This window comes from Acidovorax sp. SUPP2825, assembly GCF_030158995.1.
In the GTDB taxonomy this organism is placed as follows: Bacteria; Pseudomonadota; Gammaproteobacteria; order Burkholderiales; family Burkholderiaceae_C; genus Paracidovorax.
This window is the reverse complement of sequence record NZ_BQXK01000006.1, coordinates 1-55399: the sequence shown is the minus strand read 5'-3', so window position 1 is coordinate 55399 and position 55399 is coordinate 1. Positions and strand designations below refer to the sequence as shown.

Here is a 55399-nt window from a genome sequence, read left to right as displayed (position 1 = left end):
GGCGCTCGCGGTGCTGGCGCAGATCAGCGACGACCTGCGGCTGATCATCGACACCACGGCCCATGTGCCGCAAGGGGATCTGCAGGCCCTGCTGGCCGCCCCCCGGCGGCGCCTGATGTCGCGCCTGCAGGCCGCGGGCATCGATGCCCGCTGGCATGCCGAGGGCCTGGACGGGGTGCGGCTGGAGGGGGCGCGTGCGCTGAACCTGCTGCGGCTCCTGCAGGAGGCGGTGACCAATGCCATCCGGCACAGCGGAGCGCGCCGCGTCGGCATATCGGTGCTGCGCCTGGGGCCGTGCCTGCAGGTCTGCGTGCAGGACGACGGCCGGGGTTTCGATGCCACGCGGGCCGGCGCGCAGGGGATGGGACTGGCGAACATGCGGCAGCGTGCGATCGCCCTGGAGACGGTGCTGCAGCTCGAAACCGCCCCGGGCCAGGGGTGCCGGGTGGCCGTCGACGTGGCATGGCAGGCCGCCGATCCGCCAGTTCCCCCGATCCCTTCGGGCGATTGACTTTTCAGTGCGCGCGGCTGGCGAGCGCCCGCTCGATGCGGTGCCGCGCCACGGTGGTCTTGGGCACCTTGAACGGGAACCAGGCGCGCACGTCCTCGTCCAGCCCGATGCCGTGCATGTAGTTGTAGATCGCCTTCTTCAGCGCGCCGCCCAGCGCGTCGTGGTCCACGCCGGTGGGGTCGATGAAGGCCACGTCGTTCTTGGCGAAGCCGCCCGGCGGCAGCGGCGCGAGCGTGACGCCGTACTCCCCGGGGTTCTTGCCCACGGGCGAGTGCACGGTGCAGGCGAAGCGGTGGAAGAACCCGCTCTGGATGCAGCCGTTGGCGAACAGCTGGCGCACGTATTCGAGCGCATCCACGGTGTCCTGCACCGTCTGGGTCGGAAAACCGTACATCAGGTACGCGTGCACGAGGATGCCGGCATCGGTGAAGGCCCGCGTCACGCGCGCCACCTGGTCCACCGACACGCCCTTCTTCATGAGCTGCAGCAGCCGGTCCGAGGCCACCTCCAGCCCGCCCGAGATCGCGATGCAGCCGGAGTCGGCCATCAGCTCGGCCAGATCGGGCGTGAAGGTCTTCTCGAACCGCACGTTGCCCCACCAGGAGATGCCGGCGTTGCGTTCGATCAGCTCGGTGGCCAGCGCCTTGAGAGCCTTCGGCGGGGCGGCCTCGTCCACGAAGTGAAAGCCGGTCTGCCCGGTCTCGCGCACGATCTGCTCGATTCGGTCGGCCAGCACGGTGGCGCTCGCGCCCTCGTAGCGGCTGATGTAGTCCAGGCTCACGTCGCAGAAGCTGCACTTCTTCCAGTAGCAGCCGTGGGCCACGGTGAGCTTGTTCCAGCGCCCGTCGCTCCACAGCCGGTGCATGGGGTTGAGCATGTCCAGCAGCGAGAGGTAGCGGTCCAGCGGCAGGCCGTCCCAGGTGGGCGTGCCCACCTCGGCGAAGGCGATGTCGGCCTCCATCATGTTCACGTACTGCACGGCGCCGTCGTCGCCCCGCACGAAGGTGCGCACCAGGCGCTGGCGGCCGCGCTGGCCCTGCACGTGCTCCAGCAGCGCGAGCAGCGGGCGCTCGCCCGCGTCCAGCGTGACGTAGTCGAAATGGTCGAACACGCGGGGCTCGGCCAACTCGCGCAGCTCGGTGTTCACGAAGCCGCCGCCCAACACCGTGGCGATGTGCGGGTAGCGCGCCTTGATGGCCTGGGCGATGCGAAAGGCCGCGTACACCGAGCCGGGGAAGGGCACGGACAGCAGCACCACGTCGGGCGTGTGCCGCGCGATGGCCTCGTGCGTGAGCGCCTCGAGCATCTCGTCCACCAGCGTGGGCGGCGCGGCCAGCGCGTCGGCCAGCGGGTCGAAGGTGGGCTGGCTGCCGGCCAGCGACTCGGCATAGCGCACGAACTCGAAGCGCTCGTCCACCGCATCGCGCAATACGTCGGCCAGGTCGTTCAGGTACAGCGTGGCGATGTGTTTGGCCTTGTCGTGCAGGCCCAGGGCGCCGAAGGCCCAGCCCAGCGGGTCGCCGCCCTCGTCGTCCACATAGACGTCGAGCGAGGCGAAGCGCGGGCCCTCGGGCAGGTAGTGGCGCCCGGCGATGCGGTGCGCGAGCGTCGAGTCGCGCCCCTGCAGGAACGCGATGGCCGGCGCCACCGTGGCGAGGTAGCGGTCCTGTTGCGCGGCGAAGGACTGGACCGCCGGGCTGCGCTGCGCCTCGGGCAGGGCCTGCACCCGCGCGGCCACGGCCTGCAGGCCCTCGGGCGAGAGCAGGCGCAGCACCAGGGCCAGCGCCAGGTCTTCCTGGAACGCGGTGACGCCGCGCGAGCGCAGAAAGCCCGTCAGGTAGGCGCTGGAGGGGTAGGGCGTGTTCAGCTGCGTCATCGGCGGGATGACGGCCAGCACGCGGGGGGTCGAGGCGGACATGGGTGTGGGGCAGGGCGGCCGCGCAAAAGGCGGGGGGCAGCAAAGCGCGGCGGAAGGCGGGCGAGGGCCGATTATCCCGCCGGGCTCAGGCCGGCGCGCCGCGTGGGGGCTTCGGCCGCCCGGACACGGGCAGTGCGCCCGCCTGCCAGGCGAAGCGGAACGTGGGCACCCGCGTGCCGCCAGGCGCGTCCCACTGGTCGGCCTGCACGTTCGCGGCCCCGTGGGCGGCATAGAAGCGCTGCGCCTGCAGGTTGCTCTGCAGCACCCAGAGATACAGCCCCGCATCGGCGCAGGCTGCGGCGCAGTGGTCCGCCACGGCGGCGAGCAGCTGCGCGCCGATGCCCGCCCCGTGCGCCTGCGCGCTCACGTGGATGTTGTCCAGCAGGCTGCCCCACTGCGGGTCTTCGCCCGGGTAGGCGCAGACGAAGCCGAGCAGGCGGTCGCCTTCGGCGGCCACGATCACGTGCTGCCCTGCGGGCGGCTGCGGTGATTGAAGCCGCTGCGTCCAGAGCGCCAGCCGGTCGGCCTCCACGTCGGTGGCGAGGTAGTGCTCGGACAGGGCGCCCCGGTAGGCGAACCGCCAGCTGGCGGCGTGCAGGGCTGCGATGGCCGGGGCGTCGGCGGGCCGGGCGGGGCGCAGTGGCGCGGTCATGGCCGGCCCTTCTTTGCCGCGCGGTCGAACTTCTGCCAGTAGCGGAATTCGTCTTCGTGCACCTCGATATCGACTTCGGCCACGCGCTGCTGCAGGCGCTCCTGCACGTCGGCCACGGCCTGGTTGTAGACGCTGGGGCCGATCTCCTCCAGAAAGAAGCCCAGCAGGCCGCTGGCGGCGATGTTGCCGATCTTCTCTTCCATGTTCTCGCGGAAATACCGCTCGATCGAGGCCACGGCCTGCTGGTGGACGTCCTTGGGCAATGCGATGGTCATGCGGGCTCCGGTGAGAAGGGGCCGGCTGCGGGAGAGAGGGAAGCCCCAAGCCGGCGACCCGGTCGATTCTGCCCGCCTTCGCTTCGCTCCACGCCCGCCCGTGTCCTTTCACCCGGCCACCGGCACCACCCGGTGGCCCGCGGCGGCCAGCAGGGCGCAGGCGCGTTCGCCGTCCGCCTGCGACACCAGCAGGTGGTCGCCGTCGAAGGTGGAGACCACGAAGATGCCGATGCCGTTCTCCGACAGCGGGCGGATCACCGACAGGACGATGCCCGTCTCGCCGAAGCCGAACGGCCCCACGAAACGGAACGCCACCCAGCCCCGGTCGGCCTGCACGCCGTCGGGCACGCGCGCCTGCAGGCAGGTGATGGACAGCTCCTCGCCGCTGCGCGAGATCGAGACGAACCCCTCGCCATCGGCCCACGGCGGAATGGCCGCCTGCGGCGCGAGCCGGGCGACGGCGTAGAGGGAGGGCAGGGTGGCGAGCGTGATGCTGCGGGCGGAGAGGAGTGCGGTCATGGGGTGGAATGCAGGGGGGTGAAGGCCAGGAACAGCGCGATCGAGAACATGACCACCGCGATGCCCGCGTCCAGGCAGCGCCAGGCCACCGGCCGGGCGAACCACGGCGCCAGCCGCCGCGCGCCCAGCCCGAGCGTGAGGAACCACAGGGTGGAGGCCGTGGTGGCGCCCAGCGTGAAGCGCAGCTGCTGGCCCGCCGGCTGCTGGCCGCCCAGCGCGCCCAGCAGCACCACGGTGTCCAGGTACATGTGCGGGTTGAGCAGCGACACGGCCAGTACCGCCGCGAGCGCCTGCCGCGCCGTGGGGCCCGCGCCCGGCGCGCCCAGGCCGGCGGCCAGGGCGCCATCGGGCCGCAACGCACGGCGCAGCGCCCCCAGGCCGTACCAGGCCAGGAACGCCGCGCCGCCCCAACGGGCGATCGCCAGCAGCCACGGCTGGCCCTGGATCAGCGCGCCCATGCCGGCCACGCCCGCGGCGATCGCGATCACGTCGATGGCGATGCAGGTGCCCACCGTGAGGGCCACGTGCCGCCCGAGCAGGCCGACGCGCAGCACATGCGCGTTCTGCGCACCGATGGCGATGATCAGGCCGGCCCCGGCGCCGAAACCATGCAGAAAAGGGGTGATGGAAGACCACATCGGCGAATTGTCTGGGGCCGGGGCCGAATCCCATCCTGAATGGGGAAAATATCGACTTGGCTGAGAATTCCTCAGCTTTCAACCCCAAAGGCGCCATGGCACTGGATTCCAAACAATGCGAGGCCTTTCTCGCCGTGGCCGAGGCGGGCAGTTTCGAGCAGGCCGCCGCCGCGCTGCACATCACGCCCTCGGCGGTGTCGCTGCGCGTGCGCGCGCTGGAGACGCGGCTCGGCCAGCCGCTCATCGTGCGCGGGCGGCCCAGCCGCGCCACCCGGGCGGGCCGGCAACTGCTGCAGCACCTGCAGCGCGCCCGCGTCATGGAACACGACCTGCTGGCGGGGCTCTCGGGCGGCGATGGGGAAGCGGATGCGTTCTTCGCCGTCACGCTCGCGGTCAACGCCGATTCGCTCGCCACCTGGCTGCTGCCGGCGCTGTCGGGCGTGCTGCAGCGCGAGCGCATCGCCATCGAACTGGTGGTGGACGACCAGGAGCACACGCACGCGCTGCTGGAGGCCGGCCTGGCCCATGCCTGCGTGTCGGCCCATCCGCATGCCATGCGCGGCTGCACGGCCGAGCCGCTGGGCCGCATGCGCTACCGGCTGGTGGCCTCGCCCGCATTCGCCGCGCAATGGTTCGGGCCGCGCGGCATCACCCGGGCGTCGGCGCGCCGAGCCCCCACGGTGGTGTTCAACCGCAAGGACCCGCTGCAGGCCAATGCGCTGCTCAATGCGTTCGGGCTGCAGGCCAGCGCCTATCCGAGCCATTACGTGCCGGCATCGGAGCCCTTCGTCGCGGCGATCCGGCTGGGGTTGGGCTACGGCATGGTGCCGGAGCTGCAGATCGGCGATGCCATCGCGCGCGGCGAGCTGATCGACGTGCTGCCCGATGCGGCGACGGACGTGGCCCTGTACTGGCACGGCTGGGCGCAGCAGCCGCCCCGGCTGGAGCGGCTCGCCCAGCGGGTGATGCAGGCGGCCCGGGGGCTGCTGTAGGCCGCCGGCCGCCGTTCGCTCACGTGGCGGCGCCCGGCCCGGGCACGGCGTAGAAGCCCAGGAACATGTCCACCGCGTCGTGCAGCACCTGTCGCTGCTGGGCCGGCGTGAGCGGCGGCTGACCCAGCGCCAACTGCGGCCAGAAGGCGAAGGCCTTGACCATGCCCTGCAGCTGGTGCGCGGCGTATTGCGGATCGACCCCGCCACGCAGGCGGCCGGCCTGCTGCGCCGCGTGGATCCACGCGGGAACGCCTTCTTCCTTCTCGCCCAGGCGCGACACCATGGCCTGCGCGCGGGCCGGGGTGTGCAGCATCTCGGCCATGGCCACGCGCGACAGGTCCATGAACGCCGCATCGCCCAGCAGCGCCATCTTGCGCTCCAGCAGCTCCAGCAACTGCGCGCGCAGGGGCCGCTGCGGATCGTGCCCCGGGGCCGCCAGCGACTGGCTGCGGTCCCACAGCTGCCCGAGGATGGCGGCGAACAGATCGTCCTTGCTGGGGAAATGGTTGTAGACCGTGCGCTTGGAGACCGCGGCCGCGGCGGCCACCCGGTCCATGCTGGTGCCGGCGAAGCCGTGCTCGCGGAACTCGCCGATCGCCGCCTGGACGATGGCATGGCGCTTGCGGTCGGTCAGGCGGGAGGGCGGCGGAGCGGTGGCGGTCATAGGCAAAATTTTACACTCGGCAGTTTACTTTTCTGGATCGAACACTACACTGTGCAGTGCAGTTTTTGGGGTGGTTGCTTGCCCGCCTCACTGCCCGCCCGGGTTCTCCGGCCATTTCACTTTCTCATCGCCATGGCTTACCGCATGTCCTCCTGTTCCGAATCGCCGGCCGCTCCGCACGGCCCGTCGCCCCAGTTCGTTGACGGGCGCTTTCGCAATGCGGCGCCCCGGCACCGCCTGGGCATGCTCAAGACGCTCGGCGTGCTGTGGCGGTTCGCCCTCGGCAAGCCCGCGGACACGGTGCCGGACCGGCCCATCGCCGTCCAGCCCCTGACCACCGCCGCACTGCTGCAGGCGCCGGACGACAGCCTGTGGCGGCTGGGGCATTCGACCCTGCTGCTCAAGCTGGACGGCCGGTTCTGGCTCACCGACCCGGTGTTCTCCGAGCGCGCCTCGCCGGTGCAGTTTCTGGGCCCCAAGCGCTTTCATGCGCCGCCGCTGGCCATCGAAGACCTGCCGCCCATCGCGGGCGTGATCCTCTCGCACGACCATTACGACCACCTGGACCACGCGGCGATCCTGAAACTCGCGCCCAAGGTGGAGTACTTCGTCGCGCCGCTGGGCGTGGGCGACCGGCTCATCGCCTGGGGCGTGCCGGCGGCCAAGGTGCAGCAGTTCGACTGGTGGCAGGGCACGACCCTTGGCGGGCTGCGCCTGGTGGCCACGCCGGCACAGCATTTTTCGGGGCGCAGCCTGTCGGACGGCAACCGCACGCTGTGGGCGTCGTGGGTGCTGATGACGGCGGACACCCGCATCTTCTTCACCGGCGACACGGGCTATTTCGACGGCTTCCAGGCCATCGGCGAGCGCTTCGGCCCGTTCGATCTCACGCTGGTGGAAACCGGCGCCTACAACGCCGACTGGCCCGACGTGCACATGCAGCCCGAGCAGAGCCTGCAGGCCCATCTGGACGTGAAGGGCCGCCACATGATGCCCATCCACAACGGCACGTTCGACCTGTCGCTGCACCCGTGGACCGAGCCCTTCGAGCGCATCACCGCGCTGGCCGCCGCGGCCGGCGTGCCGCTGGTGGCGCCGGCGATGGGCGAGCGGCTGGACATCCGGGCCCCGGCGCCGTCCCGCCAGTGGTGGCGCGAAGCCGCGGTGCCGCCCGCGCGCTGAAGGAGCGCGCCGCGCGGCGAGGGCTTCAGGCCGCCGTCGCGCCCGCCTGCGGCGCTGCGAGGTAGTTGTTCTTCACGCGCACGTAGTGCTCGGCCGAATACCGCAGGTACGCGATCTCCTGCGGTGTCAGCGCCCGCTGCCGCACGGCCGGGCGGCCCGTGTAGAGGTAGCCGCTCTCCAGCACCTTGCCGGGCGTGACCAGGCTGCCGGCCCCGAGCATCACGCGGTCGCCGACCACCGCGTCGTCCATCACGATGCTGCCCATGCCGATCAGGCACTCGTCCCCGATGGTGCAGCCGTGCAGGATCACCGAATGGCCCAGCGTGACGTGGCTGCCGATCACGAGCGGTGAGCCGTCCGGCTTGCCCGGATGGCGGTGCGACACGTGGCCCATGGCCAGGTCCTGCACGTTGGAGCATTCGCCCACCACGATGCGGTTCACGTCGCCGCGCAGCACCGCGTTGCACCACACCGAGCTGTCGCGCCCCAGGTGCACATCGCCGATCACCTGGGCCGAAGGGTGGAGGTAGACGCCGGCGTCCAGCGTGGGGGCGGTGTCGAGGTAGGGGGCGAGAGGCATGGGCTATCCAGAGAAATGCGGTGCGTAAATGGTGGCTTGGCGGCCACGGGTCAGGTCAGGCCGCGGGGCGTTGGCGGGAGGCTCATTCAGCAGCCCCGTGGCATCGCATCGACACGATCGCGCTAGCGTATAGCCGTTCCTTGACCTCTGCCGCGCGGCGCATGGCGGTGCTGGCAAAAGCATGGGCTCCGGAAGGATCGGCGATGGATATCCATGGCTGCATCTGCTGGCTTTCCTGTTCTTGTCCGTCGTAGTCCAGATCGTGTTCCAGATACTGCCACCATGGCCAGTGAATCCAATCTTCCTGCCCATTGGGATAGTGCAGTTTCATCAAGCGCTGAATCTCAGGCCACACCAATGTGTCGCGCTTCGCCAACTCGCCATTCGTGTAGATGCCCCAGTAGAAAGTACCAGCCTCGGTCAGGTCGCTCGTCTCGTACCGAAGTCGCAAATCGCGCAAACCGAGGTCGAATTCAAAGCCGATCCACTCTTCCGACGTCTGCCAATCTTCGTCCCAATGGGCCGCTAAGGCACCGGGCGCCCCCGCCATCATTTGCATCTGCTCGTGAATCTTGCGAAGCAGAGCGCGCTTCATGTGCGGCATCGCTTGGGCAATGCGAATGGACGACGCGATATTCGCTTGGGTAGCCGTCATCGCTTCCACGATTTCCTGCGATTTTTCCATCGAAGGCTCCCGAATGATTTTTTGTCGGATGAACTGCACGAGGGCGTCCACGAAAAGGCGCACGGTGGGGGCCTGGATGTGCAGGGCGCAGTCTTCCAGCCAGGCGACGATGCCGGGCCATTTCAGCCAGATGAACCGCCCCCGGTCTTCCATGGCCCGGAGGCTTTTTTCGTCGATGCTGCGGCTGCTGGGGCCGGCGCCGCACAGGTACACCAGCATCCAGGGCCTGCCGAGCGCGGCGCTTTCGAGATGGCGGGCGTAGTTCTGCAACTGCCCGATCTGGTCGGCGGCCCACGGCTTGTTCTCGATGCAGATGCAGCCGCGGTCCAGTTCCAGGTGGATGTCCATGCGGCCGCCGTCGATGGACTTCTCGCGCTGAATTCGGCAGCGCTGGCTGCCGAGCGTCCATGAAGCGTCTGGATGCTCCACCGAAAGCACCTGCAGAAAGCGGTGCATGAACAAAGGTCCCTGCCCGTGGCTGCCCGCCGGATCGAGCAGCAGCGCCAGGTACTCCGAAATCGCCATCTCGTTCCTGCGCAGGTATTCCAGCAGGGAGAAGTTCGGGGCCAGCTGCCTGGCGAACTGCTGGGCGGCGATGCGGCGGGCCTGATGCCGCACCTGCACTTGCTGCAGCAGTGCGTATTCGTTGCGATGGGCCGGGGTCATGTGGCGGGGGGCTGGTGGCTGGGGGTTGGCCGCGCTCATCGCAGCGGCGTTTGGGTATCCCGCCCGAGCGTACCGGACCGCCACGGACTGCGCCCTGTCAGTTCCCCCACGATGGCCGCCTTCAGCGGTGCCAGCCGCCGGGCGCCCTGCAGCACCAGTTGCCGCACGGCGCGGGGCAGGGGGCGCGCGTCGGTGTACAGCCGCACGATGGCGTTGGTGCCTTCGTAGATCGGCCAGGCGCGGCGATGGTGCGCGCGGCCATAGGGCCGCAGCGCGTCGGCGCTGCCGATGTCCTGGCCGCGCTGCCGGGCGTCGGCAATGGCGCGCGCCAAGCCCTCCACGCCGGCCAGGCCCAGGTTGTAGCCGTGGGCGGTCACCGGGTGCATGCCCACGGCGGCATCGCCCAGCAGCGCGCAGCGGTGGCCGGTGAACCGGTCCGCATAGGTGGCGACCAGCGGGTAGGCGTGGCGCTCGCCCACCAGCGCCATCATGCCGAGCCGGCCCGCGAACTGGGCCTGCACCTGCGCGGCGAACGTGGCTGCGTCCTGCGCCATCAGGGCTGCCGCCTCGGCCGCGCCGGTGGTGACGACCACGGAGCACTGCGGCGCGCCGTCCGCCAGGTCGTCCGGCAGCGGCAGCACGGCCAGGGTGCGGTCGTGGCCGAAGGCTTCGTGCGCGATGCCGTGGTGGGGCGCTGCATGGCGCATGCGGCAGACGATGACGGTGCGCCCGAAGTCCGCCATGCGCGCGCCGATGCCCAGTTGCCGGCGCACGGCGGAAAACCGGCTGTCGGCGGCCACGACCAGCCGGGCCTGCAGGCGCGTGCGGGGCGTGTCCGGATCGCCTGCATCGCCAGCGGCCGGCATGGTTTCCACCGCGGCATGGTCGGCCGCCACGGACACCTGCGCCACCTGCGCGCCGGCCAGGATGCGCACGCCCGGCCGCTGAGACGCCACGGCGTGGGCGGTGCGGCGCAGCGCGTGGTTGGGCACGATCCAGCCCAGGTGCGTCACCGCCTCGCCGTGCGCCGCCAGGCCCGGGTGCAGCCGCAGCGGCGCGTGCCGCCCCACCGGTCCGTCGTGCACCCGGGCCTCGGCGATGCGGCCGATCTCGTGCGGGGCCAGCAGCGCCCAGGTGCCCAGGCGGCGCAGCGTGTCGCCGCTGGCGTGGGTGAGTGCGATCTCGCGGCCATCCGGAGCGGGATCGGTGAGCGCGGTGGCGGGTTGCCGGTCCAGCACCGTGCTGGTGAAACCGGCCTGGCACAGGGCGATGGCCAGCGACAGGCCGGCCGGGCCCGCGCCGACGATGAGAACGTCGCAATGCTGCTGGGGCATGGGAGGAGAGACAAGAGAAGGGGGGGGCGGAGCGCCCGGCGGGCGCCGGCGTCCATTGTGCGGGCCCGGCCATGCCATGGGCTTGCATTGGGTCAAGGGAGCGTGGCCGGCCGGGTTGGATCGGTTTGCTATTAATTCAATAGCGATATGCCCTAGTATCGATTGCCTTGGAGGCCGAAAAGACCCCAATGCCTCGCGCCGCCCCCGGCGGGCCATGGGGCCACGGCCCGCTGCGTCACACCGCGCGGTAGAAGAACGTGGTGCCGCACGGCGCGCCGTCGGGCATCAGGGCATAGCCTGGCACCTCGCCCACGCGCTGCCAGCCGGCGCGGGCGTAGAGCCGTTCGGCGTCGCCGCCGGTCACCGTGTCCAGCACCATCAGGGTCTTGCCCTCCTGCCGGGCGACCGCGTCCACGGCGTCCAGCAACTGCCGGGCCACGCCCTGGCGGCGGGCGCGGCGGTGCACCAGCATCTTGGCCACGTCGGCCCGGTGCGGCTGGTTCTCGGGCTGCGCCAGCACGAGCTGCACGGTGCCCAGCACCGCGCCGCTGTCCACCGCTTCGGCGATGAGCAGCGCCCGTTCGCCGCGCGCCACGCCCTCGGCCACGCCGCGCCAGAAATCCACGGCCCTGTCGTGCGCCAGCGGGTGCATGAAGCTCACCGAGGCGCCGCCGGCCACGCAGTCGATCAGCACCTCGGCCAGCGCCGGCACGCAGGCGGCGGCTTCGTTCACGCCCAGGCGGCGCACGGTCACGGCGGGAACTTCGGCAGAGGGCGTGGCGAGTGAGGTGGCGGCGGTCATGTCGGGCTCCGGGTCGGGTGGGGTGGAATGGCGGGCAGGGTGGCCAGGGCCACCAAGTAGCGCGCGGGGCTGCGCGTGGGGTTGCGGTATTCGACGGCGCCTTCCAGCCGGTGGGCCAGGCAGTCGCCGGCTTCCAGCCGCCAGACCGTGCCATCCAGCGCGATGTCCATGCGGCCGTCGATCATCCAGATCTGCTGGTGGATCTCCGCGCCGCGGTCGGCCCGCTCGTAGGCCACGCGCTGGCCCGGCGGAAACACCACGTCCACGAGCTGCAGCGGCGACGCCACCGTGGGCGACACGTTGCGCCGCAGGTAGCCGGAGGCGGGGTCGGTCCACACGGGCTGCTGCGCCACGCGGGCCACGGGCGAGGGCGCGGCGCGGCCTTCGTCGCCCTCGGCCTGGGGCGCATCGAACAGCGAGGCCAGCGCCACGCCCAAGCCGGTGGCCAGCTTGTCCAGCACGGTGGCGGTGGGGCTGCTTTCGCCGCGCTCGATGAGCGAGATGTTGGAGCGGCTCACGCCGCTGCGTTCGGCCAGGGCGTCGAGCGAGAGGCCACGCGCATCGCGCAGTTCGCGCACGCGGCGGGCCAGGCGGGTATTGATGTCCATGCCTCCAGTTTAATGGAAATGATTCCAGAAAAATGGATAGGCGCTGGATCAAGGCCGGATCACGTCCCCTGAGCAGGCATCGCCCGCAGCGTCGCCGCCCAAAAGAGCAGCGCCGCCAGGCTGAGCCCGAAGCCCAGCGCGCACACGCCGGGCCAGCCGGCAAGGCCGTACACCGCGGTCGATGCCACCGCCCCCAGGCCGCTGCCCACCGCGTAGAACAGCATGTAGCAGCCCACCAGGCGGCCGTGCGCCTCGGGCCGGGTGCGCAAGATCAGGCCCTGGTTGACCACGTGGACCGCCTGCCCGCCCAGGTCGAGCAGGACGATGCCCACCGCCAGCGCCCACAGCGTGTGCGCTGCGAACGCAATGGGCACCCACGACACCAGCAGGCATGCCAGCGCGAGGCCGGTGGCCCATTGCCCCCGGCCCCGGTCCACGGAGCGGCCGGCCCGCGCGGCGGCCAGGGCGCCCACCACGCCGACCAGCCCGAACGCGCCGATGGCGGTGTGCGACAGGGCATGGGGCGGCGCGCTCAGCGGCAGCACCAGCGCGCTCCAGAAGACGCTGAACGCCGCGAACATCAGCAGCCCGATCACGCCGCGGATCTGCAGCACGCGCTCGGTCGCCAGCAGCGTGCCCATCGAGCGCAGCAGCGGCCAGTAGCCCAGCGTGGCCGGGCGCGCGGCAGGGCCTTGCACAGCAGCGCCAGCATCGCCAGCGACAAGCCGCAGGAGACCAGGTACACGGCGCGCCAGCCCGCCAGGTCCGTGACCGCGCCGGCCAGCGTGCGGGCCAGCAGCAGGCCGATGACGACGCCGCCCTGCACGGTGCCGACCACCCGGCCCCGCTCGGCGGGAGGGGCCAGCGTGGCGGCGCAGGCGATCAGCCCTTGCGTCATGGCCGTCCCCAGCAGCCCGATGGCGGCCATGGCCGCCAGCAACAGCAGCGGCGTGGGCGCCCAGGCCACGCCCAGCAACGCCAGCGCCAGCAGCACCAACTGCCCGCACAGCAGGCGCTTTCGGTCCACCCGATCACCCAGAGCCACCACGAACAGCAGGGCGATGGCGCAGCCCACCTGGGTGGCGGTGATCACGCCGCCCACCGCCATGGCGGGGATGCCGAAATCCAGCGCGATGGCGTCCAGCAGGGGTTGCGCGTAGTAGACATTGGCGACGCTCACGCCGCAGCACACGGCCAGCAGGCGCACGAGGCCCGGCGGCAGGGGATGGCCGAGGGCGGCGTGCAGGGCGGACGGGTTGGCGGCGGTCATGGTGTGCTGATCTGGTTGCTGATTGAAACTGGATCGAGTGTAGTCCCATCCTGTTTTAAAATGAAACCACTTCGGTGCGTGGATCGAATGCCCGGTCCGCCACCGGCACCCAAGGAGTGGCCATGGCCAAAAGAAAAAGCCTCGCGGATTCCCCCTGCCCGGTGGCCCGTTCGCTCGACGTGGTGGGCGACCGCTGGTCGATGCTGATCGTGCGCGATGCGTTCGACGGACTGCGGCGCTTCGGCGAGTTCCAGGCCAGCCTGGGCGCGGCGCGCAACATCCTCAGCGACCGCCTGCGCACGCTGGTGGAAGAGGGCGTGCTGGAGATCGCGCCCGCCTCCGATGGCAGCGCCTACCAGGAATACGTGCTGACCGCCAAGGGTGAGACGCTGTTCCCGGTGGTCGTGGCCCTGCGCCAGTGGGGCGAGGCGCACCTGTACGCCCGGGGCGAGAAGCACTCAGTGCTCGTCGATCGCGCCACGGGCAAGCCGCTGCCGAAAGCCCTGCTGCGGCTGGAGGACGGGCGGGTCGTCCGGCCGGCGGACACCCTCGTGAAGAAGGTGCGTGCGCGGCCCTGATCCGCGCAGCCGCCGGCATACTGGGCCCATGCCCCGCAACATCGAAATCAAGGCACGCCTGCCGTCGCCCGGCGCATTGGCCGCGCTGGAGGCCCGCGCCGCAGCGCTGGCCGACCGCGGCCCGGAGCGGATCCACCAGGACGACACGTTCTTTCGCTGCGCGGCCGGCCGGCCGGCTCAAGCTGCGCGCGTTCTGCGCCGGCGCGGGCGAGCTGATCTTCTACCGCCGCCCCGACGTGCAGGGGCCCAAGACCGCGTTCTACGTGCGCACGCCCACGGCCGATCCCGACGGGCTGCGCGAGGCGCTCACGCTGGCGCACGGCCAGGCGGGGCGGGTGGTCAAGGAGCGCACGCTGTACCTCGTGGGCCGCACGCGCGTGCACCTGGACCGCGTGGCGGGCCTGGGCGAGTTCATGGAGCTGGAGGTGGTGCTGGACGAGGCCGAGCCGGAAGACGCCGGCTTGCGGGAGGCGCACGACCTGATGGCCCGGCTCGGCGTGGCGCCGGCGCAATGGGTGGACTGCGCCTACGTCGATCTGCTGCGCGGCCGGGGCGGCTGACGCCCGGGCGCGCGCGGCGCTGCGCCGCAGGGCACCGGCCCCGCGGCACCGCCCTTCAGCAGGGCACGCCGTTGCGCTCGATGAGCCAGGCGGGGGCGTCCTGCAGCGCCACGGGGCGCAGGAACCGGTCCAGCGCCGCGTAGCCGACCGACGTGGTGAACGGCGCGGTGCTGGCGGGGTAGGGGCCGCCGTGCATCTGCGCGCCGGTCACGGCCACGCCGGTGGGCACGCCCGCGAACAGCACGCGGCCTGCCACCTGCGTGGCGGCGCGCACCAGCGTGCGGTGCTCGGAGGTGTCGGCGTTGGCGCCCCACAACGTGACGGTGAGCGAGCCGCCGATGGCCTGCAGCACGGCCACGGTTTCTTCGATGGAGGCCACGCGCACCACCAGCGCGGCGGAGCCGAAGACCTCTTCGTGCAGCGCAGGGTCGGCGATGAAGTCGGCCGCCTGCACTTCGCCCAGGAACGGGCGCGGCGTGGCGCCGGCCTCGGCCGTTTCGCTCACCAGGGCCTTGAGTTTGCCGTGGCCGCGCCATGCGGCCACGCCCCGGTCGAACGCGCCGCGGATGCCGGGGGTGAGCATGGCGTGCGGCGCCAGGGGGCGCAGCTTGTCGGCCAGCGCCTGCACGAAGGCATCGCCCGAGGCATCCTGGCGCACGACGATCACGCCGGGGCTGGTGCAGAACTGGCCCGATCCCAGGCAGATGGAGCCGGCCAGCGTCTCGGCCAGCGCGGCGCCGTTGGCCTGCAGCGCCGAAGGCAGCGCCACCAGCGGGTTCACCGAACCCAGCTCGCCGTAGAACGGGATCGGGCGCTGGCGCTCTGCGGCCACCTTGGCCAGCGCCGTGCCGCCCTTGAACGAGCCGGTGAAGGCCACGGCCGCGATGGCCGGCGCCTGCACCAGGCGCACGCCGGCCTCGATGGAGCCGCCCTGCGCTAGCTGGAACACGCCGGCCGGCAGGCCGCGCGCGGCCACCACGGATTGCGCCAGCGCCGCGGTCTGGCGCGACAGCTCGGGGTGTGCAGGGTGCGCCTTCACCACCACCGGGCAGCCGGCCGCCAGGGCCGAGGCCGTGTCACCGCCCAGCACCGAGAACGCGAACGGGAAGTTGCTGGCCGAGAACATGGCCACCGGCCCCACGGGCACGCGCACGCGGGTCAGGCGCGGGCGGCCCGCGGGCGGCGCGCCGGCCACGGCCGCGTCGTCCTGCACGGGGTGGGCCGCGCCGCGCTCCAGCACGTCGGCAAAGCCGCGCAGCTGGAAGGCCGTGCGGTCCAGCTCGCCGTTCAGGCGCACCGGGCCCAGGCCGCTTTCGCGGTCGGCCACGGGCACCAGGGCCTCGCGCTGGGCTTCCAGGGCCTCGGCCAGCTCGCGCAGCAGGGCGGCGCGGTCGGCGGCCGGGGTGGCGGCGAAGGCATCGGCGGCGCTCGCAGCGGCGGCCACGGCGGCGTCGATCTCGGCCGGGGTGGATTCGGGCCAGGCGGCGCCGTGGGGCTGGCCGGTGCGGGCGTCGATGGATTGCAGGGTGTTGTCGGGCATGGAGGTTCCTGAAAAGGGGCAAGGGCCGTCGCGGCCTGCTGTCTCACTGAATGGAATTTTTCGCCGATCGGCAGGGGCCCGCCGATGGGAGCCTGCCATCGTAATGAAAGGGCGAGCCGCCTAAAATCCCTGCGGCCCGCCGCCCCTTCCGCGGGCGGTTCTGAATTCCATTTCGTGAGACAAACATGCCTGCATCGCCCGGAGACGGCACCGCCGCGCTCGAAAAAGCCCTCGACGTGCTGGACGCCGTGGGCGCCGCACCGCAGGGCCTGAGCCACGCCGACCTGGCAGCGCGGCTGGCGTTGCCCCGCACCACGGCCTACCGCCTGCTGGCCACGCTGGTGGCGCGCGGCATGCTGCGCCGCGATCCGCTGCGCAAGGTGTACTGCCTGGGCGTGCGCTGCTTCGAGCTGGCACGCCAGGCCCATGCCATGCCCGATCTGGCCGCGGCGGCCGTGATGGAACTGCGCACGTTGCGCGACCTGACGGGCGAGACCACCTACCTGGCCGCGCTGGACGGGCGCGACGTGGTGTCGCTGGAGCGCTGCGATGGCGCGCACAGCCAGCGCTCGTCCAGCGCCCTGGGCCAGCGCAAGCCGGTGTACTGCACCAGCCAGGGCAAGGCCATCCTCTCCGCCATGGACGGCGCGGCGCGCGATGCCCTGGTGCGCGAACTGGTGCTGCGCCCCGTCACGCCCCGCACGCTGACCGACCGGCGGCGCCTGTTGGCCGAGCTGCGGGTGACGGCGGCGCGCGGCTACGCCATCGACGACGAAGAGATCGTGCCCGGCGTGCGCTGCGTGGGCGCGCCCATCATCGACGGCCTGGGCCAGGTGCGCGGCGCGCTCAGCGTGGCCGGGCCGGCCTGGCGGCTCACGCCCGAGCGGCTGGAGTTGCTGGGCCCCGAGGTGGCCGAGGCCGCGCGCCGTGTGGGCGCGCAGTTGCACGGCGTGCGCCCCACCCTGGGCGACGCCGAGGCCCGCCCCGTGCCCGGCCCCTGGGCGTTCCACGGCGCCCACCCGCGCTGGTGCGCAGCCAGCGGCCGGCTGTTCTGGGCCGACACCCTCGCCCCCGCGCTGCGGGCGGTGGGCCCGGGGGACGAAGGCGACACGCTCTGGGCCGAGGCCGAAGGCCCCGTGCACGGCCTGCTGCTGGGGCAGGACGGCAGCGGCGAGGCGCAAGCGACCGGTGCCGGCCCCGCCACCGCGCCCCCGCCCATCGCCTGGTGCGCCCACGGCGCCTTCGCGCTCCCCCGGGGCGGGCCGGCGCAGCGCCTGGCCCCCTGGCCCGCGCTGCCGGCCCAGGCCGTCTGCCGCGGTGCCGGCGGCGAGCTGTGGCTGGCCTGCGAGACGCCCGAGGGCGGCAGCGCCGTGGGTTGCCTGCGGCCCGGCGCGCCGCTGGAGGTGCGCTGGCGCCTGCCCGAGCCGGTGCAGTGCCTGCGCTGGCGCGCGGCGGACGGCACCCTCTGGGCCGCCGTGCCGGACACGGGCGCCATCCTGTCGCTGCAGCCCGAGACCGGCGCCGTGCGCCGCCTCGTCTCCGTGCCCAAGGGCTCGGGCCGGGTGAGCGGCCTGGCGCTGGATGCGGAGGGCGGGGTGTGGACGGCCCTGCGCGATGGGTGGAGCGTGGTGCGTTTTCTGCCCGACGGCAGCCTGGACCGCGTCGTCGCGCTGCCGGTGCCCTGTCCCACCGACGTGGAACTGGGCGGGGCCGACGGGCGGCGGCTGTTCATCACCACTGCGCGCCAGCCGGTGCCGCTGGATGTGCTGGCCAAGGCCCCGTTGTCGGGCCGGCTCTTTGAGGTCGCGGTTTAGCGGAGCGCCGTTTCGTTCCCCATTGGCGGCCTCTTTATTGAAACAAAAGGTTGTGTACGGGGCGGTTCACCCTATGGCGCCAAGGCGTTTCGTTACTTTGTAAAGCGGCGTAAGCGGTGGTCAGGCCGTGGATACAACTCGATGCATTCGCGGCGCCACACCGTATGGCCTTTCAAACGCCCGTGAAACAATTTCCGCCTGCCCGGTCCATTCCATGGCCGCCAAGGGGCCGCAGAGCCTCCCGAGCACCGCATCCGTCGCCCCATTGGCGCTTGTTTCCAGACCTCAACGAAAGTGTTTCCATGAAGAAGTTCTCACTGAGCGCCGTCGCGCTCGCCCTGCTGCTGTCCGGCTGCGCCACCACGGGCGATGGCAGCAAGAGCGGCTCCGGCACCTCGGCCATCTCCAGCGTGTTGGGCGCGGCCAGCGCCGGCGGTTCCAGCTCCAGCAGCACCGAGAACAAGGCGGGCGCCGCGCTGGACGTGTTCAAAGCCGTGACCGTGTCCGACGAAGAACTCAAGACCGTCTCGCTGCAGTACCGCAACTACGAAGACCGCACCGAGAACGCCGCCCCGGCCAACAACAAGTACGCGCAGCGCCTGGCGCGCCTGACCAAGAAGCACGTGAACGAAGACGGCATGAAGCTGAACTTCAAGGTGTACCTGAGCAAGGACGTGAACGCCAACGCCACGGCCGACGGCTCCATCCGCGTGTACAGCGGCCTCATGGACATGATGAACGACCAGGAACTGCTGGGCGTGATCGGCCACGAAATCGGCCACGTGAAGCTGCAGCACTCGCTGTCGGCCATGCGCACGGCCTACATGGCCTCCGCCGGCCGCAAGGCCGCGTCCGCCGCGGGCGGCGTGGGCCGCCTGGCCGATTCCGACCTGGGCGCCCTGGGCGAGAAGCTGGTCAACAGCCAGTTCTCGCAAAGCCAGGAAACCGCCGCCGACGACTACGGCCTGGCCTTCATGAAGAAGCACAAGTACAAGGTGCAGGCCATGGAGTCGGCCTTCCGCAAGATCGCCTCGCTGAGCGGCAAGAGCGGCGGCATGGACGCCATGCTGTCCACCCACCCGGACGCGGGCGGCCGTGCGGACCGCATGCGCGACCTGGCCTCGGCGAAGTAATCGGCCAGCCAAGGCAGCCAAACCAGAAAGGCGGCGGGCGAAGGCCCGGCCGCCTTTTTTGGTTTTTGCAGGGCGTGGGGGGGGTGGGCGCCTTCCGGTCCCACCCGCGAGAGGTGTTTTCCTACGCCCCGCCAGAACCCCGCTCGATAGAGTGGACAGCCTTTGCGTCTCATTTCCGAAAAGGACTCCCACATGCGCGTAGACATCTATCGCCGAGCCGAAGCCGATGGCAAGTTCTCCCACCTCGCCGTGCCCGAAGGACGCCCCATCCCGCAGGAGGCGATCAACGTGGACTGGGATACCGAAGCCCGTGGCCAGGAGATGGACGAGAACGCCGACCACTGGGACGACTACGGCATCGCGCAGCCGGCCGCGCAGATCGAGGAAAAGGGCTACGCCATCACCAGCGTGCACGAGCTGACCGACTGACCCCGGGGCCCGGCGGGCAACGCCCCGCTGCCGCCTCCCTCGCAAAGCCGCCCGCCGCACCCGGCCGGCGGCTTTGTCCATTCGGGGACGCCCGCCCGGTGACAGCGGCGGTGGCGCACGCTACGCTGCGGCGCCATGGAGACAAAAAACACCCCCCCGTTCGTTCCCCAGATCCGCCTGTACCAGGATTGGCTGCAGGCCCGCCACGGCCTCGTCTTCGCGGACTACGACGCGCTCTGGCGCTGGTCGGTCACCGACCTCGATGCGTTCTGGCAGAGCATCTGGGACTACTTCGACCTGCAATCGCCCACCCCGCACACGGCCGTGCTGGCGCGCAATGCCATGCCGGGGGCTGTGTGGTTTCCCGGGGCGCAGGTCAACTACGCGCGCCAGGTGCTGCGCCATGTGGACCCGGCGCACGCCGCGGGCCTGCCGGCCGTGGTGAGCCGCAACGAGCGCGGCCTGCACCGCGAGCTGTCCTGGCCCGAGCTGCGCCGCCAGGTCGCCTCGCTCGCGCTGCACCTGCGCCGCCAGGGCGTGCGGCGCGGTGACCGCGTGGCCGCCTACCTGCCCAACATCCCCGAGGCCATGGTGGCCCTGCTGGCCACGGCCAGCCTGGGCGCGGTGTGGAGCGTGTGCGCGCCCGACATGGGCACGGCCGCCGTGCTGGACCGCTTCCGCCAGATCGCGCCCAAGGTGCTGATCGCGGTGGACGGCGTGACCTACGGCGGGCGCGACCACGACCGCACCGGCGTGCTGGCCGAGCTGCGCGCGGCGCTGCCCTCTGTCACCCACATGGTGGTGGTGCAGCACCTGCACGCTCCTGAAAACATAGCAGACACGGCAGATTTTTCTAGGGCATGCGGCCAGAACGATGCCGAAGTGGCTGCGTTCGAGCCCGAGTGGCTGCCGTTCGACCACCCGCTGTGGATCGTCTACTCCAGCGGCACCACCGGCCTGCCCAAGCCCATCGTGCACGGCCATGGCGGCATGGTGCTGGTGGCGCTGCAGCTCAAGGGGCTGCACAACGACATCGGCTGCAGCTACGAGCCCAATTCGTTCGGCGAGCGCTACCACTGGTACAGCTCGACCGGCTGGGTGATGTGGAACGCGCAGGTGAGCGGCCTGCTGGCGGGCACGACCTGCGTGATCTACGACGGCAACCCGGGCGGCAGCCGCGAGCGGCCCGACTGGGGCACGCTCTGGCGCTTCGCCGCCGAGACGGGCGTGACGTTCTTCGGCGCGGGCGCGGCCTTCTACGCCAACTGCATGAAGTCGGGCCTGTCGCTCACGGACTGCGGCGATCTCTCGCGCGTGCGGGCGCTGGGCACCACCGGCTCGCCGCTCGCGCCCGAGGTGCAGGCCTGGGGCACGGCGCAGTTCCGCGCGCTGGGCGTGTCGGGGCATGCGGACGGCGACATCTGGTGGAACAACATCTCCGGCGGCACCGATTTTTGCGGCGCCTTCATCGGCGAGCACCGCGAGCTGCCCCAGGTGCCCGGCGAGATGCAGTGCCGCATGCTGGGCGCGGCGGTCGAGGCCTGGAACGCCGAGGGCCAGCCGGTGATCGACGAGGTGGGCGAACTGGTGTGCACGCAGCCCATCCCGTCCATGCCGCTGTACTTGTGGGGCGATGGCGAGCCGGGCCCGGCCGGGCAGGGCGGCGACCCGAACGGCAAACGCTACCTGGCGAGCTACTTCGACATGTACCCGCCGGGCCACGGCCGGCGGCCGGGCGGGGGCGACGGGCCCGTGGACATGGGCCCGGTCTGGCGCCACGGCGACTGGATCCGGATCGGCCGACACGGCGGCTGCGTGATCTACGGTCGCAGCGATGCCACCATCAACCGCCACGGCCTGCGCATGGGCACGAGCGAGATCTACCGCGCCGTCGAGGCCCTGCCCGAGGTGCTGGACAGCCTGGTGGTCGATCTGGAATCACTGGGCCGCGACAGCTACATGCCGCTCTTCGTCGCGCTGCGGGGCGGCGTGGTGCTGGACGACGCCCTGCGCGGGCGCATCGCCGCGGCCATCCGCACCGCGCTGTCGCCGCGCTTCGTGCCGGACGAGATCGTGCAGGTGGCCGAGGTGCCGCGCACGCTGAGCGGCAAGAAGCAGGAGCTGCCCATCAAGAAGCTGCTGCTGGGCCAGCCGCTGGACAAAGTGGTCAACCAGGACGCCATGGCCAACCCGGGCTGCCTGCCCTGGTACGTGGCGTTCGCGCAGCAGCGCGCGGCCGCCGCTGCGGCGCATTAGCGCTTCAGTGCGTCAGCGCACCGTCACGCGGCCGCGGGGCGGGCGCGCACCAGCGTGCTCTTGCCGAACAGGCTCTGCACCAGGTCGACCACCAGCTCTGCGGTCTGGTTGCGGATGTCGAGCGCGGGGTTCAGCTCCACGATGTCCAGCGAGGCCAGGCGGCCCGTGTCCGCGATCATCTCCATGCACAGCTGCGCCTCGCGGTAGTTGGGGCCGCCGCGCACGGTGGTGCCGGTGCCGGGGGCGATCTCGGGGTCGAGGAAGTCCACGTCGAAGCTCAGGTGCAGGTGCACGCCTTCGCCGGCCTCGCCCTCCAGCCCGTCGAGCGCGCGGCGCATGACCTCGCGCATGCCCAGCTCGTCGATGGAGCGCATGTCGTACACCTCGATGCCCAGCTCGCGGATCAGGCGCTTTTCCTCGTCGTCCACGCTGCGCAGGCCGATCTGGCACAGCTGCGCGCCCTGCAGCGCGGGCACGGCGCCGCCCAGGGCCGACAGCGATTCGGGGCCGTAGCCGTACAGACTCGCCACGGGAATGCCGTGCACGTTGCCGCTGGGCGAGATGGCGGGCGTGTTGCAGTCCGCGTGGGCATCGAGCCAGAGCACGCGCAGGCGCTTGCCCGTCTGGCGGCAGTGCCGCGCGACCGCGCTGATCGAGCCCACCGCCAGGTGGTGGTCGCCCCCGAGCAGGATGGGCATGCGGCCGGCGGCAAACTGCGCGGACACGGCGTCGTGCACCGCGCGGTTCCAAGCCACGCATTCCGCCAGATTGCGCAGCCCGTGGTCGCCCCGCGCGCTTTGCGGGTTGGGCGGGCCGAAGAGGTTGCCGGCATCTTCCACGTCCACGCCGAACCGCGCGAGGGCCGGGCCCAGTTGGGCGACGCGCAGGGCGTCGGGCCCCATGGCCGCGCCCAGGCGCGCGGCACCGGCGTCGGTGGGGGCGCCGATGAGGGTGGCGCGCGTGTGCGGGGCGGGGGTTGTGGTGTCGGTCATGGGTTCATCTCCTGGAAACGCACGGCGTGCGGGCGCCGTGGCGCCAAAGTTTTGACCCGCATGCGGTCTGGCGGCATGCGGAAAACGGCATGGGGCGCGTGCAGTGTGCACGCGGACGGTGACGATGGGTGGCGTGTCCTGGCGCGGCCCACCCGTGCTTAGAGCGCTTCCGCCAGGTGGGCGGCGGCCTGCACCAGCGGGGGCGCGCCTGCGGGCGTGCCCAGGGCGATCCACGGCTGGATCTGGGCGTACAGGTCCTTGGGGTCGGCCTGGTCGGGAATCAGCTCCAGCGGCTGCAGCAGGCCCGCGCTGCGGCCCAGGGCGCGCATGAAGCGCAGGGCGGAGTAGTCCTCCAGCGCAAAGCCCACCGAGTCGAACACGGTGACCTGCGCGGGCGACGTGCGGGCCGGCGCCTCGCCGCGCACCACGCGCCAGAACTCGGTCACGGGGAAGTCGGCAGGCATCTGCTGCAGGTCGCCTTCGATGCGGGTCTGGGGTTCGTACTCCACGAACACGCTGGCCGCCCGCAGCACCTCGGCCGCCAGTTCGGTCTTGCCGGGGCAGTCGCCGCCCACGGCGTTGATGTGCATGCCGGGCTCGACCAGGTCGCCGTGCAGGATCGTGGCATAGGCCTTGTCGGCGGTGACGGTGGTGACGATGTCCGCTCCGCGCACGGCCTCGGCGGTGCTGGCGCAGCGCACGATCTCCAGCTCCCCCCGCGCCACCAGCGGCGCGAGGTTGGCCGCCAGCTTGGCCGTGGCGGCCGGGTCGATGTCGTACAGGCGCAGCTCGCCGATGCCCAGCAGGCCCACGAAGGCCAGGGCCTGGAACTCGCTCTGCGCGCCGTTGCCGATCAGCGCCATGCTGCGGCTGTCCGGGCGGGCCAGGTAGCGCGCGGCCATGGCCGACGTGGCCGCGGTGCGCAGCGCCGTGGTCAGGGTGAGCTCGCTCAGGAAGGAGGGGTGGCCGGTGGCCACGTCGGCCAGCGCGCCGAAGGCCATCACCGTGGGCAGGCCGCGGCGGGTGTTGACCGGGTGGCCGTTCACGTACTTGAAGGCGTAGTCGCGGGCGTCGGCGACGGGCATGAGTTCGATGACGCCGTTGGGCGAATGGCTCGCGGTGCGCGCGGACTTGTCGAAGTCCTGCCACCGGGCGTAGTCCTCTTCGATGGCCTGCGCCATGCCGCGCAGGCATTCCACCACGCCGGTGCGGCCGACCAGTTGCGCGGCGCGCGTGGCGCTCAGGAATTCGGTGGACATGGTGCCGGGGATGGGGCGTTGGTCGGGGGTCATGGGATCGGCTCCTCGTCGGTGGGCGTGCCACGCGACGGGGGTCGGGGCGGCATGGGTCCTAGCCTCCCACAAGGGCGCGCCAATTCAAATCGGCAAAAATGCACGCATAAGCGCAAAAGACTGGCTTTTTGCTCAAAGGAATTGCCGAAATGGACAACATCGACCAGCAACTGATCGCCCAGCTGCGCCACAACGCCCGCGCCAGCGTCGCCACGCTGGCCACGCGGCTGGGCGTGTCGCGCGGCACCGTCACCAACCGCATCCGCCGGCTGGAGGACACGGGCGTGATCGTCGGCTACACGGTGCGGCTGCGGCCCGAGCGCGAGACCGGCGGCGGGCTGCAGGCTTGGACCAGCATCTCCATCGAGGGCAACGACGCGCGCCGGGTCACGGCCTCGCTGCTGGGCGAGCCCAGCGTGCTGGCGCTGCACAGCACCAATGGCCGGTGGGACCTGCTGGCCGAACTGCAGGTGGGCAGCCTGGCGGAGCTGGCGCACGCGCTGGAGCGCATCCGCCTCATCAAGGGCATCAGCAACACCGAGACCAGCATCCATCTGGAGACCGTGCGCGCGCCCATCGCGTCCGGCGGGCGCGGCACGGCCGGGCCGTAGCGGGTCCGTAGGACATGCCTGACGGTGCGCCCCTCGGGGCGCCGCCCATAATCGGCAGGCATTGCCACCGCGGCCTTCCACGGCGCACGGCGGCCGCCACCCACCCAGGAGAGTCCATGTCCCAGTCCACCCCCAAGCGCTTTTCGATGATCCGCGAGTTCCACCTCGCCGACTGGTTCACGCTGGGCAACGCCGTGTGCGGCGTGGGGGCGCTGTTCTCGTCCATGACGTTCCTGGAGACCGGCGAGGTGCGCCACGTGTACTTTGCCTGCGCGCTGGTGCTGGCGGCGCTGATCTTCGACGTGCTGGACGGCCGCATCGCGCGCTGGCGGCAAAAGTCCTCGGCCATGGGGCGCGAGCTCGATTCGCTGGCCGACGTGATCTCGTTCGGCGTGGCCCCGGCCATCATCGCCTACGCCTGCGGCATGCAGGGCCTGTACGACCGCATCGTGCTGGCGTATTTCGTGGCCTGCGGCGTCTCGCGCCTGGCGCGCTACAACGTCACCGCCGAAACGCTGTCGGAAGGCTCGGGCAAGGTCAAATACTTCGAGGGCACGCCGATCCCCACCTCCATCGTGCTCGTGGCCCTGTTGGCGCTGGCCGCCTCCCTGGGCGCGGTGCGCGAGCACCTGTGGTTCGGCAGCGTGGCGCTGGGCGGGTTCACGCTGCACCCGCTGGTGCTGCTGTTCGCGCTGTCGGGCTCGCTCATGATCAGCCGCATCCGCATTCCCAAGTTCTGAAGGGGGCGACGGGCTTCGGGGGACGGAGCGTTGCTATTAAAATAATAGCTGCATGCCGGTAATTTGATTGCGCTGAGGCCCGATTCGATCCAGGGTGCCGGCGCCTGCCGCACGCGGCCTGCAAGCATGGGCTTGTCCGGCCGGGCCTCGGCGCCACGGGCTCGCCCCGTGGGACGCGTGGCGCGCGGATACGTCCCGCGACAGGCACCGGCGGGCCCCCACGGTACACTTCGCGCCTTCGGGCCGGGCGTACCGCTCCCCCTTTTTTCCGCACCACGCACCCCCCATCCATGGCCGTTGACACGGCGGGCCAGGCCCGCACCAGCTTTGACCTCAAGAGCGCCCAGCTGCCCGTGGTGGCGGTCGTGCTCAAGACCACCGACGTCGGCGTGCTCGCCGCCGACCTGGCCGCCCGGCTGGAGAGCGACCCGGACTTCTTCGACAACGACCCCGTGCTGATCGACCTGGCCGGCGTGCGCGAGGCCGGCGACGCCATCGATTTCGACGCCCTGTGCGCCGCGCTGCGCGGCCACCACACCCAGCCCGTGGCCGTGCGCGGCGGCAGCCCTGCGCAGATGGAGGCCGCGCACGCCGCCGGCCTGATCGCCGCGCCCGAGGCGCCCCCGGCCCGCGTGCATGCCCCGGCGGCCGACGCCCCGCGCGACGCGGCCCCGCCCCCGCGCGAGGTGGTGCGCGAAGTCATCCGCGAGGTCGAAGTGGTGCGCGAGGTGCCCGCCGGCGGCCCGACCACCGTGGTGGTGGACAAGCCGCTGCGCTCGGGCCAGCAGGTATATGCCCGCGGCGCCGACCTGGTCGTGATGGCCGTGGTGAGCTTCGGCGCCGAGGTGATCGCGGACGGCAACATCCACGTCTATGCGCCCATGCGCGGGCGGGCCATCGCCGGCGCGCGCGGCGACACCAGCGCGCGCATCTTCAGCACGTGCCTGGAGCCGCAGCTCGTGTCGATCGCAGGCATCTACCGCACCACCGAGACCGAGCTGCCGGACGCCGTGCGCGGCAAGCCGGCCCAGGTGCGGCTCGACGGCGAGAAGCTGCTCATCGAGCCGCTCTAGAACCCGTTCTGACCGCCTTCTTCTTTCATTCGGACCAACGCAGGGAATTTTCACAACATGGCCAAAATCGTCGTCGTGACCTCCGGCAAGGGTGGCGTGGGCAAGACCACCACCAGTGCCAGCTTCGCATCCGGCCTCGCACTGCGCGGCCACAAGACCGCGGTGATCGACTTCGACGTCGGCCTGCGCAACCTGGACCTCATCATGGGCTGCGAGCGCCGCGTGGTGTATGACCTCATCAACGTGATCCAGGGCGAGGCCAACCTGAACCAGGCCCTCATCAAGGACAAGCAGTGCGACAACCTGTTCGTGCTGGCCGCCAGCCAGACGCGCGACAAGGATGCGCTCACGCAGGACGGCGTGGAGAAGATCCTGAACGACCTGTCCGGCATGGGCTTCGAGTACATCGTCTGCGACTCGCCCGCCGGTATCGAGAGCGGCGCGCTCATGGCCATGCACTTCGCCGACGAGGCGCTGCTGGTGACCAACCCCGAGGTGTCCTCGGTGCGCGACTCCGACCGCATCCTGGGCATGCTGGGCAGCAAGACCAAGCGCGCCATCGCCGGCGGCGAGCCCGTGAAGGAGCACCTGCTCATCACGCGCTACAACCCCAACCGCGTGGAAGACGGGCAGATGCTGTCGCTGGAGGACATCCAGGACATCCTGCGCATCGAGCTGATCGGCGTGGTGCCCGAGTCCGAGAACGTGCTGCAGGCCTCCAACCAGGGCACGCCGGCCATCCACATGCAGGGTACCGACGTGTCCGAGGCCTACAAGGACGTGGTGGCCCGCTTCCTCGGCGAGGACAAGCCCCTGCGGTTCATCGACGCGCACAAGCCCGGCTTCTTCAAACGCATCTTCGGCGGGAGGTAACGCATGTCTCTGTTGTCTTTCCTGCTGGGCGAGAAAAAGAAGACCGCCTCGGTCGCCAAGGAGCGCCTGCAGATCATCCTCGCGCACGAACGCAACGGCCGCAACGCCTCCACGCCCGACTACCTGCCCGCGCTGCAGCGCGAACTGGTGGCGGTGATCTCCAAGTACGTGTCGATCCACGCCGACGACATCAAGGTGCACCTGGAGCGCCAGGACAACCTGGAAGTGCTGGAGGTCAAGATCGAGCTGCCGGACGGCGTGAAATAGCCCCGCCCCGGCCGTTCGGTCCCCGCCGCGCCGCGGTGCCCCCTCGAAGGGCCCGCGGCGTCGTCATTTGCGGATCTCGGCCTGCAGCGCGGGCGCGGCGCCCAGCGGGTGCTCGGTGTAGAACGTGCCGCCGTGGTAGAGCAGCGGCGAGGCGCCCGTGCGGTGGCTGCAGCGCTCCACCTCGCCCACGAAGATCGTGTGGTCGCCCTCCACGTACTGGCTGCGGTTGAAGCACTCGAACACCGCCGCGGCGCCGTCCAGCACCGGGGCGCCGGCGATGCCCGGCTGGTGGGCCACGCCGGCCCAGCGGTCCACGCCGCGCGAGGCGAAGCGCTCGGCCAGCGCGCGCTGGTCGGCCGCCAGCACGTTGATCGCGTAGTGGGAGCCGGCCGACAGGGCGGTCAGCGTGGAGGCCTTGTGCGCCAGGCTCCACAGCACCAGCGGGGGCTGCAGCGACACCGAATTGAAGGAGCTGGCCGTGAGGCCGATGAGCCCGCCGTCCGGGCCGCGCGCGGTGACGATGGTCACGCCCGTGGCGAACATGCCCAGCGCATCGCGGAACTCGCGCGTGGAGAAACCGGGCGGACGGGCGGCGATGGGGCGGTGCAGGGGGCTGTTCACGAAGGCGCGGGCGCGGGCGGCCGGAGGGAAGGGGTCGGCTATTATGGTCCGGCGCCTGGCGATTTGCTGCCGGCGGCCGCGGCGCCTGCCGTTCTCTTCATGGCCCTTCTACCCACTTTCACGACCCTCGGCTCCGGACCCACCGTGCTCATGCTGCACGACGCGGACGGCGACCACCTCACCTTCGCTCCCCAGGTCGAGACCCTGGCGACGGCCGGCTACCGCGCCGTGGCCTGGGACATGCCCGGCTATGGCCGCAGCGCCCCCATCGAGCCCTACAGCTTCAAGGGACTGGCCAACAGCTGCGTGCAGCTGCTGCAGGCGCTGCAGTGCGGCCCCGCCGTGCTGGTGGGCCACGGCCTGGGCGCCATGATCGCCATCGAGGTGGCGCTGCGCGAGCCTTCGCTGGTGCGCCGGCTGGTGCTGTGCAGCGGCGGGCCGGCCCTGGATGCGCACAGCCTGGACGAATGGGTGGCGCCGCGCCTGGCCGAGCTGGACGCCGGCCAGTCGATGGAGCAGATCGCCCAGCGCCTGGTGCCGCGCCACATCGGCACCGGCGCATTGCCCGAGGGCGTGCGCCTGGCGGGCCACGCCATGGGCCAGGTGCACCGCTCGGCCTACCGCCGTGCGCTGGAGGCGCTGCCCACGTTCGCGCGCAGTGCGGCCGAGCTGTCGCGCCTGCACATGCCCACCTTGCTGCTGGGCGGCGAGCAGGACCGCTGCACCCCACCCGAGGCGCTGCAGGCGCTGGCGCAGGTGCTGCCCGATGCGCGCCACCTGGACCTGCCCCACGTCGGCCACTGGCCGCAGCTGGAAGACCCCGACGGCTTCGACGGCGCGCTGCTGGCGTTCCTGGCTGCTTCCGAGCGGGTGCTGCATTGAGCGCCGCCGACCGCACGCCGCGCGGCGCCGCCGCGGCCGCCCTGCCCTGGCTGCTGCCCCTGGGGGCGGCGCTGGCCCTGGCGCTGATGGGCACGCGCATCTGGAACCCGGACCTGGTGGGCGGCGCGCGCGTGCCGCTCGGCGAGGGGCCGGCCACCGCCCAGGTGACGGTGCCTGCCCGCATGGCCGGCATGCAGTCGGCCGTGATCGTGCAGCCCCGGTCTCCGCAGGCGCCCTTGCCGCAGGCCCGCACGCCGGAACGGGGCGTGGCCCCTTCCCATGCCGGCCCCGGCGCGCCGCATAAGGCGGCGTCCGCACCGGCCCCGGTGCCATCGCCGCCCGGCACGGCCGCCGCGGAGCCCGACACCGCCTGCCCGCTGCTCCTGCCGCGCCTGCCCGGCATCTCCAAGGCCCAGTGCCAGTCCGCCCACCTGGTGCCCAGCGGCGCGCTGTCGCGCAACGGCATCCCCCTGTACTGGCGCGACGTGCCGCCGGCCGGCCTGGCCCCGGGCACGGTGCCGCTGCGCGTGCTGGTGGTGGGCGCCATGCATGGCGACGAGCCCACGGCGGCGTCGCTCGCGCTGCGCTGGATCGGGTTCGCCGAAACGCGCCTGCTGCCCACGCGGCGGCCGGTGCACTGGCGGTTCATTCCCGCGCTGAACCCGGACGGCATGCTCGCCAGGCCCGCCACCCGGGTGAACGCGCGCGGCGTGGACCTGAACCGCAACTTCCCCACCCCCAACTGGGAGCGCGACGCCCCCATCTATTGGGAGAAGCGCACCCGCCGCGACCCCCGCCGCTGGCCCGGCCCCGCGGCGCTGTCGGAGCCCGAATCGCAGTTCCTGCACACGCAGATGGCGCAGTTCGAGCCCGATCTGGTGGTCAGCATCCATGCGCCCTACGGCGTGCTCGACTTCGACGGCCCGCAGCCGCCGCCCAGCCGGCTGGGGCGCCTGCGGCTGGACCAGCTGGGCATCTTCCCGGGCTCGCTCGGGCACTACGGCAGCGTGCACCTGGGGCTGCCCGTGGTCACCATCGAGCTGCAGCACGAGCTGCGCATGCCGCAGGACGACGAGGTGCGCGTGATGTGGCGCGACCTGCTGCGCTGGATGGACGAACATCTGACCGTCGTGGACGGCCAGGCATCACCGCAAAAATAGCCTCCAGCGCAGATTCGACTAGGGCATTATGCTATTAAAAATGTAGCAGCCGATGCCAGAGCCTGCGCATCGGACTGCACCGCGCCGGGCGGGCCGCCCTTGCCCCACAGGGCGCCGCCCCAGGGCATGGCCAGGAACTGCGCGCACAGCCGAACCGAATCGATCATGGGCTGCGCCTTGGCGCGGTCGCCGCTGGTGGTGATGAGCAGCAGCGTCTTGGCCGCCATGGGCTCCTTGAACGGCTGGCCCGGAATGCGCATCCAGCCGCTCCAGTGGTCCAGGTAGGTCTTGAGCGGCGAGGGAATGCTGTACCAGTACACGGGTGCGACGAACACGATGTCCGTCGCGGCGAGCGTGGCCTCCAGCAGCGTCTTCATGTCGCCGGAGGGGGCGGGGTACTCGCCGGTGGTGTGGCGCCGGTCCACGAAGGGCGGCAGTTCCATCCGCGCGAGGTTCAGCCAGGTCTGAACGGTGTCCGCCGGCAGGGCCGCGGCGGCCTGCCGCGCCAGCCATTCGGTGTTGCCGACATGGCCGGGCTCGCGGGTGGAGGTGGTGAGGAACAGGGTGTGGGAAGGCATGCCCGGCATGGTAGCGCCGGCCGGATTCGCCGCCCCCCCGGTCAGGCCGCGACCGGGGCGGACGCGGCGGCACCCGCGGCCACGCCCTGGCCCAGGAAGCCGAAGGCCATGGCCGGCCGCTCGCCGCTGATCAGCTCGGCCACCGCCTTGCCGGAACCCGCGCCGTGCGTCCAGCCCAGCGTGCCGTGGCCCGCGTTGACCCACAGCTTGCCCACGCGCGTGCGGCCGATGAACGGAATGTTGGTGGGCGTGGCCGGGCGCAGGCCGGTCCAGTACTGCGGGTCGCCGCCTTCCTCGGGCGTGCGGGTGTCGCACACGCCGGGCAGGATGGCCTCGATGCGGCGCGACAGCATGTGGCAGCGCGCCCGCGCCAGGGGGCTGTCCAGCGACAGGTCGTAGCCGCCCAGCTCGATGGTGCCGGCCACGCGCAGCACGTTGCCCAGGCGGCTCATGGCGATCTTCTTGCCGTCGTCGATGGTCGAGACCAGCGGCGCGCCCTCGGGCCGCAGCAGCGGGAAGGTCGCGCTGTAGCCTTTGCCGGGGTAGATCGGCAGGTCCACGCCCACCGTGCGCAGCAGCGGGGCGCTGTAGGTGCCGCAGGCCACGACGATCGCATCGGCGGTGAGGTTTTGGTCTTTCTGGCCTCCAGCGCTAGTGTTTCTTGCGCGGACAGCTACTGATTCGATAGCGCTACCGGCCTGGTTCAGGCGCACCACGTCGTGGCCGTAGAGGAACTGCACGCCGCGCTCGGCGCAGCGGCGCGCGAGCTCCTGCGTGAACAGGCGGGCGTCGCCGCTTTCGTCGGTGCTGGTGTAGGTGCCGCCCGTGATGTGGTCGCCGTAGGCGCGGAAGGCCGGCTCGATCTGCAGCAGCTCGTCGCGGCTGACCAGGCGGCGCTGCACGCCGTGCCGGCGCATCACCTCGACCGCGTGGCCGGCGGCGTCGAACGATTTCTGGTCGGTGTAGAAGTGGGCGATGCCGCGCTCCAGCCGGTGGTATTCGATGCCGGTGGCACGCACCACGTCCTTCAGGGCGGCATGGCTGTAGGCGCCCAGGGCCACGATCTGCTGCACGTTGCGCTCGAACGCCGCATCGTTGCACTGCGCGAGGAATTTCAGGCCCCACCGCCACTGGTCCCAGTCGAGCTGCGGGCGAAACAGCAGCGGTGCTTCCTTGTCGAACATCCACTTGAGCGCCTTGAGCGGCGCATCGCGGTTGGCCCAGGGCTCGCAATAGCTCACCGAGATCTGCCCCGCGTTGGCGAAGCTGGTCTCCAGCGCCGCGCCGGGCTGGCGGTCCACGACGGTGACTTCATGGCCGCGCTCGAGCAGATGCCAGGCGGTGCTGATGCCGATGATGCCGGCGCCCAAGACGATGGTTTTCATGGGCTGGAGTGTGGATCGCGTTGCGGCGAATTAAAAGCAAAATTAAACTTCATCCAAATTCATCAGAACCTCTAATGCACGCACGCCCATGAGCAGCTTCGATCCCGCCGCACTGGAATGCCTGGCCGCCATCGTGGAGGAGGGCGGTTTCGAGCGCGCCGCCCAGCGCCTGAACGTCACGCAGTCGGCCGTCTCGCAGCGGCTGCGCGCCCTGGAGGCGCAGGTGGGCTCGGTGCTCATCGTGCGCAGCCGGCCGCTCAAGCCCACCACCGCAGGCCAGCTGCTGCTCAAGCACACCAAGCAGCTGCGCCTGCTGCGCGCCGACCTGGAGCGCGACCTGCAGGAACTCGCCCCGAGCGCCCCCGGCGGCGCGCGCGAGGACGAGCGCATCTCGATTGCCATCAACGCCGACAGCATTGCCACTTGGGCGCTGGAGGCGCTGCACGATCTGGTACGCCAGCGCCTGCCCGTCGAGATCATCGTGGACGACCAGGATTTCACGCAGGAGTGGCTGCGCTCGGGCCAGGTGCTGGGCTGCGTCACCACGCTCAAGCAGGCGCTGCGCGGCTGCAAGGTCGTGCCGCTCGGGGCCATGCACTACGTGGCCGTGGCCTCGCCGGCGCTGGCGGCGCGCTACCTGCCGCACGGGCTCACGCCGCACAACTTCCGCGACGTGCCGTTCCTGTCGTTCAACCGCAAGGACGACATGCAGGCCGAGTTCGTGATGCGCGCCTTCGGCCTCAAGCGCGTGGCGCTGCACCACCTGTTCGTGCCCAGCTCCGAAGGCCAGGTGCGCGCCGCCACCGCCGGCTGGGGCGCGGGCGTGGTGCCCGAGTTGCTGGTTCGCGGGGCGCTGGCCGACGGCAGCCTGGTGGACCTGGCGCCCGGCCATTCGCTGCCGATCCAGCTGTACTGGCACTGCTGGAACCTCGAATCGGAGGTGCTGGATGCGCTGTCCGAGGCGCTGACCCGCACCGCGGCCCGCATGCTGGCGGTGTAGGCCCCGGGCTGTCCCGGTACCGGGGGCCGCGGCCGGTCGCTAAGATGCGCCGCATGAACACGCCCCCGTCCCGCCCCTCCTTCAAGGCGCAAATGCACCAGGCACGGGAAGAGGCCATCGTGGCGGCTGCGGGCCGCCTGCTCGGCGAGAAGGGCTTCGAGGCCATGACGCTGGACGACGTGGCCGCCGAAGTGGGCGTGGCCAAGGCCAGCCTGTACAAGCACTTCGCCGGCAAGGACGACCTTTGCGCCGCCGCCATGGTGCATGCCGTGGACCGGCTGCAAGGGTTTTTGCAGAGCGTGCCGCCCGGCCAGTCCGCCATCGAGCGCCTGCAGGCGCTGCTGCGCTGGATGCTGTCGCTGCAGCTGACCGACGAGATGCCCCTGCTGCTGAGCCGCAACTCCGGCCTGGCCGGGCCGCTGCGCGACTGCGAGCGCTACCAGGCGTCGCTGCAGACCGCCAGCGCGCGGATCACCACCTGGATCGTGGAAGCCCAGGAGGCCGGCCAGCTGAACGCCCAGTGGCCGCCCGACGTGGTGCTGTGGGCGCTGCTGGCCCGTTCGGCCGACCCGTTGCCGGCCATGCTGCGCGCCACCGGCCGGTACACCGATGCGCGCATCCTCGACTGGGCGGTGGAGACGTGCTTCGGCGGCCTGGCCGCGCAGCAAGGGGTCAGCGCACCAGCAGCACCGGCACCTGGCTGTTCGCCAGCACCTGGGTACTGACCGAGCCCATCACCAGCTTGCCGAGCGCGCCGTGGCCGTGCGAGCCCATCACGAGCAGGTCGAACTTTCCGGTGTCCGCCACCTTGCCGAGGGTTTCGCCGATGGGACCGGTCTTCACGATCCGCTGGGCGACCACCCCGTGGCGGGCGAGGAACTTGACCACCGGGCCTATGATTTTCTCGGCCTCTTCGGCGTGGTACTTCTCGACGGTTTCCTTGCCCAGGGCGGCGCGGGCGCGGGGCGGCAGGGCGGGCTGCACGGTCACCACGGTGTATTCGTGCGTGCCGGCCAGCAGTTCCTCGTGGGTGGCGAGGTAGGCGAGCATTTTCTTGGTGTACGGGCTGCCGTCGACGGCGAGGAGGATGTTCATGAAGACGTCTCCGAAAGAGAAGGGACCAGACTAATCTGCGCGTGCGCCTGTTGTCTTGACCTGCGTCATCTTTGTATGCCCTGCGCGGCGAAAGCGCCGGCGTGAAAGCCGGCACCTGCGAACGATCATACGGTGGCGGTGAAATGCGGCGAGAAGGTGTCCTGCTCGCCCTTGCGGGCATAGCCCAGCGGGTTGGCCACCACGCGGCAGCGCCAGGGCGTGCCATCGGCCCGCACGCCCTGCACCGTGTAGTCGCTCGGCGAATGCAGGTGGCCGTGCATCCACAGCTGGGCATGGGGCAGCAGATCGTCCAGCGCATTGCAGAACCCCGCGGTGCCGGGAATCAACCCGTAGCGCGGGTCGGCGCTTTTCAGGCTGGGGGCGAAGTGCGTCACGGCCACGGTGGGGCCGTCGAACGGGCGCGCGAGCGCGTCGCGCAGCCAGGCCTGGCAGGCCAGGGACTGCTCGCGCATCGGTTCGGCCAGGAAGGGCTCGCCGCTGCGGGTGCCGCCGGTCTTGCGCAGGTAGAAGTTGGCGGCGCGAAAGGCCTTCTCGCGCTGGCGCAGGCGGCGAGCCAGGTCGGTGCTGCCCTCGTCCTCGGCCAGCGCGTCGAAATCGCTCCAGAGGGTGGTGCCGACGAAGCGCACGCCTTCCAGCACCACGCTTTCGCGTTCCAGCCAGATCAGGCCCAGGCGGTCGCACACTTGGCGCAGGCGCTGCTGGGCGGCATCGAAGTCCTGCATGTCGTATTCATGGTTGCCGGGCACGAACAGCACCGGCGTGGGCCAGCCGGCGAACTGCGGCAGCGGGGAAAAGCGCGCCAGCCCGAAGTCGTCGTCGGCCAGTTGCGAGCCGGATTGGTAGGAGCCGATGTCGCCGGCCAGCACGAGCACGTCGGCGCCCGGGGCGGGGCTGGGGGCGAAGGCAGGGTGGGCTTCCAGGTGCAGATCGGACAGCAGTTGAATCTTCATGCCGCCGATTGTGGAGGTTGGCGCGGGGCCGCCGTCAGGCCACGGGAGGGCGCCGGGCCGTGGGCAGTGCCGAGCGCACCATCGCGCCCCGCAGCCAGCGGTGGGCCGCATCGTGCAGGCGGCGGCGGTGCCACAGCGCATCGACATGCACCGTGGGCAGCGGCATGGGCAACGGGCGCCACACCAGTTCGCCGGCGATGCTGGCCACGCCCACGAAGTGGCGCGGCAGCACGGTGAGCAGGTCGGTGGTGGTCACCACGCGTCCTGCGGTGAAGAACTGGTTCACCGTGAGCACGATGCGCCGCTCGCGGCCCAGCGCGGTGAGCGCCTCGTCGATGAAGCCGTAGGGCTTGCCGGAAAAGCTCACCAGCAGATGGCGCGCGTTGCAGTACAGGTCGAGCGTCATCGGCACCTGGGCGAGCGGGTGGCCGTGGCGCATCACGCACACGTATTCGCCGTCGTACAGGCGCACGCTTTCGAAGGCCACCACGCTGTCGGTCTGGGCGCGCGCGGTCAGGTCGGCCATCACCGCGGGGAAGTAGCCCACGGCCATGTCGGCGGATTCGTCGTCCAGCATGCTGCGCGGATCGCGCGTGGTGAGCGGCACCACGCGCACGGACACCCCGGGCGCCTCGCGCTCGATGATCTCCACCAGCGGCGGGATCAGCGTGGCGCCCGTGGCGTCGGCCATGGCCAGCACGAAGGTGGAACTGGCGGTGGCAGGGTCGAAATCCCCCGGCGCCAGCGACTGTTGCAATTGCGCCAAGGCCTGCCGCACCGGCGGCCACAGCGTGAGCGCCCGGGGCGTGGGCTGCACGCCCTGCCCGCTGCGCACCACCAGATCGTCGCCCAGCACCTCGCGCAGGCGCCGCAGCGCGTTGCTCACGGCCGGCTGGGTGAGCGACAGCTTGTGCGCCGCACGGGTGAGGTTGCGCTCGGTCATCACCTCATCGAACACGCGCAGCAGGTTCAGGTCGAGTGAGCGGAAGTTGAGAGGCAGCATGTTGAACCATCACCTCAATGAATGACTGAGATTCAAAATATAAAGTGGAACAGTCATGGGGTAAACCCTAAGATTCACGCATTCGCCCGGCAATTTCGCCAAAAGCGTCTGAAAAGGGTCCTCATCATGGCAAATTTTGTACACATCGAATACCGCACCGAACACCCCGGCGTGCAGCGCGCAGAGCGCTTCGCCGCTTCTCTGAAGGGCGCTGCCGCCAGCCTGGACGGCGCACGGGGCGCATCCTCCCTGCTGCTGGCCGCCGTCGTGGCCGCCGTGCTGGTGGTCGCCAACCAAGTGGTCGACACCCGCGCCGAAGGCCACATGCTGGCCGCCTGGATGGTCATGTGGGTGATCGCCTTCGCCGCGCTGGCCCTCCTGGCCGGTCCCGCCCGCCGCGCCAGCGCCGTGTTGCGCTCCGGCTACAAGGCCTGGGCCGAAGCCCGCCGCCGTGAAGCCGAAGACGAAAAGACCTGGAACGCCGCACTGTACGACGCCCGCATCATGGCCGACCTGAGCCGTGCCATGAACGGCATCGCCGTGGACAACATCCGCCGCTACTACTGAGATCGGCGGCCGGAACGGCCGCGAAGTCTCCCCATCAAGGGCGCCCCACCAGGCGCCCTTTTTCTTTTTCATGGCGCGCCGGGTACGGGCTCCGCACCCCTTGCCAGCCACCGCTGGCGCCAGCGCTCCAGGCCGTAATAGATGACAGGGGTGGTGTACAGCGTGAGCAACTGGCTGACCGCCAGCCCCCCCATGATGGCCAGGCCCAGCGGCCGGCGCAGCTCGGAGCCTTCGCCCGTGCCGAGCACCAGGGGCAGCGCGCCGAGCAGGCCTGCCAGATTGGTCATCAGGATCGGGCGCAGCCGCAGCGCCGCCGCGCGGCGGATAGCCTGCTGTGGCGGCAACCCCTCGCGGCGCTGGGCGTCGAGCGCGAAGTCGATCATCAGGATGGCGTTCTTCATGACCACGCCGATGAGCAGAAACAGCCCCAGCAGCGCCATGAGGCTGAACGGGGTGTTGGTCAGCCACAACGCCAGCAGCGCGCCGACGCCCGCCGGCGGGACGGTGGAGAGGATCGTGAGCGGGTGTACCAGGCTCTCGTACAGCACCCCCAGCACCAGGTAAACGGCCAGCACCACGCCGAGGATGAGCCAGGGCTGCGAGCGCACCGCGCTGGCCCGTGCCGCGTCTTCCCCGGACGGCGCCAGGTGCACCGAGGCGGGCAGCATGACGCGCGCCATCACGGCGTTGAGGGCACGCTGGCCCTGCTCCTGCGTCACGCCGGGGGCGAGGCTGTAGCCGATGTACATCGACGCGAACAGCGCGTCGTGCCACACCTGGTCCTCCGCCAGCCCGTAGCGCCACGTGGCAAAGGCGGTGAGCGGCACGCGCGATCCGTTCGGGGTGAGCACCTGCATCTGCGCCAGCGATTGCGGCTGCGAAGTGAAGCGCGGGTCCACCTCCATCACCACGCGGTACTGGTTGAGCCGGTCGTACAGCGTGGTCACCTGGCGCTGGGCGTAGGAGTTGTTCAACACGGACGCCACGGCCTGCATGTCCACCCCCAGCCGCTGCGCGGCCTCGCGGTCGATGTCCACCACCACCTGCTGCGCGCCACCGTCGCTCACGGCCTGCACGTCGGTGAATTCCGGTGCCTCGCCCATGGCCAGCGACACCTTCCGGGCCCAGGTGCGCAGCGAGCGAACTTCGCCCGAGCGCAGGATGACGGCCGTCTCGGCCTCGCCGAACGACACGCCGCCGATCTGGATGTCCTGCTCGATGCTCGGGCTCAGCACCCCGCCCGGCACGGCTGGCGCCTTCTCGCGAAGCCGGTTGACCACGGCTTGCGTCGGCTCGCCGCCACGCTCCGCCAGGGGTTTGAGGCTGACGATGAAAAAACTGTTGGCGATGCTGCCGCTGCCGCCGCTGGTGCCGGCCACGTGGGCCACGGCCGGGTCAGCCAGCAGCAGACGGCGGTAGGCCTCGATCTTCGGCTGCATCACCTGGAACGAAAAGCCATCGTCGCCGCGGATGAAAGCGTGGACGATGCCGGTGTCCTGACGCGGCATCATGATCTTGGGCAGCGACTGGTAGAGCCACACGTTCACGCCCACGACGGCCAGGAAGGCGAGCAGCACCACGAAGCTGTGGCGCAGCGCCCAACCCAGGCTGCGGTCGTAGCCGTGGCGCAGGTCGGCCAGCATCGCGGCGCTGGCGGCCCCCACGCGAGCGGCCCAGGCATGCCGCGCCTGTGCCTGGCGTGCGCTGCGCTGCCCGCGCAGCCCATAGGCGCACAACACGGGCGTGAGCGTCAGGGACACCACCAGCGAGATCACCACCGCCGCCGCCAGCGTGATGGAGAACTCGCGGAACAGCCGCTGCACCACGCCGCCCATGAACAGGATCGAGACAAAGACCACCACGAGGGCGAGCGTCATCGCCACCAGCGTGAAACCCACCTCGCCCGCGCCGCGCAGCGCGGCGCGCAACGGCGTCATGCCGCGTTCGATGTAGCGCTCCACGTTTTCCAGCACCACGATCGCGTCGTCCACCACCAGGCCGGCCGCCACGATGAGGGCCATGAGCGACAGGTTGTTGAGCGAAAAGCCCGCCAGGTACATCACCGTGAACGTGCCGATGAGCGACACCGGGATCGCCACGGTGGGAATGAGCGCCGTGCGCAGCCGCCCGAGGAAGGCCGCCACCACGGCCACCACCAGCGCTACCGAGAGCGCGAGCGTGAGATGCGCCTCGCGCAGCGTGGCCCGGATGCCCTGCGAACGCTCGACGACGATGTCCAGCCGCGCGCTCGCAGGCACCAGCGTGCGCAGGTAGGGCAGCTGCGCACGGATCGCGTCCACGGTCGCCACCGTATTGGCGCCGGGCTGGCGCCGCACCTGCAGGATGACGGCATCGCGCTCGTTGTGGAAGCCGCTGCTGTAGCGGTTCTCGGTGGAGTCGGTCACCCGGGCCACGTCGGACAGTCGCACCGGGGCGTTCTCGGCCCAGCGAACCACGAGCGACTCGTAGTCGGCCGCCCGGGCCGGCGCGCCATCCAGCGCCAGGGGCCAGTGGCGGGCGCCTTCTTCCACCGCGCCCAGGGGCTGCACCGAGCCGGCCCGCACGATGGCCGAACGCACCTCGTCCAGCGACAGCCCCTGGTGCGCCAGAGCGCCCGGATCGAGCTGCACCCGCACCGCCGGCAGCGAGGCGCCCCCGACCGAGACATCGGACACACCCGGCACCCGCGCGATCTTCTGCGCCAGGATCGTGGAGGCGGCGTCGTACAGCGCCGAGGGCGCCAGGTCCGGCGACGACAGCGCCAGCACCACGATGGGCCGCTGGGACGACTGGATCTTGCGGAAGGTCGGGTTGCCCTTCATGCCCGCCGGCAACTGGCTGCGCACTGCGTTGATCGCCGCCTGCACGTCGCGCGCGGCCGCATCCAGGTCGCGGCCCAGCACGAACTCGAGCTTCACCTCTGTCGTGCCCTGGTTGCTGCTGGACGAAATGGCCGCCACGCCGGCAATCGCACCGAGGGCGCGCTCCAGCGGGGCGGCCACGGTGGCGGCCATGCTTTCGGGGCTGCCGCCGGGCAGGCTGGCGCTCACGCGGATGACGGGGTAGTCCACCTGCGGCAGCGCCGCCACGGGCAGCAGCCGCCAGGCCAGCAGGCCCATCAGCACCAGCGCCAGCGACAGCAGCGAGGTGGCCACCGGACGGCGGATGCACAGGCGCGCCAGGTTCATGGCCCGTTGCCCGCCGTGCCGTCCTGCCAGGCCGCACGGCGGCGCGAGAGCCTTTGCCCCAGCCGGTCGAAATACAGATACACCACGGGGGTGGTGAAGAGCGTGAGCACCTGGCTGACCACCAGCCCGCCCACCATCACGATGCCCAGCGGCTGGCGCAACTCCGCGCCCGAGCCCTGTGCGAGCATGAGGGGCAGTGCGCCCACCAGGGCGGCCAGCGTCGTCATGAGGATGGGGCGCAGTCGCAGCAGCGCGGCACGCCGGATGGCCTCGTGCGCGGGCAGCCCGAGGCGACGCTGCGCATCCAGGGCGAAGTCCACCATCATGATCCCGTTCTTCTTCACCAGGCCGATGAGCAGCACGATGCCGATCACCGCGATCAGGTCCAGCGGGCGGCCGCTGATGAGCAGGGCCAGCAGCGCGCCGACGGTGGCCGAGGGCAGCGTGGAGAGGATGGTGATGGGGTGGATGGTGCTTTCGTAGAGCACCCCGAGCACGATGTACATGGTGACGACAGCGGCCAACACCAGCCACAGTGTGTTGGACAGCGATGCGCGGAACGCCTCTGCCGCGCCCTGAAAGCGCGTCTCGATCTGGGGCGGCAGGCCGGTGGCCGCAAGCTCCCGTTCGATGGCCGCCACGGCCGCCCCGAGCGAGTGGCCCGCGCCCAGGTTGAACGACACCGTGGCCGCCGGAAACTGGCCCTGCTGCAGGACCTGCAGCGGCGCGGGCTGCTGGGTGATGCGCGCCACGGCCGCCAGCGGCACGCTGCGCCCGGACGGCGTGGACACGAACGTGGTCTGCAGCGCATCCAGCCCGCGTGCGTGGCGCGGATCGACCTCCAGCACCACGCGGTACTGGCTGGCCTGGGTGAACAACGTGACAATCTGCCGCTGCGCATAGGCGTTCTGCAAGGCGGTGGCGATGTCTGCCACGGTGAGTCCCAGGCGCGCAGCGGCGTCGCGGTCCACCTCCACATGCGCCTGCCGGCCCTGCTGCTGCAGGTCGCTGGCCACATCCGCCAGTTCGGCGCGGGCGCGCAACCGCTCCACCAGGCGTGGCACCCAGGTGTCGAGCAATGCCGGGTCCGGCGTGGTGAGGGTGAACAGGTACTGCGTGCGGCTCACGCGGTCTTCGATGGAGAGTTCCTGCACCGGCTGGAACCAGGCCGTGATGCCGCCCACCTGGCGCGCGCGGGCGCGCAGGCTGTCCAGGATGGCGCGGGCACTGGCCTGCCGTTCTCCATGGGCGCGCAGGTTGATGAGCATGCGCCCGCTGGAGAGCGAGGCATTGCTGCCGTCCACCCCCACGAAGGACGAAAGGCTCGCCACATCCGGCTCCTGCAGCAGTGCGTCGGCCAGCGCCTGCTGGCGCTGCGACACCACGGTGAACGAGCTGTCGGGCGCCACCTCGGTCACCACCTGGACCACCCCGCTGTCCTGCACCGGAAAGAATCCCTTGGGCACGGCCAGGTAGAGCAGGACGGTGAGGACCAACGTGGCCAGCATCGCCAGCATCGTCAGGCCCTGGTGCGCGAGCACCGCATCGATCGCGCGGCCATAGCGTTCGAGCACGCGGTCCATGAAGCCCGTGCCCTTGCCTTCGCCGGGCGGCGCGTGAAGGGGGGCCTTGAGCAGCCGGGCGCTCATCATCGGCGTGAGCGTGAGCGACACCAGCAGCGAGATTCCGATGGCCACGGCCAGCGTGAGTGCGAACTCGTGGAACAGCCGCCCGACCACGTCGCGCATGAACAGCAGCGGAATCAGCACGGCCACCAGCGACACGGTGAGCGAGACCAGGGTGAACCCGATCTCCGACGCGCCTTTGAGCGCCGCCTGCAGCGGCGGCAGGCCCTGCTCTCGGTGGCGCGCGATGTTCTCCAGCATGACGATGGCATCGTCGACCACGAAGCCCGTGGCGATGGTGAGCGCCATCAGGCTCAGGTTGTTGACCGAAAAGCCCAGCAGGTACATCACGCCGAAGGTGCCCACCAGCGACAGCGGCACCACGACACCCGGAATGAAAGTGGCCGTGGCGCTGCGCAGGAACAGGAAGGTCACCAGCACGACCAGACCCACCGCGAACACCAGCTCGAGTTGCACATCGCGCACCGAGGCGCGGATGCTCTGCGTGCGGTCGGTGAGCAGTGCCACGTCCACGGCGGCGGGCAGGGTGGCGGTGAGTTGGGGCAGCAGGGCGCGCACCCGGTCGGCGACGTCGATCACGTTGGCACCCGGTTGCCGCTGCACGTTGAGCAGCACGGCCGGCTGCCGATCGGCCCATGCGGCCAGAAAGCGATCTTCCGGGCCGGATTCGATGGTGGCTACGTCGCCCAGGCGGATCGGGGCGCCCGGCGGGGCGGTGCCTGTGCCGGCGACGGTCGGGGTGGACGCCACCGTCCCGGTAGGGGTGCGCCAGGCGACGATGAGCCGGCGGTAGGCGTCCGGCGAGGTGATCTGGTCGTTCGCATCCAGCAAGGTGGTGCGGTAGGGGCCGTCGAAGCTGCCCTTGGGCTGGTTGGCATTGGCGCCCGCGATCGCCCGGCGCACGTCTTCCATGCCCAGTTGCTGCGCCGCCAGCGCCGTGGGGTTCACCCGCACGCGCAGGGCCGGGCGCTGACCGCCTGCCAGGCTCACCAGACCCACGCCCGACAGCTGCGCGAGCTTTTGTGCCATGCGCGTTTCCACGAGGTCGTGCACCTCGTGCAGCGGCAGGCTCGTCGAGGTGATGGCCAGGGTGAGGATGGGCGCGTCGGCCGGGTTCACCTTGCGGTAGATCGGCGGTGCGGGCAGGTCGGCGGGCAGCAGGCTGGCCGCGGTGTTGAGCGCGGACTGCACGTTCTGCTCCCCCACGGCCAGATCCGCGTCAAGCATGAACTGCAGCGTGATGACCGAGGCACCGCTGGAGCTGGTGGACGACATTTGCCGCAGGCCCGGGATCTGCCCAAGCCGGCGCTCCAGCGGTGCGGTGATGGCGCGGGCCGTGACATCCGGGCTGGCGCCGGGCTGGAAGGTGAACACCTGGATGACGGGGTAGTCCACCTGCGGCAGCGCCGCCACCGGCAGCAGGCGCCAGGCGATCGCCCCTGCGATGAGCAGCGCCAGCATGAGCAGCAGCGTTGCCACCGGGCGCAGGATGAACGCGCGCGATAGATTCATGGCAGCGGCACCAGGGCGACGGTCGGGTGGGCGTTGCGGGACATCGCCATCAGCGCGCGGTGCTGGCGGGGGTGGAGGCGGGTTGCGCCGCGCTGGAGGCCGCGGCGGCCTGCGCCTTCGCGCGCTGCTGCAACTGCTGCGCGGTCCGGGGTGGCTCGCCATCCACCACCTGCGCCACGTCGATTCCGTCCCGCAGGCGATCCAGCCCTTCCAGCACGACGGAATCGCCTTCGGCCAGGCCCTGGGTCACGACCAGGCGCTCGCCATCGCTGGCACCCAGCGCCACGCGGCGCAGCACGGCTTTACCGTCCCGCACGGTGTACACGTAGGGGCCCTGACTGCCGTGCTGAACCGCATCGGCCGGCACGACGAGGGCGTTCTCCAGCGTGCGCACTTTCAGCCGCACGTTGACGAACTGGTTGGGAAAGAGCGCGTCGTCGGCATTGTCGAACTGGGCCTTGAGCCGCAAGGTGCCGGTGGCCGTGTCGATCTGGTTGTCCAGGGTGGTCAGCCGGCCGGTACCCAGCAGGGCGGCTTCGGCACGGTCCCAGGCCTGCACCACCAGGGGCCGGGCGCCGCGTGCGCCGGCACGCACGGCCGGCAGTTGGGTTTCGGGAATGGCGAACAGCACCGTGATGGGGTGCGTCTGCGTGATGGACACCAGGCCCTGGGCATCGGCCGTCGCGACCAGATTGCCCGCATCGACCCGCCGCATGCCCAGGCGGCCGGCCACCGGGGCCTCGATCCGCGTGTACGACAGCTGCAACTGGGCCTCCTGCACCTGGGCGCGCACGGTCGCCAGGCTGCCGCGCAGTTGGGCCACCAGGGCTTCCTGGGTTTCCAGCTGCTGCCGCGCGATGGAGTCCTGCTGCAGCAGCGTGCGGTAGCGCGCCACGTCGCGCTCCGCGCTCTGCAGCTGCGCCTGCATCTGCTGCTGCAGGCCCTCGGCCTGTGCCAGTTTCACGCGAAAGGGCGCAGGGTCGATCTCGGCCAGCACCTGACCACGCCGCACCTCTTGGCCCTCCTGGAACAGCACGCGCGCCAACTGGCCGTCCACGCGGCTGCGCACGGTCACGCTTTGCAGCGCAGTCACGGTGCCGATGGCCTTGATCTGCTCGTCCATGGCCTGCCGCTGCACACCCACGAGGCGCACCGGAATGGGACCGCTCCAGGGGCTGGGCCCTGTCTCCTGCAGCGCAGGCTGGCGCCACATCAGATACCACGCCACCCAGGCCAGCAACACCAGCATCACGCAGCCCAGCAGCCGCAGCCAGAGACGGCGTGTGGATGCCGCCGGCATCCGCTCAGAAACCATTTCAACCATGTCGGGCCCGTTGAGGGGGAGAAGAGTGCCAGCGCCGCGGGCGCAGGAAGCGGGTGCGCAACCCGGCGAACCGGGCGGCGCAGCGGCATTGTCGGCCTCATGCGAAGACGGGGCAGTGGGGACGTGTGCGGTGCGATGCCCGGTGGGGGTTGGCCGCCTGCGAATTTAGCCGAAAGAACGGTCTAAATGATAATGACTTTTAATTGGAAGGTGATCTGTGCCACCACGAAAAAGCGCCCGGGCCGCTGTGCGACCGGGCGCTGTGCATCGAACGGCTATTTCGGTGGTGTGGCGCCACCGAACCCCGTGCGCGAAGGGATCAGCCAGCCAGACGCTTTTCCAGCGCGGCCTTCGTGTCCAGCAACGCGGCAGGCAGGTGGTAGGCCAGTTGATCGAAATGGGCCGTGTGCAGCTTCAGCTCGTCGGCCCAGGCGGCGGCATCGATGCGGGTGACCGTGTCGAACTGGGCCGGAGTGAATTCGATGCCCGTCCAGTTGATCTCGCCGTACTGGGGGGCGGTGCCGATCGGCGTGTCCTGGCCGCTGGCCTGGCCTTCGATGCGGTCGATCATCCACTTGAGCACACGCATGTTGTCGCCATAGCCGGGCCAGACGAACTTGCCGTCGTCGCCCTTGCGGAACCAGTTGGTGGTGTAGATCTTCGGTTGTTGTGCGCCGGCGGCGGCGATTTTCTCGCCCATGTTCAGCCAGTGCTGGAAGTAGTCGCTCATGTTGTAGCCCATGAAGGGCAGCATCGCGAACGGGTCGCGGCGCACCACGCCCTGCTGGCCGGCGGCGGCGGCAGTGGTCTCCGAGCCCATGGTGGCGGCCATGTAGACGCCCTCCGTCCAGTTGCGGGCTTCGGTCACCAGCGGCACGGTGGTGGAGCGGCGGCCGCCGAAGATGAACGCGTCGATCTTCACGCCCTTGGGGTCGTCCCAGGCTTCGTCGAGCGCGGGGTTGTTGGTGGCAGCCACGGTGAAGCGCGCGTTGGGGTGGGCGGCCTTGGCGCCGGTTTCCTTGGCGATCTGGGGCGTCCAGTCCTTGCCTTGCCAGTCGATCAGGTGGTCGGGCAGCTTGCCGGTGTCCTTTTCCATGCCTTCCCACCACACGTCGCCGTCGTCGGTCAGCGCGACGTTCGTGAAGATCACGTTCTTGTCCAGACTGGCCATGCAGTTGGGGTTGGTGTGGTAGTTCGTACCCGGGGCCACGCCGAAATAGCCGGCTTCGGGGTTGATGGCGCGCAGGCTGCCATCGGCCTGGGGCTTGATCCAGGCGATGTCGTCGCCGATGGTGGTGACCTTCCAGCCTTCGAAGGCCTTGGGTGGCACCAGCATGGAGAAGTTGGTCTTGCCGCAGGCGCTCGGGAAGGCGGCGGCCACGTGGTACTTCTTGCCTTCGGGGTTCGAGACACCCAGGATCAGCATGTGCTCGGCCAGCCAGCCCGGGCTACCGGAGGGGCCGCCAGCAGCCGCGCGGCCCATGGTGGAAGCGATGCGCAGCGCGAAGCACTTCTTGCCCAGCAGCGCGTTGCCGCCGTAGCCCGAGCCATACGACCAGATCTCGCGCGTTTCGGGGTAGTGCACGATGTACTTGGTCTTGTTGCAAGGCCAGGACACGTCCTTCTGGCCGGCTTGCAGGGGTGCGCCCACGGTGTGCACGCAGGGCACGAAGTCGCCTTCCATGCCCAGCACGTCGTACACGGCACGGCCCATGCGGGTCATTATCTTCATGTTCACGGCGACGTAGGGGCTGTCGGACAGCTCGATGCCCACGTGTGCGATGGGCGAGCCCAGCGGGCCCATGCTGAACGGCACCACGTACATGGTGCGGCCCTTCATGCAGCCGTCGAACAGCGGCTGCAGCGTGGCGCGCATTTCGGCCGGTGCCATCCAGTTGTTGGTGGGACCGGCGTCTTCCTTCTGGGCGGAGCAGATGTAGGTGCGGTCTTCCACACGGGCCACGTCGCTCGGGTCGGACCAGGCAAGGTAGCTGCCGGGGCGCTTGGCGGGATTGAGTTTCTGGAACGTGCCGGCATCGACCAGTTGCTGGCAGAGGCGGTCGTACTCTTCCTGGGAACCGTCGCACCAGTAGATGGTGTCGGGCTTGCAGAGGACAGCCATGTCGGCCACCCAGGCGAGCAGGCGGGCGTTTTTGACGTAGGCGGGGGCTTTGAGATCCAGGCCTTGCATGGTGGGTGCGTTCATCGGGAGCTTCCTGAAGTTGAAAAACAGTTTTTTCAAAGGAAGCTGCCGACGAGCGGCGCGACGTGGGGGCCTGCGCATGGGTCTTCTGAGCGCTGCCTTTGAAAAAACGGCTGGATGCTCAGTCGGCGGGCGGGGAGTGCGGCGAGAGCTGCAGGGTCCGCGGGTCGGCTGGGATGACGATTTTATGAATCCCACCCGCGCCTGTCTGTCAGACAGGCATTACTTTCATGCAAAAAAGGCATTGGGTTATGTGAGTGGTGAGCATGATCTGGACTGCCATGTCGCTGCCGGGACAAATCTGCCGGTTTTTCCGTAGTCGCCTGCTTGCATGCCCTGCGGATTTCTCCGAAAGTTCAATTACCGCCCGGCAGGTAAAAAATGGATTGCAGTGTTTTGGCCGTGGCGAGATTCCATGCCACACAAGGAGATATATGGACTTCCAGACCTTGCAACTCGCGGTGCAGGACCGCATCGCCGTCGTGACGCTGAACCGGCCACCGGTCAATGCCCAGAACGCGGAGCTGCGTGCCGAGATCACGCAGGTATTCGATGAATTGTCGGATCGGGAGGACGTCTCGGTCGTGGTGCTGACCGGCGCAGGCAAAGTTTTTTCCGCGGGTGCCGACATCCGCGAGCGCCCCAACCTCGGTGCGACCGCGGGCGCCTACGGCCGCCACAACCGGCTGGTGCGCGAATCGTTCTACGCCGTCGTCGAATGCTCCAAGCCCGTCATCGCGGCCATCAACGGGCCCGCCATGGGTGCGGGCTTCGGTCTGGTGATGGCCTCCGACATCTGGGTGGCCTCCGAGGACTGCTATGTATCGATGCCTGAGATCAACGTAGGGCTCGCAGGGGGCGTGACTTTCCTGCAGGAGGTGTTCGGCCGTTCACGCGCACGTCGCATGTTCTTCACCGGCATGAAGGTCAGTGGCGCTGAACTCTATCGCCTGGGCCTGGTGGAGGCGTGCCTGCCTGCCGAGGAACTGATGCCCTACGCGATGGACCTGGCGCGCGAGATCGCATCCAAGAGCCCCATTGCGCTGCGACTGGCCAAGGAGGCTGCACGACTGACGCAGCTGATGCCGTCGCGCGACGCCTATCGCTACGAGCAGGGCAACACCGTCGCGTTGTCCAAGACGGAGGATGCCAAGGAGGCCCAGCGCGCCTTCCTGGAAAAGCGCGCTCCGGTTTACGTGGGCCGCTGACGGGCAGAGAGAGCCGCCGGGCCTGCGCCCAGGACGCTGCTGCAAAATGGAGGCTGCACGACACCATCCCCATCGCAGCGATGCGAGGGGTTTGTGGCACCGGGGCGGCGCCGATCCGTCGCCCGGCCGGCTGCCAGAACTACAAAAGAGAGGAGGCCTCCCCCTATGGCAAACCGTCCAGCCGCTCCGGCGAACGACCCCGTCGACTCTGCGCCCACGACCCGCTCCGACACCCGGCAGGAACAGCTCATCGACATTGCATGCCGCCTGTTTGCGCAGCGCGGGTACGAGGGCACTTCGCTGCGTGACATCGCCGAAGAGGCCAAGATCACCAAGGCGGCGCTGTACTACCACTTTCCCAACAAGGAAGCGCTCTACGAGCGCATCGTGCTGGAATCCATGCAGGCGCTGGTGGACTCCGTGCGCGAGGCGATGGCCGGGGGCGCCACGCCGGTCGACAAGGTGCGGTTGTTCATGCAGTCGTCGGCCGACTTCCTCGACCGCAGCCGCCATTCCTGGATCGCTGGCTCCAACGCCTTCTGGTCCGGCAGCGCGGTTGACCCGCGTGCCATGGCCGTCTATCTGCGCGACGAGTACGAACACCTGCTGCGCGACAGCATCGCGCAGGCCACCGCAGCAGGGCAGTTCCGCGCGGTGGACCCGGCCATGGCCGGGCGCATGCTGCTGTCCATGCTGAACCACATCGCGCGGTGGCATGTGCCTGGAGGGCGCCTCACCACCCGGCAGGTGATCGAGCAGTACCTCGACATGGCGTTCGGCGGCCTGCTGCAGTAAAGCGCCACCTTCTCCCGGGCACCACCCGAGCCGCCCCGGCCTGCGCCGGGGCGGCTTGTTCGTTTCTGGCCTTCCTGGCGCGCGGCGCGGGTTTTCCCTGTTTATTTACTTGCCGGCCGTTTAGTAGACTTTTCGCAGGAGTCTACCCATGCGCACTGACCGACGCCATTTCCTCTTTTTGCCCTGGAGTGCAGGCTTGGCCTGTGCCCAGGCGCGGGCGCAAGGCGTGGTGGGCGTCGAGGGACTGGTGGGGTCCAGGCCCGTCCAGATCGTCGTCCCCTATGCCGCAGGCGGTCTGACGGACAACCTGGCACGCCCGATCGCGTCGGCCCTCTCGGCGCGGTGGTCCCGGCCGGTGTTGGTCGACAACCGCAACGGCGGGGGCGGCACCATCGGTACGGCGGTGGTGGCGCGCGCGCCGGGCGATGGCCATACGCTGCTGCTCACGGCATTCGGCTACATCGCCAATCCGCTGTTGATGAAACAGCTGCCTTACGATCCGCGCGCCCTGACTCCCCTCGCCATGGTGGGCGACACTCCCAGCGTCCTGTACGTGAGCACGCGCCTGCCCGTCACGTCGGTGGCCGAGTTGGTGGCCTACGGCAAGGCACACCCGGGCAAGCTGGTGTTCGCTTCGTCCGGCAATGGGTCCAGTCCGCACATCGCCGCAGAACTGCTGGCGTCCCTCACGGGCATGGACATCGTGCATGTGCCTTACCGCGGCAATGGGCCCGCGCTGAACGATCTGCTGGGCGGTCAAGTGCATGCCATGTTCGATTCTGTGGCGTCGTTGTCCCATGTGCGCAGCGGACGGCTGCGGGCACTGGGCGTTGCGAGCACCGCCCCGCTGGCCCGGGCGCCCGATCTGTTGCCCATTGCCCAGTCCGGCGTGCCGGAGCTGGCCCATTTCACCGCAGGGGGCTGGTTCGGCTTTTTCCTGCCGGCATCCATTGCGCCGGCACTGCAGCGATGGCTGCATGCCGAGTTGCGTCAGGTTCTGGAGCAGCCCGCCGTGCGCGAGGCCGTGGAGCGTGCCGGTGTCGAGCCCCGCAACCTAGAGCTGGAGGCCTTTGCGGCTTACCTGCGCGCGGAGAGCGAGCGCTGGGCCCCCGTTTTCCGTGAACGCAACATCCAACTGGACTGATGCGTGCCGTGGCGTCCACCCCGCCTGCGTGCGCAGCCGCCACGCCGCGGGACTCCACCGGCACCCGCCCTGACGGCCGCACCGTGGTCCAGGGCTGTGGCTTCCTTCTTTCCTGCAACGAACCGGGGCTAGCGCCCCAGCACTTCCAAGCACCATGACGATCCCCAACCCTTCATCGCACACCCTCGACCCCTACGATGCCTTCCGCGAGGAACTGCGCCAGTTCGCCGAGTCCGAATGCCCGCCGGCCCTGAAGGAGGTCGTTCGCACCAACCAGAAGGTCACGCGCAACGAGTACCGCATCTGGCAGGAAAAGCTCTTCGCGCGCGGCTGGGGTGCGCCCAACTGGCCGGTGGAATACGGCGGCACAGGCTGGGACCTGCAGCAGCGCTACTTGTTCGAGGAGGTCACCGCGCAGGCCGACTGCCCGCCCCAGTATCACCACGGCCTGGGCCACATCGGCCCGGTGATCATGCACTTCGGAACGCCCGAGCAGAAGGCGCGCTTTCTGCCGCGCATCCTGGACGGCAGCGAGTGGTGGTGTCAGGGCTACTCCGAGCCCGGCGCGGGCTCGGACCTGGCGTCGCTCAAGACGGCGGCGGTGCGTGATGGCGACCACTACGTGATCAACGGGCAGAAGATCTGGACCTCGCACGCGCAGGAGGCCGACATGATGTACACGCTGGTGCGCACGTCGAACGAGGGGCGCAAGCAGGCCGGCATTTCGCTGCTGCTCGTGCCCATGGACACGCCGGGCATCGAGGTGCGGCCCATCCCCACGATCGACCATTGGCACCACGTCAACGAGGTGTTCCTCAACGACGTGCGCGTGCCCTGCGCCAACCTCCTGGGCGTGGAGGGCGAGGGTTGGAAGTGCGCCAAGTTCCTGCTTGACCGTGAGCGGCTTTCGCCCGCGACGGTGCCGCGCCTGGCCCGCCTGGCCGAGCAGGTCGGGGAACTGCTGCGCGCGCGCGGCGCTGGCGGATCGGCGCCCAGCGCAAGCCAGCATGTGCTGCTCGAACGCCTGTACCTGGCCCAGGCCGGCGTGGCGGGCGCGCGCGAGATGCTGCTCAGCGCGATCCAGGAGGAGATGCAGGGCACGCTGGCAGCCTCGAAATCGTCGGCGCTCAAGCTCTACTGCTCGGACCTGTCCCAGCAACTCATCGGCATCGCGCTGGACATCGCCGGTCCCGAGTACGCCGCACGCCTGGTCGATACCGTCGCGGCCACGGGTCAGGAGGTGGCAAGCGATGCGGACGACTCCCTGCGCCAGCTCATCCACACCTACCTGTTCTACCGCTCGCGCACCATCGCCGGGGGCACGAGCGAAGTGCAGAAGAACGTGATCGCCCGCGACCTTTTCGGAGCCTGACCCATGACATTCCACGCGACGCCGATGTTTCCCGGCGACCTCTATGACACCACCGCCCGCGTCGCCGCTGCGGCGCCCGTGACCGAGACCTTCGAATCCCAGGAGCCCAGCGAGACCTGGAGCCAGTTCCTGCAACTGGGCTGGCAGGGGGTGCTGATCGACGAGGCGCACGACGGCGCCGGAGCCTCGCTGGGCGACGTGGCCGCCATCGCCGAAGCCGCGGGCCGGCATGCCCTGGCGCAGCCCCTGGCCGCACGGTGTGCCGTGGTGCCCCTGCTGCTGGCCGGCCTGCCGGGCGCCAGCGACGTGCTGCGGGCCATGGCTGCGGGCGAGGCCTCGGTCTGCCCCGTGCTGGACACGGGCCCGATGCCCCTGGCTGCCGTGCGCGATGGCGATCGCCTCACGCTCAACGGCCGCCTGCATGGCGCCGACCTGACCGAGCCCGCCACACACTTCGTGTTCGTCGCCACGCAGGACGATGGCCTGCCGCTGCTGGTGCTGGCACCGCGCGATGCCGTGCCGGGCCACGCCAGCACCTGGCTGGGCATCGACGGGCGCCAGACGGCCGACATCGCCCTGGCCGGCGTCACGCTGGCGGCGTCCAGCGTGCTGGCGCAGGGCGAGGACGTGTACACCCGGGTGGAGCGCGCCAGCGCGGTCGGCGGCCTGCTGGCCTGCGCCCAGACCGTGGGCGCCATCGGCGCAATGATCGAGCAGACCATCGAGTACCTCACCACGCGCGTGCAGTTCGGCGTGGCGCTGGCCACCTTCCAGGCGCTGCGCCACCGCGTGGTGGAGATGTACGTGGCCTACGAGAACGTGCGCGGCATGGTGCGCCGGCAGGTGCTGGACCTGTGCGAAGGCCCGGCCGGCAGCGCGCCGCGCGACATCGCGCTGGTCAAGCTCTACCTGTCGGTCACGGGGCGCCAAGTGGCCGAGTCCGCGATCCAGCTGCACGGGGGCATCGGCATGTCGCGCGAACTGCCCGCGGCGCGCCTGGCCATGCACGCACTGGCCTGCAGCCTGCAGTGGGGCGATCGCTTCGCGCACCTGGACCGCCTGGCGCGGCCCGCGCTGCACTGAGCTGCCCCGGCCACGCCACCCTCCCGAACCGACCAGACAGAGACCCCCGTACAGAAGGACGCTTCCCCATGCATTCGTTGCTCCCCCTGTTCCACCCCACGTCGGTCGCCCTGGTGGGCGCCTCGTCGGACCCCGAACGCATCGGCGGCAGGCCGCTGCGTTTCATGCTCGAAGGGGGCTTCGAGGCGCCGCTGTACCCCGTCAACCGCATCGGCGACACCATCCAGGGCCTGCCGGCCTACGCCAGCGTGCGCGACATCCCGCACCCCGTGGACCACGCCATCATCTGCGTGCCCGTGGCGGGCGTGGAGGCGGCGGTGCGCGACAGCATCGCCAAGGGCGTGAAGGCCATCCAGGTGCTCACGGCCGGGTTCGCCGAGGTGGACGCCGAGGGGCGCGCGCTGCAGGACCGCATCGTGGGCCTGTGCCGCGATGCCGGGGTGCGCATGGTCGGCCCCAACTCCCTGGGCCTGCTGAACGTGCCCACGCGCTTCTTCGCCACCTTCTCCACGGCGCTCAATGGCTTAAAGCCGCGCCCCGGCCCCATCGCGCTGGCCACCCAGAGCGGGGCCTTCGGTTCGGCCGCCTACGGCGCGGCATCGTTGCGCGGACTGGGCTTCAGCAAGATCGTGGCCACGGGCAACGAGGCGGATGTGGATGTCGCCGAGTGCATCGACTACCTCGTGGACGACCCCGATACGCGCGTCATCTGCGCAGCACTCGAGTCCTGCCGCGATGGCGATCGCCTGCGCGCCGCCCTGCTCAAGGCCGCGCATGCCGGCAAGCCCGTGGTCATCATGAAAGTGGGGCGCACGGAGCTGGGTGCGGCCGCCGCATCCACGCACACCGGCTCGCTGGCCGGCGACGACGCGGTGTACGACACGGTGTTCGAGGAGTGCGGCGCCTGGCGCGCCGCTTCGATCGAGGAGATGCTCGACATCGCCTACCTGCACTCCACCGTGGGCCGGCTGCCGCAGAACACCGATGTCGGCGTGGTCACCGGCTCGGGCGGCATCGGCATCCTGATGGCCGACGACGCGGGTGAGCGCGGGCTGCAGCTGTCGCCGCTGCCGGCCGCCGCGCGGGCCGCGGCGCTGGAGCTGCTGCCCTTTGCCGTGGCCAGCAACCCCCTGGACATGACGGCGCAGGTGACCGCCGTACCCCAGGGCGTGCCGCGCACCGTGGCACTGATGCTGGACCAGGCCGACTACGGCACCGTGTTCGCCTACCTGGCGCATGTGGGCCTGTCGCCGCAGCGCTTCGCGGCCACACAGGCCGAGCTGATCGCGCTGAAGCAGCGCCATCCGCACCGGCTGCTGGTGCTGGTCATGCTCTCGCTGCCGGAGGTGAATGCGGCGCTGGAACAGCACGGCATCGCCGTGTTCGAAGACCCGTCGCGCGCCGTGCAGGCGGTGGCGGCGCTGGCCCACGTGCACCAGCGCCGGAGCGCCCTGCACCTGCCGCCCCCGCCGAACGGGCCTTCCGCGCCGCTGGGGAACGTGGCCACCGAAGACGGCGCCAAGCGTGCGCTGGCGGCCGCGGGCCTGCCCGTACTGCCCGAGCGGATCTGCCGCAGCGCCACGGAAGCTGCCGAGGCGGCCTCCGCCATGGGCTACCCCGTGGTGGCCAAGATCGTCTCGCCCGACATCGTGCACAAGACCGAAGTGGGGGCGTGCTGCTGAACCTGCCCGACGCGCAGGCCGTGGCCGAAGGCTTTGCCACGCTGATGCAGCGCGCGCAATCGGCCCGGCCCGATGCCCGGCTCAATGGCGTGTTGGTGGCGCCCATGCTGAAGGGCGGCGTGGAACTGATCGCCGGCATCCACCGGGACCCGACCTTCGGACCCATGGTGATGTTCGGCTCGGGCGGCACGGCCGTGGAGCTGTTCAAGGACGTGGCCTTCGCGTCGGCACCGCTCACGCCGCAGCGTGCCCGGGCGCTGATGGAGCGCGTGCGCTCCACACAGTTGCTGCGCGGCTGGCGCGGCGGTCCGCAGTACGACGAACAGGCCCTGGCCGACGCGCTGTGCAGGCTGTCGGAGTTCGCCTTCTCGCATGCCGATCAGATCGAGAGCATCGACATCAACCCGCTGGTGGTGCGGGTGCAGGGCGCCGCCTGCCTGGATGCTGTGATCGCCGTGCGCGCCCCCGCGCCAGAGGACTCCCATGGTACCCATTGAAGCGCGCCTGACGGCGCTGGAGGCCGGGTGGCAAGCTCTGGCCGACAAGGATGCCATCCGCGAATGCCTGTACCGCTACAGCCGAGGCATCGACCGCTGCGATGCAGAGGCCCTGCGCAGCGCCTACTGGCCCGACGCTACCGACCGCCACGGCCCCTACCAGGGCAGTGCGGAGGGATTCATCGACTGGGCCCTGGACAAGCTGCCGGGGGGCGGCCGAATGGTGCACCTGCTGGGCAATATCGCGATCGAACTGCGGGGCGAGCAGGCCGCGGTCGAGAGCTACTTTCAGGCCTTCCAGACGGGTACCGGCGCCCAGGGGACGGCCGCCGAGACCTTTCTGTGCGGCCGCTACATCGACCGCTTCGAGCGCCGCTCGGGCCAATGGCGCGTGGCGGCCCGCACCGTGGTCTACGACTGGATCCGCGAGGCGCCCGCCGCCCCGGGCACGGATGCGCAGCGCTTCGGCGTGCGCATGCCTGTGGGCGCGCACAAGCCGGCGGATGCGTGGTATGCGCTGCTGTCTGGATTACCCGATGGATAATTTCGACGCCTGATTTTCGTTGGGCTTCAATAATAGCCTGGATGAATAATCCGGGCTATTCGTGCTGGATTTTTAGATTTTCGAATGGGTTTTCTTTGATGGTCGGTGAATACCCGTAATCGATCGGTGCATACCCTGCAATTGCTATGTAGGTCATTGAAATCAATAGGATTTTTTCTTACCATTTTTTAACCGGTCGACAGGTAACTGATGAATTTGCTTTGGGTGGCCGGTCATGTGCCAACCCTGGCGGGTGGCGATTCATATTGCTGCGTGAGGAGACATTCGATGTCGGAAATATTCAACAAAACAGCCGGCTGCATTCGCCGGGGCATCCAGGGCACGCCATCACGCGTCCTAGAGCGTGTTATGAACTTCCCGCCGCAGCTAGCACCCGTGCAGCGGCGGGCAACATGAGCACTGCAAACACCAGAAAATGTAGCCCGCCGAGCACTTCCGGCAACCGCTCATAGTCCCGGGAGAGC

The 55399-nt window shown here is 70.3% G+C and carries 48 protein-coding genes and 4 pseudogenes (1 of these 52 cut by a window edge); 26 read left to right on the top strand and 26 right to left on the bottom strand.

Features of this window, described 5'->3' with window-relative positions; translation table 11 throughout:
* Positions 1-511, top strand: partial view of an ATP-binding protein gene (locus AVAK2825_RS09385; protein ID WP_284397073.1) — the final stretch only. Its footprint begins 1472 nt before the window's first position; the window shows 511 of its 1983 coding nt (coding positions 1473-1983); its start codon lies off the left edge, out of view; its stop codon occupies positions 509-511.
* Positions 512-515: 4 nt separating this feature from the next.
* Here AVAK2825_RS09385 and AVAK2825_RS09380 read toward each other — a convergent pair whose 3' ends face one another.
* From AVAK2825_RS09380 to AVAK2825_RS09360, 5 genes are all read right to left on the bottom strand, one after another.
* A complete protein-coding gene (locus tag AVAK2825_RS09380) occupies positions 516-2429 on the bottom strand; it encodes a B12-binding domain-containing radical SAM protein (protein ID WP_284397071.1) in 1914 nt (637 codons plus the stop codon).
* Between the two features lie 85 nt (positions 2430-2514).
* Positions 2515-3081: a GNAT family N-acetyltransferase gene (locus tag AVAK2825_RS09375; protein WP_284397067.1), complete on the bottom strand. Its 567-nt coding sequence runs from the start codon at positions 3079-3081 to the stop codon at positions 2515-2517.
* On the bottom strand, positions 3078-3356 hold the full coding sequence (locus tag AVAK2825_RS09370; RefSeq protein ID WP_284397064.1) for a DUF2164 domain-containing protein: 279 nt from the start codon (positions 3354-3356) through the stop codon (positions 3078-3080). Before AVAK2825_RS09370 ends, AVAK2825_RS09375 begins: the two co-directional genes overlap by 4 nt.
* Positions 3357-3464: 108 nt before the next feature.
* Complete coding sequence (locus AVAK2825_RS09365) at positions 3465-3875, bottom strand: ACT domain-containing protein (protein WP_284397062.1); 411 nt, start codon at positions 3873-3875, stop codon at positions 3465-3467.
* Entirely contained in the window at positions 3872-4513 is a 642-nt protein-coding gene (locus tag AVAK2825_RS09360; protein WP_284397060.1) for a LysE/ArgO family amino acid transporter, read from the bottom strand. The genes AVAK2825_RS09365 and AVAK2825_RS09360 overlap by 4 nt, the downstream gene beginning before the upstream one ends.
* 95 nt (positions 4514-4608) lie before the next feature.
* Here AVAK2825_RS09360 and AVAK2825_RS09355 point away from each other — a divergent pair, with 95 nt between their 5' ends.
* Positions 4609-5505, top strand: a complete 897-nt coding sequence (locus tag AVAK2825_RS09355; protein ID WP_284397058.1) for a LysR family transcriptional regulator ArgP — start codon at positions 4609-4611, stop codon at positions 5503-5505.
* Between the two features lie 19 nt (positions 5506-5524).
* On the opposite strand, the gene AVAK2825_RS09350 is transcribed toward AVAK2825_RS09355, so the two are convergent.
* On the bottom strand, positions 5525-6169 hold the full coding sequence (locus AVAK2825_RS09350) for a TetR/AcrR family transcriptional regulator (RefSeq protein WP_284397056.1): 645 nt from the start codon (positions 6167-6169) through the stop codon (positions 5525-5527).
* 144 nt (positions 6170-6313) lie between these two features.
* Here AVAK2825_RS09350 and AVAK2825_RS09345 point away from each other — a divergent pair, with 144 nt between their 5' ends.
* On the top strand, positions 6314-7351 hold the full coding sequence (locus AVAK2825_RS09345; protein ID WP_284397053.1) for an MBL fold metallo-hydrolase: 1038 nt from the start codon (positions 6314-6316) through the stop codon (positions 7349-7351).
* A gap of 25 nt (positions 7352-7376) precedes the next feature.
* Here AVAK2825_RS09345 and AVAK2825_RS09340 read toward each other — a convergent pair whose 3' ends face one another.
* The 6 genes and pseudogenes from AVAK2825_RS09340 to AVAK2825_RS09315 all read right to left on the bottom strand — a co-directional run bounded on the left by AVAK2825_RS09340 (position 7377) and on the right by AVAK2825_RS09315 (position 13296).
* Entirely contained in the window at positions 7377-7931 is a 555-nt protein-coding gene (locus tag AVAK2825_RS09340; protein ID WP_284397051.1) for a gamma carbonic anhydrase family protein, read from the bottom strand.
* 82 nt (positions 7932-8013) lie between these two features.
* Positions 8014-9282 carry a PDDEXK-like family protein gene (locus tag AVAK2825_RS09335; protein WP_284397049.1) on the bottom strand — a complete coding sequence of 423 codons (1269 nt, stop codon included), beginning with the start codon at positions 9280-9282 and terminating at the stop codon, positions 8014-8016.
* A gap of 35 nt (positions 9283-9317) precedes the next feature.
* Positions 9318-10616, bottom strand: a complete 1299-nt coding sequence (gene ubiM, locus AVAK2825_RS09330) for a 5-demethoxyubiquinol-8 5-hydroxylase UbiM (RefSeq protein WP_284397046.1) — start codon at positions 10614-10616, stop codon at positions 9318-9320.
* Between the two features lie 235 nt (positions 10617-10851).
* Positions 10852-11418, bottom strand: a complete 567-nt coding sequence (locus AVAK2825_RS09325; RefSeq protein ID WP_284397044.1) for a GNAT family N-acetyltransferase — start codon at positions 11416-11418, stop codon at positions 10852-10854.
* Positions 11415-12026, bottom strand: coding sequence for a helix-turn-helix domain-containing protein (locus tag AVAK2825_RS09320; protein WP_284397041.1), 612 nt, complete (start codon positions 12024-12026; stop codon positions 11415-11417). The genes AVAK2825_RS09325 and AVAK2825_RS09320 overlap by 4 nt, the downstream gene beginning before the upstream one ends.
* 59 nt (positions 12027-12085) lie before the next feature.
* Positions 12086-13296, bottom strand: a pseudogene (locus AVAK2825_RS09315) (MFS transporter).
* Between the two features lie 122 nt (positions 13297-13418).
* On the opposite strand from AVAK2825_RS09315, the gene AVAK2825_RS09310 reads away from it, so the two are divergent.
* Together AVAK2825_RS09310 and AVAK2825_RS09305 are read left to right on the top strand one after the other, a co-directional pair.
* Entirely contained in the window at positions 13419-13874 is a 456-nt protein-coding gene (locus AVAK2825_RS09310) for a winged helix-turn-helix transcriptional regulator (protein ID WP_284397038.1), read from the top strand.
* A 28-nt stretch (positions 13875-13902) separates the two neighbouring features.
* Positions 13903-14434 (top strand): annotated as a pseudogene (locus AVAK2825_RS09305) (class IV adenylate cyclase).
* A gap of 55 nt (positions 14435-14489) precedes the next feature.
* On the opposite strand, the gene AVAK2825_RS09300 reads toward AVAK2825_RS09305, so the two are convergent.
* Positions 14490-15974 (bottom strand): aldehyde dehydrogenase (NADP(+)), encoded by a 1485-nt coding sequence (locus tag AVAK2825_RS09300; protein WP_284397035.1) that lies wholly within the window; start codon positions 15972-15974, stop codon positions 14490-14492.
* Positions 15975-16159: 185 nt separating this feature from the next.
* Between AVAK2825_RS09300 and AVAK2825_RS09295 the strand changes: the two genes are divergently transcribed.
* The 4 genes from AVAK2825_RS09295 to AVAK2825_RS09280 all read left to right on the top strand — a co-directional run bounded on the left by AVAK2825_RS09295 (position 16160) and on the right by AVAK2825_RS09280 (position 21606).
* Positions 16160-17788 (top strand): IclR family transcriptional regulator domain-containing protein, encoded by a 1629-nt coding sequence (locus AVAK2825_RS09295; protein ID WP_284397032.1) that lies wholly within the window; start codon positions 16160-16162, stop codon positions 17786-17788.
* 302 nt (positions 17789-18090) lie between these two features.
* A complete protein-coding gene (locus AVAK2825_RS09290; protein WP_284397029.1) occupies positions 18091-18921 on the top strand; it encodes a M48 family metallopeptidase in 831 nt (276 codons plus the stop codon).
* A gap of 192 nt (positions 18922-19113) precedes the next feature.
* Entirely contained in the window at positions 19114-19350 is a 237-nt protein-coding gene (locus tag AVAK2825_RS09285; protein ID WP_272566159.1) for a DUF6139 family protein, read from the top strand.
* A gap of 135 nt (positions 19351-19485) precedes the next feature.
* A complete protein-coding gene (locus tag AVAK2825_RS09280) occupies positions 19486-21606 on the top strand; it encodes an acetoacetate--CoA ligase (RefSeq protein ID WP_284397023.1) in 2121 nt (706 codons plus the stop codon).
* Positions 21607-21629: 23 nt separating this feature from the next.
* Here the strand turns inward: AVAK2825_RS09280 and rocF are convergent, their stop codons facing one another.
* Both rocF and ocd read right to left on the bottom strand, forming a co-directional pair.
* The gene (gene rocF / locus AVAK2825_RS09275; protein ID WP_284397021.1) at positions 21630-22598 is read right to left on the bottom strand and encodes an arginase; all 969 of its coding nucleotides are present in this window, start codon (positions 22596-22598) and stop codon (positions 21630-21632) included.
* Positions 22599-22756: 158 nt separating this feature from the next.
* Positions 22757-23890, bottom strand: coding sequence for an ornithine cyclodeaminase (gene ocd / locus AVAK2825_RS09270; RefSeq protein ID WP_284397020.1), 1134 nt, complete (start codon positions 23888-23890; stop codon positions 22757-22759).
* A 149-nt stretch (positions 23891-24039) separates the two neighbouring features.
* Between ocd and AVAK2825_RS09265 the strand changes: the two genes are divergently transcribed.
* From AVAK2825_RS09265 to minE, 5 genes are all read left to right on the top strand, one after another.
* Positions 24040-24501: an Lrp/AsnC family transcriptional regulator gene (locus AVAK2825_RS09265; protein ID WP_284397018.1), complete on the top strand. Its 462-nt coding sequence runs from the start codon at positions 24040-24042 to the stop codon at positions 24499-24501.
* Between the two features lie 116 nt (positions 24502-24617).
* Positions 24618-25241: a CDP-diacylglycerol--serine O-phosphatidyltransferase gene (gene pssA / locus AVAK2825_RS09260; RefSeq protein WP_284397015.1), complete on the top strand. Its 624-nt coding sequence runs from the start codon at positions 24618-24620 to the stop codon at positions 25239-25241.
* A 290-nt stretch (positions 25242-25531) separates the two neighbouring features.
* Entirely contained in the window at positions 25532-26314 is a 783-nt protein-coding gene (gene minC, locus AVAK2825_RS09255; protein ID WP_272566149.1) for a septum site-determining protein MinC, read from the top strand.
* A 57-nt stretch (positions 26315-26371) separates the two neighbouring features.
* A complete protein-coding gene (minD, locus tag AVAK2825_RS09250; protein WP_284397011.1) occupies positions 26372-27187 on the top strand; it encodes a septum site-determining protein MinD in 816 nt (271 codons plus the stop codon).
* Positions 27188-27190: 3 nt separating this feature from the next.
* Complete coding sequence (gene minE, locus AVAK2825_RS09245; RefSeq protein ID WP_092744488.1) at positions 27191-27454, top strand: cell division topological specificity factor MinE; 264 nt, start codon at positions 27191-27193, stop codon at positions 27452-27454.
* 63 nt (positions 27455-27517) lie between these two features.
* Here the strand turns inward: minE and AVAK2825_RS09240 are convergent, their stop codons facing one another.
* Positions 27518-28075 carry a flavin reductase family protein gene (locus AVAK2825_RS09240; protein WP_272566146.1) on the bottom strand — a complete coding sequence of 186 codons (558 nt, stop codon included), beginning with the start codon at positions 28073-28075 and terminating at the stop codon, positions 27518-27520.
* Positions 28076-28174: 99 nt separating this feature from the next.
* Between AVAK2825_RS09240 and AVAK2825_RS09235 the strand changes: the two genes are divergently transcribed.
* Positions 28175-28957: an alpha/beta fold hydrolase gene (locus AVAK2825_RS09235; RefSeq protein WP_272566145.1), complete on the top strand. Its 783-nt coding sequence runs from the start codon at positions 28175-28177 to the stop codon at positions 28955-28957.
* Positions 28954-30117 carry a M14 family zinc carboxypeptidase gene (locus AVAK2825_RS09230; RefSeq protein ID WP_284397004.1) on the top strand — a complete coding sequence of 388 codons (1164 nt, stop codon included), beginning with the start codon at positions 28954-28956 and terminating at the stop codon, positions 30115-30117. Before AVAK2825_RS09235 ends, AVAK2825_RS09230 begins: the two co-directional genes overlap by 4 nt.
* Before the next feature lie 26 nt (positions 30118-30143).
* On the opposite strand, the gene AVAK2825_RS09225 is transcribed toward AVAK2825_RS09230, so the two are convergent.
* Positions 30144-30704: an NAD(P)H-dependent oxidoreductase gene (locus AVAK2825_RS09225; RefSeq protein ID WP_284397002.1), complete on the bottom strand. Its 561-nt coding sequence runs from the start codon at positions 30702-30704 to the stop codon at positions 30144-30146.
* Positions 30705-30736: 32 nt separating this feature from the next.
* Positions 30737-32080: a D-amino acid dehydrogenase gene (locus AVAK2825_RS09220; RefSeq protein ID WP_284396998.1), complete on the bottom strand. Its 1344-nt coding sequence runs from the start codon at positions 32078-32080 to the stop codon at positions 30737-30739.
* 88 nt (positions 32081-32168) lie between these two features.
* Here AVAK2825_RS09220 and AVAK2825_RS09215 point away from each other — a divergent pair, with 88 nt between their 5' ends.
* Together AVAK2825_RS09215 and AVAK2825_RS09210 are read left to right on the top strand one after the other, a co-directional pair.
* Positions 32169-33080 (top strand): LysR family transcriptional regulator ArgP, encoded by a 912-nt coding sequence (locus AVAK2825_RS09215; RefSeq protein WP_272566141.1) that lies wholly within the window; start codon positions 32169-32171, stop codon positions 33078-33080.
* 53 nt (positions 33081-33133) lie between these two features.
* Positions 33134-33805 (top strand): TetR/AcrR family transcriptional regulator, encoded by a 672-nt coding sequence (locus tag AVAK2825_RS09210; RefSeq protein WP_284396992.1) that lies wholly within the window; start codon positions 33134-33136, stop codon positions 33803-33805.
* On the opposite strand, the gene AVAK2825_RS09205 is transcribed toward AVAK2825_RS09210, so the two are convergent.
* The 3 genes from AVAK2825_RS09205 to AVAK2825_RS09195 form a co-directional block, all read right to left on the bottom strand.
* Positions 33753-34175, bottom strand: a complete 423-nt coding sequence (locus AVAK2825_RS09205) for a universal stress protein (protein ID WP_284396990.1) — start codon at positions 34173-34175, stop codon at positions 33753-33755. The genes AVAK2825_RS09210 and AVAK2825_RS09205 overlap by 53 nt on opposite strands.
* A gap of 125 nt (positions 34176-34300) precedes the next feature.
* A complete protein-coding gene (locus tag AVAK2825_RS09200) occupies positions 34301-35146 on the bottom strand; it encodes a metallophosphoesterase (RefSeq protein WP_284396988.1) in 846 nt (281 codons plus the stop codon).
* 34 nt (positions 35147-35180) lie between these two features.
* Positions 35181-36149, bottom strand: a complete 969-nt coding sequence (locus AVAK2825_RS09195; RefSeq protein WP_272566136.1) for a LysR family transcriptional regulator — start codon at positions 36147-36149, stop codon at positions 35181-35183.
* A 126-nt stretch (positions 36150-36275) separates the two neighbouring features.
* Between AVAK2825_RS09195 and AVAK2825_RS09190 the strand changes: the two genes are divergently transcribed.
* Positions 36276-36716, top strand: a complete 441-nt coding sequence (locus AVAK2825_RS09190; protein ID WP_272566134.1) for a hypothetical protein — start codon at positions 36276-36278, stop codon at positions 36714-36716.
* 68 nt (positions 36717-36784) lie between these two features.
* Here the strand turns inward: AVAK2825_RS09190 and AVAK2825_RS09185 are convergent, their stop codons facing one another.
* The 4 genes from AVAK2825_RS09185 to AVAK2825_RS09170 form a co-directional block, all read right to left on the bottom strand.
* Positions 36785-39904 carry an efflux RND transporter permease subunit gene (locus AVAK2825_RS09185; RefSeq protein WP_284396984.1) on the bottom strand — a complete coding sequence of 1040 codons (3120 nt, stop codon included), beginning with the start codon at positions 39902-39904 and terminating at the stop codon, positions 36785-36787.
* Entirely contained in the window at positions 39901-43062 is a 3162-nt protein-coding gene (locus AVAK2825_RS09180) for an efflux RND transporter permease subunit (protein WP_284396980.1), read from the bottom strand. Before AVAK2825_RS09180 ends, AVAK2825_RS09185 begins: the two co-directional genes overlap by 4 nt.
* Before the next feature lie 49 nt (positions 43063-43111).
* Positions 43112-44386, bottom strand: coding sequence for an efflux RND transporter periplasmic adaptor subunit (locus AVAK2825_RS09175; RefSeq protein ID WP_284396978.1), 1275 nt, complete (start codon positions 44384-44386; stop codon positions 43112-43114).
* Positions 44387-44705: 319 nt separating this feature from the next.
* Positions 44706-46592 (bottom strand): phosphoenolpyruvate carboxykinase (GTP), encoded by a 1887-nt coding sequence (locus tag AVAK2825_RS09170; protein ID WP_284396974.1) that lies wholly within the window; start codon positions 46590-46592, stop codon positions 44706-44708.
* A gap of 431 nt (positions 46593-47023) precedes the next feature.
* On the opposite strand from AVAK2825_RS09170, the gene AVAK2825_RS09165 reads away from it, so the two are divergent.
* From AVAK2825_RS09165 to AVAK2825_RS09130, 7 genes and pseudogenes are all read left to right on the top strand, one after another.
* On the top strand, positions 47024-47797 hold the full coding sequence (locus tag AVAK2825_RS09165; protein WP_272566129.1) for an enoyl-CoA hydratase/isomerase family protein: 774 nt from the start codon (positions 47024-47026) through the stop codon (positions 47795-47797).
* Positions 47798-47962: 165 nt separating this feature from the next.
* Positions 47963-48592, top strand: a complete 630-nt coding sequence (locus AVAK2825_RS09160) for a TetR/AcrR family transcriptional regulator (RefSeq protein ID WP_284396968.1) — start codon at positions 47963-47965, stop codon at positions 48590-48592.
* A 148-nt stretch (positions 48593-48740) separates the two neighbouring features.
* Positions 48741-49736: a Bug family tripartite tricarboxylate transporter substrate binding protein gene (locus tag AVAK2825_RS09155; protein ID WP_284396965.1), complete on the top strand. Its 996-nt coding sequence runs from the start codon at positions 48741-48743 to the stop codon at positions 49734-49736.
* A gap of 154 nt (positions 49737-49890) precedes the next feature.
* On the top strand, positions 49891-51108 hold the full coding sequence (locus AVAK2825_RS09150) for an acyl-CoA dehydrogenase family protein (RefSeq protein WP_284396963.1): 1218 nt from the start codon (positions 49891-49893) through the stop codon (positions 51106-51108).
* Positions 51109-51111: 3 nt separating this feature from the next.
* Positions 51112-52191, top strand: a complete 1080-nt coding sequence (locus AVAK2825_RS09145; RefSeq protein WP_284396961.1) for an acyl-CoA dehydrogenase family protein — start codon at positions 51112-51114, stop codon at positions 52189-52191.
* Positions 52192-52259: 68 nt separating this feature from the next.
* A pseudogene (locus tag AVAK2825_RS09140) lies at positions 52260-54370 on the top strand (acetate--CoA ligase family protein).
* Positions 54357-54914, top strand: coding sequence for a nuclear transport factor 2 family protein (locus AVAK2825_RS09130; RefSeq protein ID WP_284396954.1), 558 nt, complete (start codon positions 54357-54359; stop codon positions 54912-54914). Before AVAK2825_RS09140 ends, AVAK2825_RS09130 begins: the two are co-directional and overlap by 14 nt.
* A 367-nt stretch (positions 54915-55281) precedes the next feature.
* On the opposite strand, the pseudogene AVAK2825_RS09125 reads toward AVAK2825_RS09130, so the two are convergent.
* A pseudogene (locus AVAK2825_RS09125) lies at positions 55282-55399 on the bottom strand (IS5/IS1182 family transposase); the annotation flags it as partial.

Coding starts and splice junctions, on each gene's coding strand:
- AVAK2825_RS09185 (WP_284396984.1), bottom strand. CDS start 39,904: ATGAACCTGGCGCGCCTGTGCATCCGCCGTCCGGTGGCCACCTCGCTG.
- AVAK2825_RS09145 (WP_284396961.1), top strand. CDS start 51,112: ATGACATTCCACGCGACGCCGATGTTTCCCGGCGACCTCTATGACACC.
- rocF (WP_284397021.1), bottom strand. CDS start 22,598: ATGACCGACACCACAACCCCCGCCCCGCACACGCGCGCCACCCTCATC.
- AVAK2825_RS09215 (WP_272566141.1), top strand. CDS start 32,169: ATGAGCAGCTTCGATCCCGCCGCACTGGAATGCCTGGCCGCCATCGTG.
- AVAK2825_RS09200 (WP_284396988.1), bottom strand. CDS start 35,146: ATGAAGATTCAACTGCTGTCCGATCTGCACCTGGAAGCCCACCCTGCC.
- AVAK2825_RS09370 (WP_284397064.1), bottom strand. CDS start 3,356: ATGACCATCGCATTGCCCAAGGACGTCCACCAGCAGGCCGTGGCCTCG.
- AVAK2825_RS09175 (WP_284396978.1), bottom strand. CDS start 44,386: ATGGTTGAAATGGTTTCTGAGCGGATGCCGGCGGCATCCACACGCCGT.
- AVAK2825_RS09285 (WP_272566159.1), top strand. CDS start 19,114: ATGCGCGTAGACATCTATCGCCGAGCCGAAGCCGATGGCAAGTTCTCC.
- minD (WP_284397011.1), top strand. CDS start 26,372: ATGGCCAAAATCGTCGTCGTGACCTCCGGCAAGGGTGGCGTGGGCAAG.
- AVAK2825_RS09340 (WP_284397051.1), bottom strand. CDS start 7,931: ATGCCTCTCGCCCCCTACCTCGACACCGCCCCCACGCTGGACGCCGGC.
- AVAK2825_RS09355 (WP_284397058.1), top strand. CDS start 4,609: ATGGCACTGGATTCCAAACAATGCGAGGCCTTTCTCGCCGTGGCCGAG.
- AVAK2825_RS09310 (WP_284397038.1), top strand. CDS start 13,419: ATGGCCAAAAGAAAAAGCCTCGCGGATTCCCCCTGCCCGGTGGCCCGT.
- minC (WP_272566149.1), top strand. CDS start 25,532: ATGGCCGTTGACACGGCGGGCCAGGCCCGCACCAGCTTTGACCTCAAG.
- AVAK2825_RS09150 (WP_284396963.1), top strand. CDS start 49,891: ATGACGATCCCCAACCCTTCATCGCACACCCTCGACCCCTACGATGCC.
- AVAK2825_RS09365 (WP_284397062.1), bottom strand. CDS start 3,875: ATGACCGCACTCCTCTCCGCCCGCAGCATCACGCTCGCCACCCTGCCC.
- AVAK2825_RS09165 (WP_272566129.1), top strand. CDS start 47,024: ATGGACTTCCAGACCTTGCAACTCGCGGTGCAGGACCGCATCGCCGTC.
- ubiM (WP_284397046.1), bottom strand. CDS start 10,616: ATGCCCCAGCAGCATTGCGACGTTCTCATCGTCGGCGCGGGCCCGGCC.
- AVAK2825_RS09235 (WP_272566145.1), top strand. CDS start 28,175: ATGGCCCTTCTACCCACTTTCACGACCCTCGGCTCCGGACCCACCGTG.
- minE (WP_092744488.1), top strand. CDS start 27,191: ATGTCTCTGTTGTCTTTCCTGCTGGGCGAGAAAAAGAAGACCGCCTCG.
- AVAK2825_RS09350 (WP_284397056.1), bottom strand. CDS start 6,169: ATGACCGCCACCGCTCCGCCGCCCTCCCGCCTGACCGACCGCAAGCGC.
- AVAK2825_RS09290 (WP_284397029.1), top strand. CDS start 18,091: ATGAAGAAGTTCTCACTGAGCGCCGTCGCGCTCGCCCTGCTGCTGTCC.
- AVAK2825_RS09265 (WP_284397018.1), top strand. CDS start 24,040: ATGGACAACATCGACCAGCAACTGATCGCCCAGCTGCGCCACAACGCC.
- AVAK2825_RS09220 (WP_284396998.1), bottom strand. CDS start 32,080: ATGAAAACCATCGTCTTGGGCGCCGGCATCATCGGCATCAGCACCGCC.
- AVAK2825_RS09170 (WP_284396974.1), bottom strand. CDS start 46,592: ATGAACGCACCCACCATGCAAGGCCTGGATCTCAAAGCCCCCGCCTAC.
- ocd (WP_284397020.1), bottom strand. CDS start 23,890: ATGACCCCCGACCAACGCCCCATCCCCGGCACCATGTCCACCGAATTC.
- AVAK2825_RS09345 (WP_284397053.1), top strand. CDS start 6,314: ATGTCCTCCTGTTCCGAATCGCCGGCCGCTCCGCACGGCCCGTCGCCC.
- AVAK2825_RS09360 (WP_284397060.1), bottom strand. CDS start 4,513: ATGTGGTCTTCCATCACCCCTTTTCTGCATGGTTTCGGCGCCGGGGCC.
- AVAK2825_RS09380 (WP_284397071.1), bottom strand. CDS start 2,429: ATGTCCGCCTCGACCCCCCGCGTGCTGGCCGTCATCCCGCCGATGACG.
- AVAK2825_RS09160 (WP_284396968.1), top strand. CDS start 47,963: ATGGCAAACCGTCCAGCCGCTCCGGCGAACGACCCCGTCGACTCTGCG.
- AVAK2825_RS09195 (WP_272566136.1), bottom strand. CDS start 36,149: ATGCTGCCTCTCAACTTCCGCTCACTCGACCTGAACCTGCTGCGCGTG.
- AVAK2825_RS09280 (WP_284397023.1), top strand. CDS start 19,486: ATGGAGACAAAAAACACCCCCCCGTTCGTTCCCCAGATCCGCCTGTAC.
- AVAK2825_RS09325 (WP_284397044.1), bottom strand. CDS start 11,418: ATGACCGCCGCCACCTCACTCGCCACGCCCTCTGCCGAAGTTCCCGCC.
- AVAK2825_RS09155 (WP_284396965.1), top strand. CDS start 48,741: ATGCGCACTGACCGACGCCATTTCCTCTTTTTGCCCTGGAGTGCAGGC.
- AVAK2825_RS09205 (WP_284396990.1), bottom strand. CDS start 34,175: ATGAACATCCTCCTCGCCGTCGACGGCAGCCCGTACACCAAGAAAATG.
- AVAK2825_RS09190 (WP_272566134.1), top strand. CDS start 36,276: ATGGCAAATTTTGTACACATCGAATACCGCACCGAACACCCCGGCGTG.
- AVAK2825_RS09180 (WP_284396980.1), bottom strand. CDS start 43,062: ATGAATCTATCGCGCGCGTTCATCCTGCGCCCGGTGGCAACGCTGCTG.
- AVAK2825_RS09335 (WP_284397049.1), bottom strand. CDS start 9,282: ATGACCCCGGCCCATCGCAACGAATACGCACTGCTGCAGCAAGTGCAG.
- AVAK2825_RS09130 (WP_284396954.1), top strand. CDS start 54,357: ATGGTACCCATTGAAGCGCGCCTGACGGCGCTGGAGGCCGGGTGGCAA.
- pssA (WP_284397015.1), top strand. CDS start 24,618: ATGTCCCAGTCCACCCCCAAGCGCTTTTCGATGATCCGCGAGTTCCAC.
- AVAK2825_RS09320 (WP_284397041.1), bottom strand. CDS start 12,026: ATGGACATCAATACCCGCCTGGCCCGCCGCGTGCGCGAACTGCGCGAT.
- AVAK2825_RS09295 (WP_284397032.1), top strand. CDS start 16,160: ATGCCTGCATCGCCCGGAGACGGCACCGCCGCGCTCGAAAAAGCCCTC.
- AVAK2825_RS09225 (WP_284397002.1), bottom strand. CDS start 30,704: ATGCCGGGCATGCCTTCCCACACCCTGTTCCTCACCACCTCCACCCGC.
- AVAK2825_RS09300 (WP_284397035.1), bottom strand. CDS start 15,974: ATGCCCGACAACACCCTGCAATCCATCGACGCCCGCACCGGCCAGCCC.
- AVAK2825_RS09210 (WP_284396992.1), top strand. CDS start 33,134: ATGAACACGCCCCCGTCCCGCCCCTCCTTCAAGGCGCAAATGCACCAG.
- AVAK2825_RS09375 (WP_284397067.1), bottom strand. CDS start 3,081: ATGACCGCGCCACTGCGCCCCGCCCGGCCCGCCGACGCCCCGGCCATC.